This is a genomic window from Thiothrix sp. (assembly GCF_028714775.1).
Lineage (GTDB): Bacteria > Pseudomonadota > Gammaproteobacteria > Thiotrichales > Thiotrichaceae > Thiothrix.
In genome coordinates, this window is sequence record NZ_JAQTLS010000009.1 from 113213 (window position 1) to 167462 (window position 54250).

Annotated in this window: 69 protein-coding genes and 4 tRNA genes (2 of these 73 cut by a window edge); 67 read left to right on the plus strand and 6 right to left on the minus strand. The window is 52.6% G+C overall.

The window, feature by feature from the left end:
- Positions 1-32: the start of a zinc ABC transporter substrate-binding protein gene (locus PHE17_RS10220; RefSeq protein ID WP_301015745.1), read on the minus strand. The gene continues 874 nt to the left of window position 1, outside the view; only the first 32 of its 906 coding nucleotides appear in the window; it begins with the start codon at positions 30-32; its stop codon lies beyond the left edge, outside the window.
- A gap of 30 nt (positions 33-62) precedes the next feature.
- Between PHE17_RS10220 and znuC the strand changes: the two genes are divergently transcribed.
- The 4 genes from znuC to PHE17_RS10240 all read left to right on the plus strand — a co-directional run bounded on the left by znuC (position 63) and on the right by PHE17_RS10240 (position 2601).
- Complete coding sequence (gene znuC / locus PHE17_RS10225) at positions 63-836, plus strand: zinc ABC transporter ATP-binding protein ZnuC (RefSeq protein ID WP_301015746.1); 774 nt, start codon at positions 63-65, stop codon at positions 834-836.
- Complete coding sequence (locus PHE17_RS10230) at positions 829-1617, plus strand: iron chelate uptake ABC transporter family permease subunit (RefSeq protein ID WP_301015747.1); 789 nt, start codon at positions 829-831, stop codon at positions 1615-1617. Before znuC ends, PHE17_RS10230 begins: the two co-directional genes overlap by 8 nt.
- A gap of 124 nt (positions 1618-1741) precedes the next feature.
- Positions 1742-2254 carry a pantetheine-phosphate adenylyltransferase gene (coaD, locus tag PHE17_RS10235; RefSeq protein ID WP_301015748.1) on the plus strand — a complete coding sequence of 171 codons (513 nt, stop codon included), beginning with the start codon at positions 1742-1744 and terminating at the stop codon, positions 2252-2254.
- Positions 2255-2349: 95 nt separating this feature from the next.
- Positions 2350-2601: a YfhL family 4Fe-4S dicluster ferredoxin gene (locus PHE17_RS10240; RefSeq protein WP_301015749.1), complete on the plus strand. Its 252-nt coding sequence runs from the start codon at positions 2350-2352 to the stop codon at positions 2599-2601.
- A gap of 10 nt (positions 2602-2611) precedes the next feature.
- Here PHE17_RS10240 and PHE17_RS10245 read toward each other — a convergent pair whose 3' ends face one another.
- Both PHE17_RS10245 and PHE17_RS10250 read right to left on the minus strand, forming a co-directional pair.
- Positions 2612-2752: a hypothetical protein gene (locus PHE17_RS10245; RefSeq protein ID WP_301015750.1), complete on the minus strand. Its 141-nt coding sequence runs from the start codon at positions 2750-2752 to the stop codon at positions 2612-2614.
- A 125-nt stretch (positions 2753-2877) separates the two neighbouring features.
- Positions 2878-3342, minus strand: coding sequence for an META domain-containing protein (locus PHE17_RS10250; protein WP_301015751.1), 465 nt, complete (start codon positions 3340-3342; stop codon positions 2878-2880).
- A gap of 144 nt (positions 3343-3486) precedes the next feature.
- Between PHE17_RS10250 and PHE17_RS10255 the strand changes: the two genes are divergently transcribed.
- The 54 genes from PHE17_RS10255 to bioB all read left to right on the plus strand — a co-directional run bounded on the left by PHE17_RS10255 (position 3487) and on the right by bioB (position 45573).
- On the plus strand, positions 3487-3975 hold the full coding sequence (locus tag PHE17_RS10255; RefSeq protein WP_301015752.1) for a pyridoxamine 5'-phosphate oxidase family protein: 489 nt from the start codon (positions 3487-3489) through the stop codon (positions 3973-3975).
- A 2-nt stretch (positions 3976-3977) separates the two neighbouring features.
- Complete coding sequence (locus tag PHE17_RS10260; protein WP_301015753.1) at positions 3978-4742, plus strand: ElyC/SanA/YdcF family protein; 765 nt, start codon at positions 3978-3980, stop codon at positions 4740-4742.
- Between the two features lie 78 nt (positions 4743-4820).
- On the plus strand, positions 4821-5261 hold the full coding sequence (locus PHE17_RS10265; RefSeq protein WP_301015754.1) for a hypothetical protein: 441 nt from the start codon (positions 4821-4823) through the stop codon (positions 5259-5261).
- 158 nt (positions 5262-5419) lie between these two features.
- Positions 5420-6151 carry a tRNA (N6-threonylcarbamoyladenosine(37)-N6)-methyltransferase TrmO gene (gene tsaA / locus PHE17_RS10270; RefSeq protein WP_301015755.1) on the plus strand — a complete coding sequence of 244 codons (732 nt, stop codon included), beginning with the start codon at positions 5420-5422 and terminating at the stop codon, positions 6149-6151.
- A 15-nt stretch (positions 6152-6166) separates the two neighbouring features.
- Positions 6167-7636 carry a D-alanyl-D-alanine carboxypeptidase/D-alanyl-D-alanine-endopeptidase gene (gene dacB, locus PHE17_RS10275; protein WP_301015756.1) on the plus strand — a complete coding sequence of 490 codons (1470 nt, stop codon included), beginning with the start codon at positions 6167-6169 and terminating at the stop codon, positions 7634-7636.
- A gap of 24 nt (positions 7637-7660) precedes the next feature.
- The gene (locus tag PHE17_RS10280; RefSeq protein ID WP_301015757.1) at positions 7661-9433 is read left to right on the plus strand and encodes an autotransporter assembly complex family protein; all 1773 of its coding nucleotides are present in this window, start codon (positions 7661-7663) and stop codon (positions 9431-9433) included.
- Positions 9430-12483, plus strand: a complete 3054-nt coding sequence (locus PHE17_RS10285) for a translocation/assembly module TamB domain-containing protein (protein WP_301015758.1) — start codon at positions 9430-9432, stop codon at positions 12481-12483. Before PHE17_RS10280 ends, PHE17_RS10285 begins: the two co-directional genes overlap by 4 nt.
- A gap of 146 nt (positions 12484-12629) precedes the next feature.
- Positions 12630-12714: transfer RNA gene (locus tag PHE17_RS10290), tRNA-Tyr, on the plus strand.
- A gap of 63 nt (positions 12715-12777) precedes the next feature.
- A tRNA-Gly gene (locus PHE17_RS10295) sits at positions 12778-12851 on the plus strand.
- A gap of 28 nt (positions 12852-12879) precedes the next feature.
- Positions 12880-12955, plus strand: a tRNA-Thr gene (locus PHE17_RS10300).
- A 33-nt stretch (positions 12956-12988) separates the two neighbouring features.
- Positions 12989-14179 carry an elongation factor Tu gene (tuf, locus tag PHE17_RS10305; RefSeq protein ID WP_301015759.1) on the plus strand — a complete coding sequence of 397 codons (1191 nt, stop codon included), beginning with the start codon at positions 12989-12991 and terminating at the stop codon, positions 14177-14179.
- A 57-nt stretch (positions 14180-14236) separates the two neighbouring features.
- Positions 14237-14312 (plus strand) — tRNA-Trp (locus PHE17_RS10310).
- 83 nt (positions 14313-14395) lie between these two features.
- A complete protein-coding gene (gene secE, locus PHE17_RS10315; protein WP_301015760.1) occupies positions 14396-14788 on the plus strand; it encodes a preprotein translocase subunit SecE in 393 nt (130 codons plus the stop codon).
- Positions 14788-15321 (plus strand): transcription termination/antitermination protein NusG, encoded by a 534-nt coding sequence (gene nusG / locus PHE17_RS10320; protein WP_301015761.1) that lies wholly within the window; start codon positions 14788-14790, stop codon positions 15319-15321. Before secE ends, nusG begins: the two co-directional genes overlap by 1 nt.
- Positions 15322-15376: 55 nt before the next feature.
- Positions 15377-15808 (plus strand): 50S ribosomal protein L11, encoded by a 432-nt coding sequence (gene rplK, locus PHE17_RS10325; RefSeq protein ID WP_301015762.1) that lies wholly within the window; start codon positions 15377-15379, stop codon positions 15806-15808.
- 1 nt (position 15809) lies between these two features.
- On the plus strand, positions 15810-16505 hold the full coding sequence (gene rplA / locus PHE17_RS10330; RefSeq protein ID WP_301015763.1) for a 50S ribosomal protein L1: 696 nt from the start codon (positions 15810-15812) through the stop codon (positions 16503-16505).
- 266 nt (positions 16506-16771) lie between these two features.
- Positions 16772-17290: a 50S ribosomal protein L10 gene (gene rplJ / locus PHE17_RS10335; protein WP_301015764.1), complete on the plus strand. Its 519-nt coding sequence runs from the start codon at positions 16772-16774 to the stop codon at positions 17288-17290.
- Between the two features lie 28 nt (positions 17291-17318).
- A complete protein-coding gene (gene rplL, locus PHE17_RS10340; RefSeq protein ID WP_301015765.1) occupies positions 17319-17690 on the plus strand; it encodes a 50S ribosomal protein L7/L12 in 372 nt (123 codons plus the stop codon).
- Between the two features lie 156 nt (positions 17691-17846).
- Positions 17847-21929, plus strand: coding sequence for a DNA-directed RNA polymerase subunit beta (gene rpoB / locus PHE17_RS10345; protein WP_301015766.1), 4083 nt, complete (start codon positions 17847-17849; stop codon positions 21927-21929).
- 6 nt (positions 21930-21935) lie between these two features.
- Positions 21936-26123 (plus strand): DNA-directed RNA polymerase subunit beta', encoded by a 4188-nt coding sequence (gene rpoC, locus PHE17_RS10350; RefSeq protein WP_301015767.1) that lies wholly within the window; start codon positions 21936-21938, stop codon positions 26121-26123.
- Between the two features lie 178 nt (positions 26124-26301).
- Positions 26302-26676: a 30S ribosomal protein S12 gene (gene rpsL / locus PHE17_RS10355; protein ID WP_301015768.1), complete on the plus strand. Its 375-nt coding sequence runs from the start codon at positions 26302-26304 to the stop codon at positions 26674-26676.
- A gap of 19 nt (positions 26677-26695) precedes the next feature.
- Positions 26696-27166: a 30S ribosomal protein S7 gene (gene rpsG / locus PHE17_RS10360; protein ID WP_301015769.1), complete on the plus strand. Its 471-nt coding sequence runs from the start codon at positions 26696-26698 to the stop codon at positions 27164-27166.
- Positions 27167-27184: 18 nt separating this feature from the next.
- On the plus strand, positions 27185-29290 hold the full coding sequence (gene fusA / locus PHE17_RS10365) for an elongation factor G (protein ID WP_301015770.1): 2106 nt from the start codon (positions 27185-27187) through the stop codon (positions 29288-29290).
- Positions 29291-29292: 2 nt separating this feature from the next.
- Positions 29293-30483 carry an elongation factor Tu gene (gene tuf, locus PHE17_RS10370; protein WP_301015759.1) on the plus strand — a complete coding sequence of 397 codons (1191 nt, stop codon included), beginning with the start codon at positions 29293-29295 and terminating at the stop codon, positions 30481-30483.
- Positions 30484-30488: 5 nt separating this feature from the next.
- Positions 30489-30800, plus strand: a complete 312-nt coding sequence (rpsJ, locus tag PHE17_RS10375; protein ID WP_301015771.1) for a 30S ribosomal protein S10 — start codon at positions 30489-30491, stop codon at positions 30798-30800.
- Positions 30801-30938: 138 nt separating this feature from the next.
- Positions 30939-31571 (plus strand): 50S ribosomal protein L3, encoded by a 633-nt coding sequence (gene rplC / locus PHE17_RS10380; RefSeq protein WP_301015772.1) that lies wholly within the window; start codon positions 30939-30941, stop codon positions 31569-31571.
- A gap of 11 nt (positions 31572-31582) precedes the next feature.
- On the plus strand, positions 31583-32185 hold the full coding sequence (gene rplD / locus PHE17_RS10385) for a 50S ribosomal protein L4 (RefSeq protein WP_301015773.1): 603 nt from the start codon (positions 31583-31585) through the stop codon (positions 32183-32185).
- The gene (gene rplW / locus PHE17_RS10390) at positions 32182-32475 is read left to right on the plus strand and encodes a 50S ribosomal protein L23 (protein WP_301015774.1); all 294 of its coding nucleotides are present in this window, start codon (positions 32182-32184) and stop codon (positions 32473-32475) included. Before rplD ends, rplW begins: the two co-directional genes overlap by 4 nt.
- 14 nt (positions 32476-32489) lie before the next feature.
- The gene (rplB, locus tag PHE17_RS10395; protein WP_301015775.1) at positions 32490-33317 is read left to right on the plus strand and encodes a 50S ribosomal protein L2; all 828 of its coding nucleotides are present in this window, start codon (positions 32490-32492) and stop codon (positions 33315-33317) included.
- Between the two features lie 12 nt (positions 33318-33329).
- Positions 33330-33602, plus strand: coding sequence for a 30S ribosomal protein S19 (gene rpsS, locus PHE17_RS10400; protein WP_301015776.1), 273 nt, complete (start codon positions 33330-33332; stop codon positions 33600-33602).
- Between the two features lie 9 nt (positions 33603-33611).
- Positions 33612-33944 (plus strand): 50S ribosomal protein L22, encoded by a 333-nt coding sequence (rplV, locus tag PHE17_RS10405; RefSeq protein ID WP_301015777.1) that lies wholly within the window; start codon positions 33612-33614, stop codon positions 33942-33944.
- 8 nt (positions 33945-33952) lie between these two features.
- On the plus strand, positions 33953-34651 hold the full coding sequence (gene rpsC / locus PHE17_RS10410) for a 30S ribosomal protein S3 (protein WP_301015778.1): 699 nt from the start codon (positions 33953-33955) through the stop codon (positions 34649-34651).
- A 12-nt stretch (positions 34652-34663) separates the two neighbouring features.
- Positions 34664-35077: a 50S ribosomal protein L16 gene (rplP, locus tag PHE17_RS10415; protein WP_301015779.1), complete on the plus strand. Its 414-nt coding sequence runs from the start codon at positions 34664-34666 to the stop codon at positions 35075-35077.
- A complete protein-coding gene (gene rpmC, locus PHE17_RS10420; RefSeq protein ID WP_301015780.1) occupies positions 35077-35274 on the plus strand; it encodes a 50S ribosomal protein L29 in 198 nt (65 codons plus the stop codon). The genes rplP and rpmC overlap by 1 nt, the downstream gene beginning before the upstream one ends.
- A 2-nt stretch (positions 35275-35276) precedes the next feature.
- Entirely contained in the window at positions 35277-35546 is a 270-nt protein-coding gene (rpsQ, locus tag PHE17_RS10425; protein WP_301015781.1) for a 30S ribosomal protein S17, read from the plus strand.
- A gap of 15 nt (positions 35547-35561) precedes the next feature.
- Positions 35562-35930 (plus strand): 50S ribosomal protein L14, encoded by a 369-nt coding sequence (gene rplN / locus PHE17_RS10430; RefSeq protein ID WP_301015782.1) that lies wholly within the window; start codon positions 35562-35564, stop codon positions 35928-35930.
- A 30-nt stretch (positions 35931-35960) separates the two neighbouring features.
- Positions 35961-36278, plus strand: coding sequence for a 50S ribosomal protein L24 (gene rplX / locus PHE17_RS10435; protein ID WP_301015783.1), 318 nt, complete (start codon positions 35961-35963; stop codon positions 36276-36278).
- An 8-nt stretch (positions 36279-36286) separates the two neighbouring features.
- Positions 36287-36826, plus strand: a complete 540-nt coding sequence (rplE, locus tag PHE17_RS10440; protein ID WP_301015784.1) for a 50S ribosomal protein L5 — start codon at positions 36287-36289, stop codon at positions 36824-36826.
- 16 nt (positions 36827-36842) lie between these two features.
- Positions 36843-37148 carry a 30S ribosomal protein S14 gene (gene rpsN / locus PHE17_RS10445; protein WP_301015785.1) on the plus strand — a complete coding sequence of 102 codons (306 nt, stop codon included), beginning with the start codon at positions 36843-36845 and terminating at the stop codon, positions 37146-37148.
- 12 nt (positions 37149-37160) lie between these two features.
- The gene (gene rpsH / locus PHE17_RS10450; protein ID WP_301015786.1) at positions 37161-37556 is read left to right on the plus strand and encodes a 30S ribosomal protein S8; all 396 of its coding nucleotides are present in this window, start codon (positions 37161-37163) and stop codon (positions 37554-37556) included.
- A gap of 15 nt (positions 37557-37571) precedes the next feature.
- Positions 37572-38111, plus strand: a complete 540-nt coding sequence (rplF, locus tag PHE17_RS10455) for a 50S ribosomal protein L6 (protein ID WP_301015787.1) — start codon at positions 37572-37574, stop codon at positions 38109-38111.
- A gap of 10 nt (positions 38112-38121) precedes the next feature.
- A complete protein-coding gene (gene rplR / locus PHE17_RS10460; protein WP_301015788.1) occupies positions 38122-38475 on the plus strand; it encodes a 50S ribosomal protein L18 in 354 nt (117 codons plus the stop codon).
- Between the two features lie 11 nt (positions 38476-38486).
- Positions 38487-38996 carry a 30S ribosomal protein S5 gene (gene rpsE, locus PHE17_RS10465; RefSeq protein WP_301015789.1) on the plus strand — a complete coding sequence of 170 codons (510 nt, stop codon included), beginning with the start codon at positions 38487-38489 and terminating at the stop codon, positions 38994-38996.
- Positions 38997-39000: 4 nt separating this feature from the next.
- The gene (rpmD, locus tag PHE17_RS10470; RefSeq protein ID WP_301015790.1) at positions 39001-39189 is read left to right on the plus strand and encodes a 50S ribosomal protein L30; all 189 of its coding nucleotides are present in this window, start codon (positions 39001-39003) and stop codon (positions 39187-39189) included.
- A 1-nt stretch (position 39190) separates the two neighbouring features.
- A complete protein-coding gene (gene rplO / locus PHE17_RS10475; RefSeq protein ID WP_301015791.1) occupies positions 39191-39625 on the plus strand; it encodes a 50S ribosomal protein L15 in 435 nt (144 codons plus the stop codon).
- Positions 39626-39638: 13 nt separating this feature from the next.
- Positions 39639-40988 carry a preprotein translocase subunit SecY gene (gene secY / locus PHE17_RS10480; protein WP_301015792.1) on the plus strand — a complete coding sequence of 450 codons (1350 nt, stop codon included), beginning with the start codon at positions 39639-39641 and terminating at the stop codon, positions 40986-40988.
- 26 nt (positions 40989-41014) lie between these two features.
- The gene (rpmJ, locus tag PHE17_RS10485) at positions 41015-41128 is read left to right on the plus strand and encodes a 50S ribosomal protein L36 (RefSeq protein ID WP_002709743.1); all 114 of its coding nucleotides are present in this window, start codon (positions 41015-41017) and stop codon (positions 41126-41128) included.
- Positions 41129-41269: 141 nt separating this feature from the next.
- Entirely contained in the window at positions 41270-41626 is a 357-nt protein-coding gene (gene rpsM, locus PHE17_RS10490) for a 30S ribosomal protein S13 (protein WP_301015793.1), read from the plus strand.
- Between the two features lie 23 nt (positions 41627-41649).
- Positions 41650-42054: a 30S ribosomal protein S11 gene (gene rpsK, locus PHE17_RS10495; protein WP_301015794.1), complete on the plus strand. Its 405-nt coding sequence runs from the start codon at positions 41650-41652 to the stop codon at positions 42052-42054.
- 12 nt (positions 42055-42066) lie between these two features.
- A complete protein-coding gene (gene rpsD / locus PHE17_RS10500) occupies positions 42067-42687 on the plus strand; it encodes a 30S ribosomal protein S4 (protein WP_301015795.1) in 621 nt (206 codons plus the stop codon).
- A gap of 26 nt (positions 42688-42713) precedes the next feature.
- On the plus strand, positions 42714-43718 hold the full coding sequence (gene rpoA, locus PHE17_RS10505; protein ID WP_301015796.1) for a DNA-directed RNA polymerase subunit alpha: 1005 nt from the start codon (positions 42714-42716) through the stop codon (positions 43716-43718).
- Between the two features lie 25 nt (positions 43719-43743).
- Entirely contained in the window at positions 43744-44130 is a 387-nt protein-coding gene (rplQ, locus tag PHE17_RS10510) for a 50S ribosomal protein L17 (RefSeq protein WP_301015797.1), read from the plus strand.
- 76 nt (positions 44131-44206) lie between these two features.
- Positions 44207-44584, plus strand: coding sequence for a hypothetical protein (locus PHE17_RS10515; RefSeq protein WP_301015798.1), 378 nt, complete (start codon positions 44207-44209; stop codon positions 44582-44584).
- Positions 44585-44601: 17 nt separating this feature from the next.
- Positions 44602-45573 (plus strand): biotin synthase BioB, encoded by a 972-nt coding sequence (gene bioB, locus PHE17_RS10520; protein WP_301015799.1) that lies wholly within the window; start codon positions 44602-44604, stop codon positions 45571-45573.
- Between the two features lie 23 nt (positions 45574-45596).
- Here the strand turns inward: bioB and PHE17_RS10525 are convergent, their stop codons facing one another.
- Entirely contained in the window at positions 45597-46100 is a 504-nt protein-coding gene (locus PHE17_RS10525; RefSeq protein ID WP_301015800.1) for a GNAT family N-acetyltransferase, read from the minus strand.
- Positions 46097-46372 carry a DUF1778 domain-containing protein gene (locus tag PHE17_RS10530; protein WP_301015801.1) on the minus strand — a complete coding sequence of 92 codons (276 nt, stop codon included), beginning with the start codon at positions 46370-46372 and terminating at the stop codon, positions 46097-46099. Before PHE17_RS10530 ends, PHE17_RS10525 begins: the two co-directional genes overlap by 4 nt.
- 171 nt (positions 46373-46543) lie before the next feature.
- Here PHE17_RS10530 and mnmG point away from each other — a divergent pair, with 171 nt between their 5' ends.
- The 7 genes from mnmG to zapD all read left to right on the plus strand — a co-directional run bounded on the left by mnmG (position 46544) and on the right by zapD (position 52562).
- Entirely contained in the window at positions 46544-48415 is a 1872-nt protein-coding gene (mnmG, locus tag PHE17_RS10535; protein ID WP_301015803.1) for a tRNA uridine-5-carboxymethylaminomethyl(34) synthesis enzyme MnmG, read from the plus strand.
- Positions 48416-48417: 2 nt separating this feature from the next.
- On the plus strand, positions 48418-48990 hold the full coding sequence (rsmG, locus tag PHE17_RS10540) for a 16S rRNA (guanine(527)-N(7))-methyltransferase RsmG (RefSeq protein ID WP_301015804.1): 573 nt from the start codon (positions 48418-48420) through the stop codon (positions 48988-48990).
- Between the two features lie 4 nt (positions 48991-48994).
- The gene (locus tag PHE17_RS10545; protein WP_301015805.1) at positions 48995-49792 is read left to right on the plus strand and encodes a ParA family protein; all 798 of its coding nucleotides are present in this window, start codon (positions 48995-48997) and stop codon (positions 49790-49792) included.
- Positions 49786-50640 carry a ParB/RepB/Spo0J family partition protein gene (locus PHE17_RS10550; protein WP_301015806.1) on the plus strand — a complete coding sequence of 285 codons (855 nt, stop codon included), beginning with the start codon at positions 49786-49788 and terminating at the stop codon, positions 50638-50640. The genes PHE17_RS10545 and PHE17_RS10550 overlap by 7 nt, the downstream gene beginning before the upstream one ends.
- A gap of 87 nt (positions 50641-50727) precedes the next feature.
- The gene (gene rpsT / locus PHE17_RS10555) at positions 50728-51000 is read left to right on the plus strand and encodes a 30S ribosomal protein S20 (protein WP_301015807.1); all 273 of its coding nucleotides are present in this window, start codon (positions 50728-50730) and stop codon (positions 50998-51000) included.
- Positions 51001-51072: 72 nt separating this feature from the next.
- Positions 51073-51678, plus strand: coding sequence for a dephospho-CoA kinase (gene coaE / locus PHE17_RS10560; protein WP_301015808.1), 606 nt, complete (start codon positions 51073-51075; stop codon positions 51676-51678).
- 119 nt (positions 51679-51797) lie between these two features.
- Positions 51798-52562: a cell division protein ZapD gene (gene zapD / locus PHE17_RS10565; RefSeq protein ID WP_301015809.1), complete on the plus strand. Its 765-nt coding sequence runs from the start codon at positions 51798-51800 to the stop codon at positions 52560-52562.
- 66 nt (positions 52563-52628) lie between these two features.
- Here zapD and PHE17_RS10570 read toward each other — a convergent pair whose 3' ends face one another.
- Positions 52629-53426, minus strand: coding sequence for a DUF2914 domain-containing protein (locus PHE17_RS10570; protein WP_301015810.1), 798 nt, complete (start codon positions 53424-53426; stop codon positions 52629-52631).
- A 143-nt stretch (positions 53427-53569) separates the two neighbouring features.
- On the opposite strand from PHE17_RS10570, the gene PHE17_RS10575 reads away from it, so the two are divergent.
- Together PHE17_RS10575 and ispA are read left to right on the plus strand one after the other, a co-directional pair.
- Positions 53570-53824 (plus strand): exodeoxyribonuclease VII small subunit, encoded by a 255-nt coding sequence (locus PHE17_RS10575; protein ID WP_301015811.1) that lies wholly within the window; start codon positions 53570-53572, stop codon positions 53822-53824.
- On the plus strand, positions 53825-54250 hold the start of the coding sequence (gene ispA / locus PHE17_RS10580; protein WP_301015812.1) for a (2E,6E)-farnesyl diphosphate synthase. Its footprint extends 468 nt past the window's final position; only the first 426 of its 894 coding nucleotides appear in the window; its start codon is at positions 53825-53827; the stop codon falls past the right edge of the window. It abuts the gene before it with no gap.

Below are 54250 nucleotides of genomic sequence, written 5' to 3' on the forward strand. Positions count from 1 at the left end.
AGCAGCAGGAAAATCGTTAGAATACGGAACATTTTTTCACTCTAAATTGACTATTGGCAGCCATGTCCACCACTTTATTGGCAAAACTGGAACATATTGGCCTGAGCTTCGGGCAACGTGTGATTTTGCACGATGTCAGCCTTGAAGTGTACCCGGAAAGCGTCGTGACCCTGATTGGCCCGAACGGCGCGGGGAAATCCACCTTGCTGAAAGTCTTGCTGGGTTTGCAAAAGCCTGCGCAGGGTAAGGTCTGGCAAATGCCCGGTTTGCGCGTGGGTTACGTGCCGCAACGTTTTCAGATTGACCCTCTGTTACCCTTGACGGTGGAACGTTTCATCGGTTTGACGCCAGTGCGCAGCAGTGTGGCGGTGGTCCAGCAGTGTGCGGAGGATGTCGGGGTGCAACATTTGCTGGCGCAGCCGGTGCAATCGCTGTCGGGCGGGGAATGGCAGCGGGTATTGCTGGCGCGGGCATTGCTCAATAAGCCGCAGTTGCTGGTGCTGGACGAACCCGGTCAAGGCGTTGATGTCAGCGGGTTAAGTGAGCTTTACCAACTGATTAACCGCTTGAAACAATCGCATGGTTATGGGGTGCTGATGGTGTCGCATGACCTGCATTTGGTGATGGCATCCACCGATCAGGTGCTGTGCTTGAACCGCCATATCTGTTGTTCCGGGCAGCCGGAAGCAGTGTCGCGCCACCCGGAATATTTGCGCTTGTTCGGTGATTCACGCACTGCCGGATTGGCAGTTTATACCCATCACCACGACCATCAGCACGATATGCACGGTTGCGTCGTGCCATTACCCGCATCGGGAGGGCATAAGCATGGATGATTTCGTCTGGCGTGCCTTGTTAGCCGGTTTGGCGGTGGTCTTGATGAGCGGGGTACTGGGCGTATTCCTGCTGTGGCGGCGCATGGCGTATTTCGGTGATACCTTGTCGCATTCTGCCCTTTTAGGGGTGGCGCTTGGCTTGATGACGGGCATGAATACCAATCTCTGGGTAATGTTGGTGTGTGCGCTGGTGGCTTTGCTGATGCTGTATGTGCAACACAACCCGGCGTTAGGAAGTGATACCTTACTCGGCATTATCGGGCATAGCGCCTTGGCCTTGGGGACGGTGGCACTGACTTTCCTGCCAAATGTGCGGGTTGATCTAATGGTTTACCTGTTTGGTGATATTTTAGCAGTCACGCCCCTCGATATTGGCCTGACATGGGCGTTGGCAGTGGTGGTGGTTGCGGTTATGGTGTGGTTGTGGCGTCCGTTGCTGGCGCTGACTGTCCATGCGGAATTGGCGAAAGTCGAAGGTGTGCGGGTGTGGTGGGTCAGTGCAGCTTATATGCTACTGATCGCGCTGATGGTCACGGTTGCCATGAAGGTGGTCGGTGTGTTGCTGCTGACGGCACTGTTAATTATCCCAGCAGCGACTGCACGACGTTTTGCGCGTACTCCTGAACAAATGGCGTTACTGGCGGTGGTGGTGGGGGCGTTGGCCTTGTTGGGCGGGATGGGAATGTCCCTGCAATTGGATACCCCAACTGGCCCCAGCATTGTGGTGATGGCGAGTACGCTCTTTATCGTTACGCACCTGATTCCTCGGTCAGTATCCTGATGGGATAGGCGGTTAAAAAATTATTGTGCGATGCACAACAAGATGTTACAAATTATCACGGTCAGGGCGAGTGTCGGGTGAATAACCCCTGATATTTTTTTGTTAACCAGCATGGCGCGTATTCATGGAAATCACTGCGGTCTATCCGGGAACGTTCGACCCGATTACGAAAGGTCATCTTGACCTTATCCGGCGTGCCCGCAGCCTGTGCAGCCATGTGGTGGTCGGGGTGGCTTCCAACCCCAAAAAGAAACCCTTGTTCTCCCTAGAGGAGCGGGTGGAAATGATCCGCCAAGAGCTGCTGGATCAGGGACTGGGGGATGTGGATGTCATGGGGTTTGAAGGTTTACTGGTCGATTTTGCCCGTGAGCAGCACGCGCGGGTATTGATCCGGGGAATGCGGGCCGTCTCTGATTTCGAGTTTGAATTTCAGTTGGCGAGCATGAACCGCAGCCTTGCCCCGGATGTCGAATCGGTATTTCTGATGCCGGGTGAAAGTTATGCTTTCATTTCGTCTACGTTGGTCAAGGAAGTGGCTATCCTCAACGGCGATGTGAAACGCTTTGTCGCGCCCCATGTGCTGGCGGCCTTGCAGGAGAAGATTACCCATATCCGCGCTGAGCGGGGACTGGAATAAAAAGCCGGGAAGTTGGAATATTGATACAGGTTAATGTTATCCCGGTAAACAGCCTGATAGAATCACGCAACACTGACATTTAAGAGGAGTTTTTTATGGCACTGATGATTACTGACGAATGCATTAACTGCGATGTTTGCGAGCCAGAATGCCCAAACAATGCGATTTCTGCTGGCGATGAAATTTATGTGATTGATTTCAGCCGTTGTACTGAGTGTGTAGGTCATTACGATGAGCCACAATGCGTTTCTGTTTGCCCGGTTGATTGCATCCCGCACGACCCAGAGCACGCTGAAAGCAAAGAGCAGCTTCAAGCAAAATACGAAAAGCTGATGGCTGAAGGCTAAGTAAGCCCTCTCACGCTAGCTGCGAGAAAACGCCTGCCTTTTGTGCAGGCGTTTTTGCGTGTGCGCCTGTCGCAGTTGGGTTGATTGCCGTGGCAAACAGCAGGGAAAAGCTGATCAGGAGCAGGTTCAGTGTTTGTAAGTGGTTTTTCATGGCTGACGCTATCCAAGGTAGCTGGCTGGGCGGATTAACGGCCTCAGTCTAGGGAGGCGCGGCTAAAGCATCCACGCTAAGGATGCTTAGCTTCTTGATTTTCTTGATGAACGGTAAGGCAAAGCTTATTTGCCCTGTGCGGATGGGGCAGCGCTGAAAACCAACAGGATTTTCCGCTGCGCATCCAGCAGGTGAAGCTGGTCGCGGCTGATCACGTACTGTTTGGCTTGGGCAAGCTGCTCAAGGTAATGCTGTTCTAATTGGTCGCGTTCACCGAGACAAGCCATTTTAGTGGTTCCCACTGAGCCACTGCTGAATACACCATCACCGCTGGCGGTGTAGTTGCCGAAAAAGCTGTTGCAACCTGCATAGCCGTTGATACGGTTTTCATCGAAACTGATGGATAAGGGGCGTTCGCTGCTGGCGACGGTCGTGCCATCCAGGGTTTTTAGGTTCCAGTGGGTTCCGGCGAGGTTGGCCGCAACGTGGGTTTTGGTGTTGGTGTCCAAGCTACAGGCAGACACAATCGCCAAGCCCAGTAATACCAGTATGAGTTGCGCCGCGAATGAGGATAGGAGTTTTCTCACCATCGTCTTGCTCCTGAGTCACTTTATTATTGTTGTTGTAGAGTACGATCTTTGGAAAAGGTTGCGTCCAATGGTGCGTGAATTGCCGCTAGGATGCAAAATTAAAGCGACAAGCTGTGTGAAGGTGCTATTTTCAGGAGAAAGGTCATGAGTAAATCCCCGCAAGAAGCGTTGGGGCAATTGTTGGTGCAGGCGCAAACCCTGCAATTGGCGACGCTGGATGCCAGTGCGGAACCTGCGATTAGTTATGCGCCTTACGTGCAGGATGGGGTGGGCAATTTCTATATTTTCGTCAGCCAACTTGCCAGCCATACGCAGGATTTGCTGCGGCATCCGTCAGTGGCGGTGATGTTGATTGCGGATGAGCAGGATGCGCGGCAAATTTTCGCCCGTACCCGAGCCACTTACCAATGCGTAGCAGAAACGGTGGCACGCGATGATGCGCAGTTCCCGCCTGTGCTGGATGCTATGCAGGAACGCTTCGGCGAAGTGGTCAGCGTGCTGCGCGGGCTGGGGGATTTCATGCTGTTCCGGCTGAAACCTAAGTCAGGGCGATTTGTGATGGGCTTCGGGCAAGCGTTTGTGCTGGGCGGGGAGGGCTTGCGGGAGTTGCAGCATATTGGGCCGGAGAAGTAGTGATGTTCCTGTTCAAAAAACTGCTGTCGAATTCGATCATGCCGCTGTCGTTGTGCGTCTTGCTGTTACTGGCGGGGCTATTGCTGCTGTGGTTTTCGCGTAGGCAGCGAACCGGCAAGGTGCTGGCGACGGCAGGCTTCGTGCTGCTGTTGGCGATGGGTTACGGTTGGGGATTTTCCCCCATGCTGAAAACCTTGGAACGGGAATATACGCCAGTCCTTGATGCATCGACCTTGGTGGGGGTGAAATGGGTGGTGGTATTGGGCGGTGGCACGTCATCGGATGCGGCTTTGCCACTTTCTGCCCGCTTGGGTGAAGGGTCGTTGGCTCGCTTGGTGGAAGGTGTACGGCTGTACCGGCAAATACCGGGGGCAACGCTGTTGGTGTCGGGTGGGCGCGTGTTTGGCTCCGGTTCTGATGCCGAAGCCATGCGCGAACTGGCGGTGTCGCTCGGCGTCAATGCGGCAGACATCCGCGTGGATACACAATCACCGGATACCGAAACCCAAGCCAAGATTATCCGCGAAATGGTCGGCGGCGATAAGGTGCTGCTGGTAACGTCGGCGTCACACATGCCGCGCTCGGTCGGGCTGTTCCAGCGTGCTGGCGTCAATGTCGTGCCAGCGCCCACCCACTATTTGGAGCAAAGCAATGCGGCATTCAGCCCCACCGATGTGTTTCCTGATAGTGACGGTATGCAGAAGGCGCAACGGGTGGTGTATGAATATTTGGGAATTCTCTGGGCACGTTTGCGCGGGCAGTTATGATCACCTTTCGTGACTTTTTTCCTATTCTGCCGGACGCATCAGGGGTAGGCTTAGGGCATTGAAACGATGGAGGAAAGCATGATGAAACAGCAATTTTTAGCAATCGCCGCTGTATTGGCATTGGCTGTCAGCCCGGCAACCGTGATGGCAGACCAGTGTGCTTACGTCAGCGAAAAACAGGCGGATACCGCCGCGTTGTATTTGCCTGCGGGTGGTGCGTTTGTGCCTTTCTGTGAGCCATGTGGGGATAAGCCATTTCCGGCGGGTGCGCCTGTGACGGCGGCAACTTCTAGCGTGAACCCGTTGCTCGCCAGCACTACCGGGCTAGATCAAGATTATTGGGAACTCCAACTCAATGGCGAGGGGGTTGATTTGGCGTACATCTACGTCAAGCAGCCGAATGGCACATTCATCAATCTGGCGAAACTCGCGCATTGCCCCACGAGCGGGGTCAAAGCGGCGTATGACGCCAAGGGCAGGGTGCTGAAACTGCGTGGGTTGCCGCGTTTGCCCCACTGATGTCTGAACTGGGATTTTCCTGATTCAAGGATTAGCAGGAGCCGGAGTATCCCTTCTTCATCCTGCTAATCCTTCCATCCTGTAAATCAAGGTTCAGAAACTTAGCGCGATTTTCCCTCGCCGCTCCGCTACAATCTCCCCAACTTAGGAGGTAGCGGATGCTGGAACTCAAACCCGAAATGACTTATACATTCAACCCCATCGGCATCATATCCTCCCCCTACAAAGAAAAATTCGGCATCCCCCGCCAGCCGGGATTGGTCACGGAAGCGCGTGCCACGCTGACCTTGCTGCCGCCCTACAACCAGCCGGAAATCGTGCGCGGCCTCGAAGGTTTTTCCCACGTTTGGCTGATCTTTGTGTTCCACGGTACGCAAGCGCAAGGCTGGAAACCCACGGTGCGCCCGCCGCGTCTCGGTGGTAATGCCCGCGTGGGGGTATTTGCTACGCGCTCCACGTTCCGCCCTAATCCCATTGGTCTGTCGGTTGCGCAGTTATCTGGCATTCAGGTTCAAGGGAGTAGCATTACCCTCGAATTAGCGGGCACGGATTTGCTGGATGGCACGCCAGTACTGGATGTGAAGCCGTACTTGCCGTATGCTGACGCGCTTTTTCAGGCCAGCGCAGGTTTTGCCCAAGATGCACCACCTGCTCGGCAAGCCGTAACGTTTTCCGCCCTTGCCAGTGAGCAATGCACACGCAAGCAGGGGCAGTGGCAAACCGATGTACGCCGCCTGATTGAGCAAATTTTGAGTCAAGACCCCCGGCCTTCTTATCAGCAAGGACAGCAACAAGAGGCGCGGGTATACGCCATGCGCCTGTACGATTTCGACCTGCGCTGGCATTACACGCCATCCGGCATTGAAGTGCTGGAGCTGGCAGATATTTAGGGCAACAACCACGCTATGTTGAAAACGGTTTATTCCATCGGGCTATTATTGTGCGCGTGCGTTGCAAACGTGTGCGCCGCCGAGCTTATGCCAGTGCCTGTCAGTACCCCGCAACCAGCGGAGATGACTTTAGTCCGCCACCAGCAGACGCTGGGTTTGCCGGATGAGGTCAAGGCGATGATGCAGGAAAGCGGCATTCCCGATGGGCATTTCAGCGCTTATATCCGTGACTTGAATGCCGATGTGCCGATGGTGGTGCATAACGACCGCGAGCCGCGCACCCCAGCATCGGTGATGAAATTGATGACCACGTGGACAGCGCTCAAAGTGCTGGGGCCTGCGTATACGTGGAAAACGGAAGTGTGGACACGCGGCGAGTTGAAAGATGGGGTGTTGAATGGTGATTTGATCCTCAAAGGTTACGGCGACCCGTTCCTGACCGATGAGTCATTCCGCGAGATGTTGCATGACGTGCAACTCAAGGGGCTGAAACAAATCCGGGGTAATTTGGTGGTGGATAACAGCTATTTCAGCATTCCGCCGCAAAACACGGGTGATTTCGATGGTGAAGCGTCGCTGGTGTATAACGCGCTGCCGACAGCGCTGATGTATAACTTCCAGGCGACCCGTTTCTTGTTGGAGCCGGATGCGGCTAACCAGCGGGTTAATATTTCCACTTTTCCAACCATTCCCGGCTTGCAGGTGGATAACCAACTCAAGCTGATACAGGGTGCTTGCCAGAAAGGTTATTACAAGCCAGGTGTGAAATTGACCGGCAATGTGGTCAAAATTGCGGGGGCTTACGCTACTGATTGCGGGAAAAACTTTATCCTGCGGGTGCTGACCACGCCAGAAGACAATGTGTTTAATGCTTTCCGCGATGTGTGGCGTTCCGAAGGCGGGGTATTTGACGGCAAGTTACAAACCGGGACGGTGCAGGCCAGTGATGTGCTGTTGCATACCCAAGAATCCCGCACCTTGGGCGAACAGATACGGTTCGTCAACAAATGGAGCAACAATGTCATGGCGCGGGATTTATTCTTGAGCGCCGGAGCGCAGACTGCGGGTGAACCTGCTACGCTTGAAAAAGCGCGGGCAGCAATGGCGGACGTGTTACAAAAGGCTGGCATTGATTACACCGGGATGGTGGTTGAAAACGGGTCGGGCTTATCGCGCCAAGAACGGGTCAGCGCCCGTCAGCTAGGGTCGTTGCTGGAAGCGGCATGGCGTGACCCGTATATGCCTGAGTTTATGGCCTCCCTGCCCTTATTGGGTGAGGATGGTACACTGGCGTCACGTTTCAAAGATGGTGATTTGCGCGGGCGCAGCCACATGAAAACCGGCACATTGGATGGCGCGAGCGCGATTTCAGGTTATATGTTAACCCGTAGCGGCAAACGGCTGGTGATTGCGCTGATCCATAATGGCCCGGAAGCGGGGCACGGTTTGCAGGATGCCATCTTGAAGTGGGCGTTTGAGCAATGATAATGAGGACTGTGGAGCCACCTAATGAAAAAAATAGTCTGGGGCTTATGCTTTATGGGGGTGGCTGCGCCTGCATCAGCGGCGTTTTGGCAACAAGCTAAAGAAGACACCGAAGCCAAACCGGAATCCCCGGTCAAGGTTAATGTGCAAGGCGCGGATGATGCGCTGGCAGAAAACCTACGGGCGTTGATGCCCTCGTTACGTAACCTCAAATGCGATTCCCCCAGCGACCGGGTGGCGCGTTTCATCGAATCTTCCGGCGAAAAGTTGCAGGAAGCCGCGCAAGCGATGGGGTATTACGATGCGCAGTTCAATGTTACCCCTACGCGCCAAGGCAACTGCCTCGCACTGAACGTGGCGGTGCAGCCCGGAGAACCCGTCAAGGTTACGCAAGTTCAGGTACAAGTGACGGGCGAAGGTAAAAACTTAGACGAATTCCGCGAATTGGCAGCTACCCCGCCTTACCAGCCCGGCGAACCCTTGGTTCAGCAAAAATACAAAGATTTTAAAAGTAGCCTGAACCGTGCCGCCAACAACCTCGGCTTTTTCGATGCCGGATATATCACCCGCAAAATCCAAGTTGACCCGGATACCCGTCAAGCGCAAATCAAGCTGCATTTCGATACCGGCAAACGTTACCGGGTTGGCAAGGTCGACGTGGCGCAGGATGTGCTGGATACCGAACATCTTAACCGTTACCTGCGGCTCAAAGAGGGCGACACTTACGACGTGGCAAACGTCCTCAAGCAGCAGCGGGTGTTGGAAGGCAGCGGCTATTACAGCGATGTGCAAGTGCATAGCAATCACAAGCAAGCCACTGATGGCGTTGTTCCGGTAGAAATCGAAGCACGTCGGGGTAAGCGTTATAGTTATATGGGGCAACTAGGGTACGGCACGGATACGGGTTTTCGCGCTGAAACTGACATGAACATCCACTGGGTCAATTCCAAAGGCCATCAGGTTAATGCCAAGGGTAAGGTGGCTCAGAAAGAGCAATTGGCTGAGGTAATCTACAAGGTTCCGTTGTGGCATCCCGAAAATGAGTATTCCCGCCTTTCCGTTGCTTACAAAAAGAGTGAAAACAACGGCATCAAAAGCAAGTTTTCCAAGGTGGGCGTTGATTATAACCGCCGCAGCGACAGCGATTGGCAACAAACAGTCTTCATCAACTATCTGGATGAAACTAACCAAGTCACGGGTGCTCCAGAGATACGTGCACAGTTTACCTTGCTGGGTGCGCGTGTAACGAAGTCCAAGAGTGATGACATGTTATTTCCTTCTAAGGGTTGGTCGTTATCAGCAGAAGTGCAGGGTGCGCGTAAAAGTGTGTTGAGTGATGAAAATGTTATACAGGGTAAAGTGCAGGGCAAGTACCTGCAAACCTTCGACAACCACGGCAAGCTGATTCTGCAAGGGGCAGCAGGTACAGCACTGACTAACAATCTGAACGGTATACCCAAGTCATTGCGGTTTTTTGCCGGGGGACCGGACTCAGTGCGTGGCTACGACGTTGAGTCGCTGGGTGAGAAAAATGCCGCAGGGGCGGTTATCGGCGGCAAACACTTATTAACCACAAGCGTGGAATACGAACATCCCTTGGTCGACAAATGGAGTGCGGCAGCTTTCGTGGATGCAGGCAATGCGTTTGATAGCACTGCAAAGCTAACGATGAAGGTCGGCTCCGGTGTCGGGGTGCGCTGGAAATCCCCCTTGGGGCCGGTACGTGCGGACATTGCCGTGCCGAAGGATAATGCCCGCGATGTCCATTTCTACTTCAGTTTGGGGCCGGATTTGTGAAGCAATGGTTTAAATACTTGTTGATAAACCCGCTGGCAACGCTGTTGCTGATCGGCTTTTTGGTATTGCTAACCATCGCTTTGCTGACACTTTCCAGTACCGGGACGCGGATACTCGCCAATAACGCCAAGTATTTTGTCTCGGGTTTGACGCTGGAAGGGGCTGAAGGGGCTTTGGTCAGCGGCCTCACCCTCAAGCATTTGCAATGGAAAGACGATGCCACTCAGGTCGATGCCAGCCAAATTAGCTTGGATAATACCTTGGATATTGGCGTGCCTTCGACCTTGGTGGTGAAAAGCTTGCACGCTGACAAATTGGTGATCCGTTTATTGGCAAGTGCGGATGGCAAAGAGTCTACGCCTTTCAAGCCGCCTACGCTTTTCTTGCCGTTCAATATAGATGCCCGCAACGTCGACATCGGTGAATTGGAAATTTGGCGGGGTGACACCCCCCTGCGCTTCCATCATGTGAAACTGATCGGTCATACCCTTGATGGGCGCTTGCAAGTTGAGAGCCTGCGGCTGGATGGCGTTATGGGGCAATTGGCGGTCGACGGCGTGGTGGGTTGGCAAGATGCAATTACTTGGCAAGCCAACGTTACCGGCACGCACATCAATCCGGTCGATTACCTCAAGGATATGCCCGCGAGTCTGGATGTGGCGCTGACTTCCAGTGGTACATGGGCGCAGGGTAAAACTCAAGTCCTGTTGGATATAAGCAAACTGCAAGGCCGTTTGCGCGAATACCCGGTCGATGTCAAAGGGCAGGCGGAGTGGGATGGCAAGCTGCTGGCCTTGCATAAAGTTAACGCCCTGATTGGTAACAATCAGTTACAGGCCGAAGGCAATGTCGGGGAAAGTTTCGATTTGCACTGGCGGGTCGATGCCAAAAATCTGGCAACTGCATGGATGGGCTTGGAAGGTAGCCTCAAAGGTGCGGGCGTGCTCAAGGGCAAACTCAACAAGCCCGAAATACAAGCTGACCTGAAAGGCAGCAAGCTGCGCTATCAGGATTTCCGTCTCGGCTCGTTGGATGTGCAAGCCAGTCAGGCGGGCGAAATTTATACCGTCAAAGGCAATGTACAGGATTTCAAGGCGGGCAATACCGTCATCCCCTCTGCACAAATCGACGCGCAAGGTACGCTGGAAAACCATCGTGTGACCGCGAAAGTAACCCACCCAGAAGGCAAAGCCGATTTCGTTGCTAACGGTGGTTTGAAAGATGGGCAATGGCGCGGCACGGTACAAAGCCTTTCCTTGCGCGATACGGCGGCAGGTGATTGGAATATGGCTGGCGCGGTCAAGCTTGATGCTTCTGCCAATGTTTTTAGCAGTTCGGAAATATGCCTCACCGACCGGGGGGCGCGTGCTTGCGGCAAGCCTGTGTGGTCGCAGCAAAATGGTTTCAGCCTCACCGGAACCTTGCAGCAGATTCCGCTGGTGATGTTGCGTCCGTGGTTGCCGGATACGTTCAATGCAGGTGGAGCGGTGAGTGCCGATTACCACTTTGAACAGCGCGGCGGCAAACCAACGGGCAAGGTGGATTTGCGCCTACCGGACAACTCTTTCACTGTGCAAGCCGGTAATGGCAAGGCAGAAACGCTGCACTACACCAATGCCCGCGCGAACCTGAGTCTGAATGACCGACAATTGGAAGGGCAGGCGCAACTGGATTTGAGCGGTTACGGGCAGTTACGGGCAGATGGGCGCGTCGACCTGTCGCCGCAAGATGGCAATCACCGCATCAACGCGCACCTGACGGCTGATATGCCGGATATTGCGTGGCTGGAGCGCTATTCCACACAAATTGACCAGTTGCAGGGGCGCATGAATGGTGATGTGCAAATAACGGGTTCCCTCAAGAAACCCAACGTCACGGGTTCGGCGCGGCTCACCAATGGTCAGGTGCATTTGCCAGAAGCTGGCGTCACGCTGGATGCCATCAGCCTTACCATGCAGGCTAGTGGCGCAGATCGGGCGGTGATTACGGGTTCGATGCGGGCGGGGCAGGGGGTGCTGAACGCCAACGGTGTGTTGTCGCTGGCAAACTTACCCAATTGGCGGGCAGACGTGAATTTGCAGGGCAATAACCTGAAATTGATGGATACGCACGAAGTGCAGGCGCTGGTTTCACCCAATTTACAGTTCCAAATTAGTCCGGCCAGTGTGGCAGTCAGTGGTACGGTGCTGATTCCCGAGAGTACTGTGAGCTTGCGGGAAATTCCCCAAACAGCCAGCACAGTATCGGAAGACGTGGTGATTGTCGGGCGACGTGCGCCCCATCGGCAGGCGGTGGCGGTGTCCGTCAAGGAAGCCCCGCTGGACATCCAGCCCAATGTCACTATCGAATTGGGTGATCGGGTGAAATTTACCGGCTTTGGCTTAGATGCGCGTTTGAATGGCAAGTTGCGTGTATTGCGTACCCGTCAGGACATCGTTGCCGAAGGTGTCTTAAATGTCGTCGATGGCGTGTATAAAGCCTATGGGCAAAACCTTGCGATTGAGCGCGGGCGTCTGATTTTCAACGGGCCGTTGGATAATCCGGGCTTGGATGTGCGTGCGGTGCGCGAAGTGGAAGAGGGCGACATCAAGGTGGGAATTGCGCTGGCAGGTACGGTGCAGCAGCCAGAGTCCACGCTGTTTTCCACCCCCCAACAAACCCAGAGCGACACCTTGAGCTACTTGTTGACCGGGCGTGCGATGTCAGGGTTAAGTGGTGACCAGTCATCGCTGTTGATGGAAGCGGTCAGCCAATTAGGTGTTGTTGGTGGGGAAAGTCTGGTGCAACAGATCGGTGGCAGTTTAGGCTTGGATGAGCTTGGCCTGAAGACCAAGAACGGTGATTTCGGGCAAAGCGAACTGGCGCTCGGTAAACGGCTGGGGGCGCGTCTGTACGTGCGCTACATTGTTAGCCTGTTCGATTCGTTGCAACGGGTTGCCATTACTTATCAGATTAACAAACACTTACAGCTAGAAGCGAAGGCGGGGGTCAACCAAGGTATCGACTTGATCTATAAAATTGACACAAATAAAGGTTTATTAGGGCCGTAAAGGTGTTATGATTGCCCCGCTTCGTTATTTGTGACAAATAAGGCGGAAAACCAGTTGGTTTGAATGCCGAAAATTAATGTCAGATTTGTGTTTCAGTGAGGTTGACGTTGTAAAGTGATTCACTTACAATGCTCGCCTTTCCAGTCGGAGGGGTTCCCGAGCGGTCAAAGGGGACAGACTGTAAATCTGTTGGCTCTGCCTTCGAAGGTTCGAATCCTTCCCCCTCCACCATTTGATTTAGTTTACACGTTCAGCTTTTTCGCGTGGTGATTACACGATGCGGAATAAGATTAGGCGGGTGTAGTTCACTGGTAGAACCTCAGCCTTCCAAGCTGATGGAGTGGGTTCGATTCCCATCACCCGCTCCACTGTGTGGCAAAGTCATTTAAAATTTACGCCCATATAGCTCAGGTGGTAGAGCGCGTCCTTGGTAAGGACGAGGTCACCAGTTCGACTCTGGTTATGGGCTCCAGTTATTGAAAATCTTACCGGGATGTTGTCAAAGATGGCAAAGAGTAAATTTGAACGTACAAAACCGCACGTAAACGTAGGTACAATTGGCCACGTTGACCACGGTAAGACTACACTGACAGCGGCGTTGACCGTCGTGCAATCTCGCAAATTTGGTGGTGAAGCAAAAGCTTATGATCAAATCGACGCGGCTCCAGAAGAAAAGGCACGTGGCATCACCATCTCTACCGCACACGTAGAGTATGAATCTGAAAACCGCCACTACGCACACGTCGACTGCCCAGGGCATGCTGACTATGTAAAGAACATGATCACAGGTGCGGCACAGATGGATGGCGCAATCTTGGTTTGTTCCGCTGCTGACGGCCCAATGCCACAAACCCGTGAACACATCCTGCTGTCACGTCAGGTTGGCGTCCCTTACATCGTGGTTTACATGAACAAATGTGACCTCGTTGATGACGAAGAGTTGCTGGAACTGGTCGAAATGGAACTGCGTGAGCTGCTCTCCAGCTACGAATTCCCCGGTGACGACACCCCGATCATCAAAGGTTCTGCGCGTATGGCGCTCGAGGGCGACCAATCCCCGATTGGCGAGCCTTCCATTGCTGAGCTGATCAATGCGCTCGACACCTACATCCCAGAGCCAGAACGTGCCATCGACGGCGCATTCCTGATGCCAGTGGAAGACGTGTTCTCCATCTCCGGTCGTGGTACGGTAGTAACAGGCCGTATCGAACGTGGTGTGGTTAAAGTTGGCGAAACTGTGGAAATCGTTGGTATCCGTACCACCCAAACCACCACCGTCACTGGCGTTGAAATGTTCCGTAAGCTGCTCGACCAAGGTATGGCGGGTGACAACGTTGGCCTGCTGCTGCGCGGCACCAAGCGTGACGACGTAGAGCGTGGTCAAGTCCTGTGCAAACCGGGCACGATCAAGCCACACACTAAATTTGAAGCGGAAGTCTACGTCCTGTCCAAAGAAGAAGGTGGTCGTCACACCCCATTCTTCAAAGGCTACCGCCCACAGTTCTACTTCCGTACCACTGATGTAACGGGCGCTTGTGAGCTGCCAGAAGGCGTTGAAATGGTCATGCCGGGTGATAACGTCAAGCTGGTCATCAGTCTGATCAACCCAATCGCAATGGAAGATGGGCTGCGTTTTGCGATCCGTGAAGGCGGCCGTACTGTTGGTGCTGGTGTTGTTGCCAAAATTATTGAATAAACACTGCTTGTGTTTTAAGGGAACGGGGGTTATGCTCCCGTTCCTTGTCACGTTTACAGGGTAATAGCTCAATTGGCAGAGCGGCGGTCTCCAAAACCGCAGGTTGGGGGTTCGATTCCCTCTTGCCCTGCCATCTTTTTAAGATGGCTTTGGATAGTGGATTGTTTGCAGTATGTTGTCCAAAGTCATTCGACTATCAGGTTGGTGAATAAATAAATGTCAGTAAATACCGAAGAACAGGGCTCATCGCTTGATACGGTAAAGCTCGTAATTGCCCTCGCACTGCTGATTGCAGGTATTGCGGGGTTTTACTATTTTGAGAGCTGGCACGGTGAGCCGGTTTCTCTGCTTTTCCGCGTATTGGGCTTGTTGTTATTGGTGGGTGCGGCAGCAGCTATCGCGCTGACAACATTAACGGGTAAGCGCCTGCTGACTTTTATGAAAGACTCCCGTCTTGAAGTCCGCAAGATGGTGTGGCCAACCCGCACTGAAACTATCCAGACCACCTTGATGGTCATGGTAATCGTCTTAATTCTGTCCATCTTCCTCTGGGGTGTGGACTCCCTGCTCGGTTGGGGAGTGAAAAATCTGCTCGGTGGAGGTTCCTAATGGCTAAGCGCTGGTATGTCGTACAAGCTTATTCCGGTTTTGAAAATCAGGTAAAGCGCTCGCTTGAAGAGCGTATTGTGCGTTTCGGGTTGCAAGACTTGTTTGGTTTGGTGCTCGTCCCCACAGAAGAAGTGGTGGAAATGCGTGACGGGCAAAAGCGTAAAAGTGAACGTAAGTTTTTCCCCGGCTACGTATTGGTCGAAGTGGAAATGAATGATGAAACGTGGCACATGGTGAAAGAAACACCGAAAGTGTTGGGTTTCATTGGTGGCAAGGCTGATAAGCCAGCACCGATTACGCAAAAAGAAGTAGATAACATCATGCGTCGCGTCGAAGAAGGGGCGGAAAAACCACGTCCTAAAGTCTTGTTCGATGCCGGTGAGGTTGTCCGGGTTAGCGATGGGCCATTTAAAGACTTCAATGGTGTGGTTGAAGAAGTCAATTACGATAAAAGTCGCCTGTTGGTCGCTGTACAGATTTTTGGGCGCTCAACGCCTGTTGAGCTTGAGTTCTATCAGGTCGAAAAAGCCTGACCGGATAGTTTAAGGGGAGCCGCAAGGCGTTATCACCCATTTATAGGAAAACATCATGGCAAAGAAAGTCATCGCCTTTATCAAGCTGCAAGTTCCGGCTGGTAAAGCAAACCCTAGTCCACCAATCGGCCCTGCGTTGGGTCAACGTGGCTTGAATATTATGGAATTCTGCAAGGCATTCAATGCTGCCACGCAGGGTTTGGAAGTGGGTTTGCCAACACCTGTTGTCATTACCGCTTACAGTGACAAGAGCTTTACTTTTGTCCTGAAAACCACGCCTGCTTCCGTATTGTTGAAAAAAGCGGTTGGCATCACCTCTGGTAGCGCTAAGCCTAACAGCAATAAGGTTGGTAAAGTGACGGTCGCGCAATTGGAAGAAATCGCCAAAATGAAGACGCCAGACCTGACTGCTGCCAGCATGGAAGCCGCTGTGCGCACGATCGCGGGTACTGCCCGTAGCATGGGTCTTGAAGTGGAGGGCATGTAAGATGGCAAAGCAAACTAAACGCCAAAAGGCAATTGCAGCACTGGTTAACAGCAGCAAGGCTTACGCCATCACGGATGCGCTGGATACCCTGAAATCCCTGCCGCGTGCAAAATTCATTGAAAGCGTTGATGTCAGCGTCAATTTGGGTGTTGACCCACGTAAATCTGACCAGGTTGTGCGTGGTTCCACTGTACTGCCTAACGGCAATGGCAAAACTGTACGTGTTGCCGTGTTTGCCCAAGGTGCGAACGTAGAATTGGCGAAAGCTGCGGGTGCAGACATCGTTGGTTTCGACGATCTGGCTGCTGAAATTAAAGCAGGCAAGATGGATTTCGACGTAGTTATTGCCAGCCCAGATGCTATGCGCGTCGTTGGTCAATTGGGTCAAATCCTCGGGCCACGTGGGCTGATGCCTAACCCTAAAGTCGGTACGGTTACACCGGACGTTGCTGGTGCAGTACGTAATGCTAAAGCGGGTCAGGTACGTTACCGTACAGATAAAGCTGGTATCATCCATTGCTCAGTAGGCAATGTTGAGTTCGATACTGACAAGCTGGCAGGCAATATCAATGCCTTGGTTGCGGATTTGATGAAGATGAAACCATCTACATCCAAAGGCGTTTACCTGAAGAAAGTTTCTGTATCCACCACCATGGGTACTGGTTTGACAGTCGATAACGCATCACTGTCACTCTAATGGATTGGGGTTTGCGCCCCATTCTCTAAGTCCCCACGGATGGGGGCTGCCGTGAGGCAAAAAGATATACAGGATGTATGTCGTCAAAGACCGCAGGTGCTTAAAACCTTAAGCTTAATGGTTCTGCACAAGCTGTAGAGAACCTGCGCAGATGGCGTTACCCGAGTCAGTAAGATGGTTTGGGACGCTGTTTCCTTCGCAAGCCGGTGCTTGCCGGTAAGTGATCGATAAATGGTGGTATACCCGCCAAACCAGGAGTAGAGAACGTGGCATTAACACTGCAAGAGAAGAAACTGATTGTCTCTGAAGTGGCCGCAGTTGCTGCAAGTGCCCATTCTGCGGTTGCTGCTGAGTACCGTGGATTGACCGTAGAGCAACTCACCACACTGCGCCAAAACGCACGTAAGGGTGGGGTTTATCTGCGGGTCGTGAAAAATAATCTGGCGCGGATCGCTGTTAAAGATACTGCTTTCGAGTGTATCCAAGACGGTTTGGTTGGCCCGTTGGTATTGGCGTTTTCGCAAGAAGACCCAGGCTCAGCGGCACGCCTGATTAAAGAATTCATGAAGGACAAGAAAAACGAGAAGATGGAAGTTAAGTTCGTCGCTATCGACGGCAAAATGCTCCCAGCTTCTGAGTTGGATCGTCTGGCGAAATTGCCAACCCGCGATCAGGCACTGGCCACCTTGGCTGCTGTCCTGCGTGCGCCGTTGGATAAGTTCGCACGTACCCTTGCTGCATTGCGTGACCAGAAAGCTGAAGCTGCTGGCATTAGCTTAGACTGATTACTGATTTAGGTTTTGGAGAAACAAAATGGCTTGTACTAAAGAAGATATGTTGGAAACGTTTGCCAACATGACCGTGACAGAAATCGTTGACCTGATTTCAGCGATTGAAGAAAAGTTTGGTGTTACGGCGGCTGTTGCTGTTGCTGCTGGCCCTGCCGCAGAAGCTGCTGCTGTCGTTGAAGAACAAACTGAATTCAATGTTATCATGACTAGCTTCGGCTCGAACAAGATCAACGTTATCAAGGTTATCCGTGGTATCACTGGTCTGGGTCTGAAAGAAGCGAAAGATATGGTTGAAGGCGTGCCTTCTACCGTTAAGGAAGCTGTCAGCAAGGACGAAGCTGCAAAAGTTAAGAAAGAACTGGAAGACGCAGGCGCAACCGTCGAACTCAAGTAAGATTGGGGTCGAAAGGTGTTGCGTTGCTACTAGTTTGTGTACGCCTTGTAGGCTGACAGTGTATTTTACACTGTCGGCCTTTTGTCGCTTGTTAAGCTTGTCTAAGGAACCGGCGTTGAGTTGAGCCGGAATTCTGATTCCGAAAGAGGAAAGACGATGGGACTGAGTTATACCGAAAAAAAACGGATCCGCAAAGATTTTGGGAAGCGACCACAGATTCTGGAAGTGCCCGACCTGCTCACGATTCAGTTAGAGTCCTATCGGCAGTTCTTGCAGTTGGACAAGCTGGTTGATGACCGTCGGAGTGTTGGCCTACATGCGGCTTTTTCCTCTGTTTTTCCGATTGTAAGTTATAACAACTACACGGCGCTGGAATATGTCGATTACCGTTTGGCGGAACCTGTTTTTGATGTACAGGAATGCCAATTGCGTGGTTTGACGTTTGCCACTTCGCTGCGTGTGAAATTGCGTCTGGTCATTTACGATAAAGAAGCTCCGGCTGATGCTAAAATCGTCAAGGCCATCAAGGAACAAGATGTTTACCTTGGTGAATTGCCGCTGATGACCGACAAAGGTACGTTCATTATCAACGGGACTGAGCGTGTTATCGTTTCCCAGTTGCACCGTTCTCCGGGCGTATTCTTTGAACATGACAAGGGCAAGTCCAATTCAGCAGGCAAACTGCTGCACAGCGCACGGGTAATCCCTTACCGTGGCTCGTGGTTGGACTTTGAATTTGACCCGAAAGATTCCATCTTTGTGCGCATCGACCGTCGCCGCAAATTGCCTGCGACCATCTTGCTGCGTGCATTGGGTATGCAAAATGAAGGAATACTCGATTATTTCTTCGATAAGACACGTGTGCATCTGAGCGATGACAGCGTGGAAATGGAACTGGTTCCTGAGCGCCTGCGCGGTGAACTGGCTTCCTTCGATATTATGTTGGATGGCAATGTACTGGTCGAAACCGGCCGCCGCATTACTGCCAAACACATCCGCCAACTGGAAAAGTCCGGTATGGACAAGTTGGTTGTGCCGCAAGAATACATGCATGGCAAGATTCTGGCGCACAATGTGATTGATTCCAGTACGGGTGAATTGCTGGCGAATGCCAATGCTGAACTTACCGATGCTTTGCTGGAAAAAATGCGTGACAACGGTGTGAGTGAACTGCGCGTTCTCTACACCAATGATCTGGATCGCGGCCCGTTCATGTCCAATACTTTGAACATTGACAGCAGCACCAGCCAACTGGAAGCGCAGATCGAAATTTACCGCATGATGCGCCCCGGCGAACCACCGACTAAAGAAGCAGCGGAAGGCTTGTTCAATAACCTGTTCTTCACCGATGACCGCTACGACTTGTCTGCGGTAGGCCGGATGAAATTCAACCGCCGTTTAGGGCGCGAAGAAGCGACTGGCTCCGGTGTATTGGATCAGGCCGACATCCTTGCGGTGCTGAAAAAACTGATCGACATCCGCGATGGTCGTGACGATGTAGATGACATTGACCACCTCGGCAACCGCCGTGTGCGTAGTGTCGGCGAAATGGCAGAAAATGCCTTCCGCGTGGGTTTGGTGCGTGTTGAGCGTGCGGTTAAAGAACGTTTGACGATGGCGGAAAGTGAAGGCTTGATGCCGCAAGAGCTGGTAAATTCCAAGCCAGTTTCTGCTGCGATCAAAGAATTCTTTGGTTCCAGCCAGTTGTCCCAGTTCATGGACCAAAACAATCCGCTGTCGGAAGTCACCCACAAGCGCCGTATTTCTGCGTTGGGGCCGGGTGGTTTGACCCGTGAACGTGCAGGCTTTGAAGTCCGTGACGTACATCCGACCCACTACGGTCGTGTGTGCCCGATTGAAACGCCGGAAGGCCCGAACATCGGCCTGATTAACTCCTTGGCGGTGTATGCACGTACCAATGAGTACGGTTTCCTCGAAACACCTTACCGTAAGGTTATCGACGGCAAGCCTTCCATGCAGATCGACTACTTGTCCGCGATTGAGGAATCCAACTTCGTCATCGCGCAGGCCAGTGCGGAATTGGATGTGGGCGGTACGTTGTCGGATGAATTCGTTTCTTGCCGGTATCGCAACGAATTTACCCTGATGCCAGCGGAAAAAGTCCAGTACATGGACGTTTCGCCGAAGCAGATTGTTTCTGTGGCAGCATCCCTGATCCCATTCTTGGAACACGATGACGCCAACCGCGCCTTGATGGGTTCCAACATGCAACGTCAGGCGGTGCCTTGCTTGCGTGCTGACAAGCCGTTGGCTGGTACGGGGATGGAGCGTGCGGTTGCACAGGATTCCGGTTCAGCCGTTACAGCCCGTCGTGGCGGGGTGATTGACTCCGTGGATGCAGGGCGTGTGGTCGTGCGCGTGAATGATGACGAAGCCGATGAAAAAGGCGGAGTCGACATTTACAGCCTGATCAAATACACCCGTTCCAACCAAAATACCTGCATTAACCAACGTCCAATCGTGGCGGTAGGTGATGTGGTGGCTCGCGGCGACGTACTGGCGGATGGTTCTTCCACTGACTTGGGCGAACTGGCCTTGGGTCAGAATATGTTCATCGCCTTCATGCCGTGGAACGGTTACAACTACGAAGACTCGATTTTGCTGTCTGAGCGCGTGGTTGACGAAGACCGTTATACTTCCATCCACATTGAAGAAATGTCTTGTCTGGCACGTGACACCAAGCTGGGGCCGGAAGAGATTACTGCCGACATCCCGAACGTCAGCGAAAGCTTGCTGGCGAAACTGGACGCTTGCGGCATTATCCACGTCGGTGCGGAAGTTAAGCCTAACGACATTCTGGTTGGCAAGGTAACACCGAAAGGTGAAAGCCAGTTGACCCCGGAAGAAAAACTGCTGCGTGCGATCTTCGGTGAAAAGGCATCTGATGTAAAAGATACCTCCTTGCGCGTGCCGACTGGCATGGCAGGTACGGTCATTGACGTGCGTGTGTTCACCCGTGATGGCGTAGAGCGTGATGCGCGTGCTTTGGCGATTCAGGAAGAAGACCTGAAGAAAGTCCGCAAAGACTTGCGTGACGAACTGCGTATTTACGAAGCTGACATCTTTGACCGTTTCGCCAAATTGGTAGTCGGCAAAGAAGCCGTGGGTGGGCCTAACCGCCTGACCAATGGCACAGTTGTAACCCAAGCGTATTTGGATGGTTTGATGCATAAGGACTGGTTCTCCATTCGTATGCAGGACGAAGAAGTCAATACACAACTGGAATCACTGGCAGGCCAGATCGACGAGAAGAAAAAGTACTACGAAACCCGCCTGCAAAAGCAGCGTGACAAGCTCATGGCAGGGGATGACCTTGCGCCGGGTGTGCTGAAAATGGTCAAGGTGTACATCGCGGTCAAGCGCCGGATGCAGCCGGGTGACAAGATGGCAGGCCGTCACGGTAACAAAGGTGTGGTTTCGCGCATTGTTCCTGTGGAAGACATGCCGTACTTGGCGAATGGTCAGACCGTCGACATCGTGCTGAACCCATTGGGTGTCCCATCCCGTATGAACGTCGGTCAGGTTTTGGAAACCCACTTAGGTTGGGCAGCCAAAGGCTTGGGCGAAAAAATCGGTCGTATGATTGATGCCCGTGCCAAGATTGACGAAATGCGCCAATTCATCAGCGACATTTATGCGACAGGTGGCAACCCCAACCAAGACCATATTATTGCTGAATTGACGGACGACGAAGTTATCACCTTGGCAGCAAACCTGCGCAAAGGTGTGCCGATGGCGACACAGGTCTTCGACGGTGCGGACGAAGCTGAAATCAAAGCGATGTTGCGCTTGGCTGATTTGCCAGAAAGTGGGCAAACCGTGCTGCATGACGGGCGTACTGGCGATGCTTTTGAACGCAAGGTAACAGTTGGTTACATGCACATGCTCAAACTCAACCACTTGGTTGACGACAAGATGCACGCACGTTCGACTGGCCCGTACAGCCTCGTTACCCAGCAGCCGTTGGGTGGTAAGGCGCAATTCGGTGGTCAGCGTTTCGGGGAGATGGAGGTCTGGGCACTGGAAGCTTACGGTGCAGCCTACACCTTGCAGGAAATGCTCACCGTCAAGTCGGATGACGTCAACGGCCGTAACAAGATGTACAAAAACATCGTGGACGGCGACCACTTCATGGAAGCCAGTATGCCTGAGTCCTTCAACGTATTGATGAAGGAAATCCGCTCACTTGGTCTGAATATCGAACTGGAACGGGACTAATCAGCGATGAAAGATTTATTGAATTTCCACAAGAAAGAACAGGAAACCCACGACTTTGACGCGATCAAGGTCGGTCTGGCGTCGCCTGAGGTCATCCGTTCATGGTCTTTCGGTGAAGTCAAAAAACCGGAAACCATCAACTACCGTACTTTCAAGCCAGAGCGTGACGGCCTGTTCTGCGCCAAAATCTTTGGCCCGGTTAAGGACTATGAGTGCCTGTGCGGTAAGTACAAGCGCCTGAAACACCGTGGCGTGGTGTGCGAAAAGTGCGGCGTCGAAGTGACCCAGACCAAAGTACGCCGCGAGCGTATGGGGCACATCGAGCTTGCTAGCCCAGTTGCACACATTTGGTTCCTGAAATCATTGCCATCCCGTATCGGCTTGATGCTGGACATGACCCTGCGTGACATTGAGCGAATCCTCTATTTCGAGACGTTCGTTGTTACCGAACCGGGCATGACCACGCTGGAACGTTGCCAGTTACTGAGCGACGAAGCTTATCTGGAAGCGGTGGAAGAGTTCGGCGATGAATTCGAGGCCAGCATGGGTGCAGAAGCGATTTTCGAGTTGCTGCGCTCCATCGACCTGAAGGAAGAAGTCGCCCGGATGCGCGAAGAAATCGCGGAAACTGGCTCTGAAACCAAACTGAAGCGCTTAGGCAAACGCTTGAAGCTGATGGAGTCTTTCCTCAGTTCCGGCAACAAGCCTGAGTGGATGATCATGACTGTGCTGCCGGTATTGCCGCCAGACCTGCGTCCGTTGGTTCCGTTGGATGGCGGGCGTTTCGCCACCTCTGACCTGAATGACCTGTACCGCCGCGTGATCAACCGTAACAACCGTTTGAAGCGTTTGCTGGAGCTGAATGCCCCGGACATCATCGTGCGCAACGAAAAGCGTATGCTGCAAGAGTCTGTGGATGCGCTGCTCGACAACGGTCGTCGTGGTCGTGCGATTACCGGCTCCAACAAGCGTCCGCTGAAATCTTTGTCTGACATGATCAAGGGTAAGCAAGGCCGCTTCCGTCAAAACTTGCTCGGTAAACGTGTCGACTACTCCGGTCGTTCCGTTATCGTGGTTGGTCCGACGCTGCGCCTGCATCAGTGCGGTCTGCCTAAGAAAATGGCGCTGGAATTGTTCAAGCCGTTCATTTTCGGCAAACTGCAACGCCGTGGTTTGGCGACGACCATCAAGGCAGCGAAAAAGCTGGTTGAACGCGAAACGGCAGAAGTGTGGGACATCCTTGCTGAAGTTATCCGCGAGCATCCGGTCATGCTCAACCGCGCACCTACCTTGCACCGTCTGGGTATCCAAGCGTTTGAACCGACCCTGATCGAAGGTAAGGCAATCCAGTTGCACCCGTTGGTGTGTTCTGCGTTCAACGCGGACTTCGACGGCGACCAGATGGCGGTACACGTGCCGTTGTCTCTGGAAGCGCAGTTGGAAGCGCGTACCCTGATGATGGCGACCAACAACGTCCTGTCACCAGCGAATGGCGAACCAATTATCGTGCCGTCACAGGACATCGTTCTGGGCTTGTATTACATGACCCGTGATGCGATCAATGCGAAAGGCGAAGGCATGGTTTTCGCTGACCCGTTGGAAGCGCAGCGTGCTTATGAAACAGGCAATGCCTCCCTGCACGCTAAAGTTAAAGTGCGCATCACGGATACCCTCAAGGACGAAGACGGTGAACTCATCAAGCGTACCCGCCTGATTGACACCACGGTAGGCCGTTCCTTGCTGACCAGTATCCTGCCAGAAGGTCTGCCGTTTGAACTGTTCAATACAGTCCTGAAAAAGAAAGCCATTTCCAAGCTCATCAATGAGGCGTATCGCCGCGTGGGTTTGAAAGCTGCGGTTATCTTTGCTGACCAACTGATGTATACCGGCTACCGTTATGCAACCCGTGCGGGCGTTTCTTTCTGCGCGGATGACATGATGATCCCGGAAAAGAAAGCCGAGCTGTTGGCAGAAGCGGACGAAGCTGTTTTGGAAATCCAAAACCAGTTCTCCACAGGTTTGGTAACAGCAGGCGAACGTTACAACAAGGTCGTTGACATCTGGGCAAGCACCAATGAAAAAGTCGCGAAAGCGATGATGGAAAAAATTGGTAAGCAAGAAGTCATTGATGCGGAAGGCAATCTGGTTTACCAAGAATCCTTCAACTCCATTTATATGATGGCGGATTCCGGGGCGCGGGGTTCCGCAGCTCAGATCCGTCAGTTGGCAGGGATGCGGGGTTTGATGGCGAAACCGGATGGTTCCATCATCGAAACCCCGATTACCTCCAACTTCCGTGAAGGTCTGAACGTCCTCCAATACTTTATTTCGACGCACGGTGCGCGGAAAGGTTTGGCGGATACCGCACTGAAAACTGCGAACTCTGGTTACTTGACACGCCGTTTGGTCGACGTGGCGCAAGACATGGTTGTTACCATCGACGATTGCGGCACTGAGCGCGGCATCCTGATGCGCCCCATCATCGAAGGTGGTGATGTGGTCGAAGCACTCGCCGAGCGCGTGTTGGGTCGTGTGGTTGCGCAGGATGTGACCAAAGGCGACGAAGTGCTGATCCCTGCTGGAACCTTCTTGGATGAGGCATGGGTCAAGCAAATCGACGCGCTGGCGGTGGATGAAATCATCGTGCGTTCCGCGATTACCTGCGAAACCCGTTACGGCGTGTGCAAGAAATGCTACGGTCGTGACTTGGCACGCGGACACCTCGTCAACAAGGGTGAGGCAGTCGGTGTTATCGCGGCACAGTCCATCGGTGAACCGGGAACCCAGTTGACCATGCGTACCTTCCACATCGGGGGTGCGGCGAGCCGGTCGGCTGCGGAAAGCAGCATTGCCATCAAATCAGCCGGTCAAGTCCATTTGCTCAATGTTAAAACCGTGCGCAACAAAGACGGCAAGCTGGTGGTGGTTTCCCGCTCCGGTGAATTGGGCGTGGTGGATGCGAGTGGGCGTGATAAAGAACGCTACAAGCTGCCTTACGGTGCGATCCTTTCCGTCGACCAGTACGCGCAAGTACCGGCAGGTCAGGAAGTGGCAACGTGGGATCCGCATACCCACCCAATCATTTCCGAGGTGACAGGGCGTGTCGACTTCAGTGACTTCACGGATGGCGTAACCGTCCAGACCAAAGTGGACGAAATGACGGGCTTGGCTTCCATTGAAGTTATGGATCCGCGTAACCGTCCAGCCGCAGGCCGCGAATTACGCCCAACGGTACGTTTGTTGGATGCACATGGCGACAGCGTGTTCTTTGAGGGCACGAAGATTCCGGTACAGTATCCGCTGCCAGCAGGGGCGATTGTCAGCTCCACCAACGGTGCAAGCGTACAGGTCGGTGAAGTTATTGCGCGTCTGCCGCAAGCGTCCTCTAAGACTCGTGACATCACGGGTGGTTTGCCACGGGTTGCTGACTTGTTTGAAGCACGTAAACCGAAAGACGGTGCGATTCTGGCGGAAAAAACCGGCACAATTTCCTTCGGTAAGGAAACCAAAGGTAAGCAGCGCGTCATCATCACCAGTGAAGACGGCGAGCAGTACGAAGAGCTGATCCCAAAATGGCGTAACCTTGACGTGTTCGAGGGGGAAAAAGTCAACCGTGGTGAAACCATCGCTGACGGCGAACCTAACCCACACGACATCTTGCGCTTGTTGGGGGCAACGTCTTTGGCTGAGTACCAAGTCAAGGAAATCCAAGACGTTTACCGTCTGCAAGGCGTAAAGATCAACGACAAGCACATTGAAGTCATCGCCCGTCAGATGATGCGTAAAGTGGAAGTCATTGATCCGGGCGAAAGCAACTTCTTGCGTGGTGAGCAGGCCGATTACTGGCGTGTGACGGAAGAGAATAAGCGCCTGAATGCCGAAGGCAAACTCAGGGTTGTTTATGAACGTTTGCTGATGGGTATTACCAAGGCATCCTTGGTCACGGACTCCTTCGTCTCGGCAGCATCCTTCCAAGAAACCACCCGTGTGCTTACAGAAGCGGCGGTACGTGGTGCGCGTGATGAGTTGCGCGGCTTGAAGGAAAACGTCATTGTGGGTCGCCTGATCCCGGCTGGTACGGGTCTGGCATACCACGATGACCGTCGCAGCCAACGCAATGAGTTTACGTATGAAAGGCCAACCCCAACTGAAACCATCAGTTTCGGCGAGCCGATGGATATGGATTCCGACTGATCACTCAGCCGGGGTTTGAAGGTTTAATTGATTGATACGGAAAACCTCCTTGACATAGGGGGTTCCGATCCCTAAAATCTGGCGTCCTCAAACAGACCGATTTTCGGTCTGTTGTCTTTATGGGGACTAGGCAAGCCAGGCAGGTTCCTCGTAGCAGGTAGGAGAGTTTTTTTAGATTATGGCAACAGTAAACCAGTTAGTGCGCAAACCGCGCCAAAGCAAAGTAGAGAAGAGTAAGGTTCCAGCATTGGAAGCTTGCCCGCAACGCCGTGGTGTTTGTACACGTGTGTACACAACTACGCCAAAGAAGCCGAACTCCGCGATGCGTAAGGTTGCGCGTGTGCGTCTGACCAACGGTTTTGAAGTCACCAGCTATATCGGCGGTGAGGGTCATAACCTTCAGGAGCACTCGGTTGTCCTGATTCGTGGCGGTCGTGTAAAAGACCTGCCGGGTGTCCGTTATCATACCGTGCGTGGCAGTTTGGATACGCAAGGTGTCAAAGGTCGCCAGCAAGCCCGTTCTAAATACGGCACTAAGCGTCCTAAGAAATAATTGAGTACGAGATTGAGTCATGCCTAGAAGAAGAGAAGTCCCTAAGCGTATCGTGCTGCCTGATCCAAAATTCGGGAGCCAATTGCTGACAAAATTCATGAATGCCATCATGCAAGATGGTAAGAAGTCTGCTGCCGAAAAAATCATTTACGGTGCATTGACTGAAATCGCTGGCAAGAAAGGCGGTGACGGTATTGATGTGCTGGAAGATGCGCTGGATAACGTCCGTCCTGCGGTGGAAGTTAAATCCCGTCGTGTGGGTGGTGCAACTTACCAAGTTCCGGTTGAAGTGCGTCCTTCCCGCCAAAATGCGTTGGCTATGCGTTGGTTGATCGACGCTGCCCGTAAGCGTGGTGAAAAATCCATGGCGCGTAAGCTGGCTGGTGAATTGATGGATGCTTCCGAGAAGCGTGGTACTGCGGTGAAAAAGCGTGAAGACGTGCACCGTATGGCAGAAGCTAACAAAGCCTTCGCGCACTTCCGTTGGTAATCGGCAAGAGCATAAAACGTGGCGCGTAGCACCCCTATCGAGCAGTACCGCAATATCGGCATCATGGCACACATTGATGCAGGTAAGACGACTGTAACTGAGCGCATCCTGTTTTACACGGGTGTGTCTCACAAGATCGGGGAAGTGCATGATGGTGCGGCAACCATGGACTGGATGGAGCAGGAGCGTGAGCGGGGTATTACCATCACGTCTGCGGCAACCACCTGTTTCTGGTCGGGGATGGATAAGCAATTCCCGCAGCATCGCATCAACATTATCGACACGCCGGGGCACGTAGACTTCACCATTGAAGTGGAGCGTTCCCTGCGGGTGTTGGATGGCGCAGTTTTTGTGCTGTGTGCGGTCGGTGGTGTGCAGCCACAATCCGAAACGGTGTGGCGTCAGGCGAACAAGTACCATGTCCCACGCATGGCGTTCGTCAATAAGATGGATCGTTCCGGGGCGAACTTCCTGCGCGTTTACGAGCAGTTGAAGTCCAAGTTAAAAGCTAACCCGGTTCCGCTGCAACTGCCCATCGGTGCGGAAGAGAATTTCGCAGGGGTGGTTGACCTGATCCGCATGAAAGCGCTCATGTGGAATGACTCTGATCGGGGTGTAACCTACGAAGCTGTTGATATTCCGGCTGATATGGTTGCTGACGCTCAGGAGTGGCGGGAAAAGATGGTGGAGGCTGCTGCTGAAGCCGATGATGTGTTGATGAATAAATACCTTGAAGAGGGTGATCTTTCTTCTGAGGAAATTATTGCAGGCTTGCGCAAGCGTACCGTTAGTCTTGAAATCGTGCCCATGACGTGTGGCTCTGCTTTCAAGAACAAAGGTATTCAGGCGGTGCTGGATAAGGTCGTTGAGTTGATGCCGTCGCCAGTTGATGTGCCTTCCATCAAGGGGCATTTGGACGACAAGAATGAGACAGAAGCTGAGCGCCATCCTTGTGATAATGAGCCGTTTGCGGCATTGGCATTTAAGATCGCGACTGACCCATTTGTGGGTACGTTGACTTTCTTCCGTGTTTATTCTGGCGTACTGACCTCGCAGAGCGCAGTATATAACCCGATCAAGGGCAAGCGCGAACGTATTGGGCGTCTGGTGCAGATGCATTCCAATGCACGCGAAGATATTGATGAAGTCCGGGCGGGCGATATTGCTGCTGCGGTCGGGCTGAAAGATGTCACCACTGGCGAGACCCTGTGTGACATGAATCATGTCATTACCTTGGAAAAAATGGATTTTCCAGAGCCGGTGATAGCGGTTGCAGTTGAGCCAAAATCCAAGGCTGACCAAGAACGCATGGGGATCGCGCTGAGTAAGCTCGCGCAAGAAGACCCATCTTTCCGGGTACGTACCGACGAAGAAACGGGGCAGACCATCATCTCAGGGATGGGTGAGTTGCACCTCGAAATTATCGTTGACCGTATGCTGCGGGAGTTTAAGGTGAGCTGCAATGTGGGTGCGCCCCAAGTTGCTTACCGTGAAACTATCCGTAAGTCGGTTGAGGTTGAAGGCAAGTTTATCCGTCAGTCGGGTGGTCGCGGGCAATACGGTCACGTTTGGCTGCGCCTTGAGCCGCTGGGTGAGGCGGAGGGCTACAAATTTGAAAACGCCTTGGTGGGTGGTGTTGTGCCGAAGGAATTCGTGCCAGCCGTCGACAAGGGTGTGCAAGAACAAATGGGTAACGGCGTATTGGTCGGTTTCCCGTTGGTCGACATGAAAGTCACCATCTTTGATGGTTCTTACCATGATGTCGACTCCAGTGAAATGGCTTTCAAGATTGCGGGTTCGATGGCGCTGCGTAAGGGTGTCATGGAGGCCACTCCAGTGTTGCTGGAGCCAATCATGAAGGTTGAAGTGACAACGCCTGAAGATTACATGGGTGATGTTATTGGTGATTTAAACCGGCGTCGCGGTGTCATTCATGGTATGGATGACGAAAACGGCAGTTTAGTGGTACATGCGGAAGTCCCGTTGGGTGAAATGTTCGGTTATGCAACCGATCTGCGCTCGGCAACACAGGGGCGTGCTGCGTACAGTATGGAATTTGCAAGATATTCGGAAGCGCCTGCGGCTATTACTCAGGCGGTGATAAAGAAAGTGAAAGGTGAGTAACGATGGCAAAAAGTAAATTTGAGCGCACGAAGCCGCACGTAAACGTAGGTACAATCGGCCACGTTGACCACGGCAAAACCACGCTGACAGCAGCACTGACCGTAGTGCAATCCCGCAAATTTGGTGGTGAGGCAAAAGCTTACGATCAAATCGACGCGGCTCCAGAAGAAAAAGCACGTGGTATCACCATCTCTACCGCACACGTAGAGTATGAATCTGAAAACCGCCACTACGCACACGTCGACTGCCCAGGGCACGCCGACTATGTAAAGAACATGATCACAGGTGCGGCACAGATGGATGGCGCAATCTTGGTTTGTTCCGCTGCTGACGGCCCAATGCCACAAACCCGTGAACACATCCTGCTGTCACGTCAGGTTGGCGTACCGTACATCGTAGTTTACATGAACAAATGTGATCTCGTTGATGACGAAGAGCTGCTGGAACTGGTCGAAATGGAACTGCGTGAGCTGCTCTCCAGCTACGAATTCCCGGGTGACGACACCCCGATCATCAAAGGTTCTGCGCGTATGGCGCTCGAAGGCGACCAATCCCCAATTGGCGAACCTTCCATTGCTGAGCTGATCAATGCGCTCGACACCTACATCCCAGAGCCAGAGCGTGCCATTGATGGCGCATTCCTGATGCCAGTGGAAGACGTGTTCTCTATCTCTGGTCGTGGTACGGTAGTAACAGGCCGTATCGAACGTGGTGTGGTCAAAGTTGGTGAAACAGTGGAAATCGTTGGTATCCGTACCACCCAAACCACCACCGTCACTGGCGTTGAAATGTTCCGTAAGCTGCTCGACCAAGGTATGGCGGGTGACAACGTTGGTCTGCTGCTGCGCGGCACCAAGCGTGACGACGTAGAGCGTGGTCAAGTCCTGTGCAAGCCGGGCACGATCAAGCCACACACTAAATTTGAAGCGGAAGTCTATGTCCTGTCCAAAGAAGAAGGTGGTCGCCACACCCCATTCTTCAAAGGCTACCGCCCACAGTTCTACTTCCGTACCACCGACGTAACAGGCGCTTGTGAGCTGCCAGAAGGCGTTGAAATGGTCATGCCGGGTGATAACGTCAAGCTGGTCATCAGCCTGATCAACCCAATCGCAATGGAAGATGGGCTGCGTTTTGCGATCCGTGAAGGCGGCCGTACCGTCGGCGCTGGTGTTGTTGCTAAAATTATTGAGTAATAGTTATGTCTGATCAAAGAATCCGTATTCGCCTGAAAGCATTCGATCACCGTCTGATTGACCGTTCTGCGACTGAGATCGTCGAGACGGCAAAACGGACGGGTGCGCGTGTTAAGGGGCCAATTCCGCTGCCTACGCGCATTGAGCGCTACACCGTGCTGGTTTCCCCGCACGTTGATAAGGATGCGCGGGATCAATACGAAATCCGTACTTACAAGCGTCTGATGGATATTATTGATCCGACTGACAAGACCGTTGATGCCCTGATGAAGCTGGATTTGGCAGCAGGCGTTGACGTACAAATCAAGCTTAACTGATTTGTAAAAAGTTCATAGACGACAGAAGAATTTCTGTTATAATGCGCGGCTTTCCACGGCTCGACCTAGGTCGAGCCGAGTTTTTCTAAAAGATAGAATGAAAGTTGCTCGGTGTGAGTAATTCGAAGAGGTATGCAAATGGCTATCGGTCTGCTGGGTCGCAAAGTAGGTATGACCCGGATATACGGTGAAGATGGTGGTTCAACCCCCGTCACTGTGCTTGAGATTGCTGCAAACCGCGTTTCCCAAGTCAAGACGGCGGAGACGGATGGTTATAGTGCCATTCAGTTGTCCGTGGGTGAGAAGAAGTCTTCCCGCGTTTCCAAGTCAGAAGCTGGTCATTTTGCCAAAGCAGGCGTACCAGCAGGTACTTTTGTTCGCGAATCCCGCGTAGACGATGCGTCAAGCTATGAACTGGGTGCGGAACTTGCGGTAAGCATGTTTGAAGCTGGTCAGAAAGTGGATGTGTCCGGCATCAGCAAGGGTAAAGGCTTCGCCGGTGTGCTGAAGCGTTATCATTTTGCTGGTCAAGACCGCACGCATGGTAACTCTCGGTCACACAGGGCTCCGGGTTCCATTGGTCAGAACCAAACGCCGGGTCGTGTATTTCCTGGTAAGAAAATGTGCGGGCATCTGGGTGCTGAGCGCAGCACAGCTCAGGGTCTGGTCGTGGTGCGTGTAGACGCTGAGCGCAATCTGTTGTTGGTTAAAGGTGCTGTTCCCGGTGCTAATAACGGCGATGTGATTGTCAAGCTGTCGGTTAAGGCATAAGGGTGGCAGCAATGGAATTACAGATTGCAAATGGTGGTTCTCTCGCGGTAAGCGAAGACGTTTTTGCACGTGAATTTAACGAAGGTCTGGTACACCAGGCTGTTGTTGCTTACATGGCAGGTGGTCGTGCTGGTACTAAAGCGCAAAAGACCCGTTCCGATGTAAGTGGTGGTGGTGCTAAGCCTTTCAAGCAGAAAGGTACTGGACGTGCGCGTGCTGGTAGTATCCGTAGCCCACTGTGGCGTACTGGTGGTAAGTCATTTGCTGCCCGTCCGCGTGATTTTACGCAAAAGCTGAACAAGAAAATGTACCGTGCTGCGATGCGCTCCATTTTCTCTGAGTTGGTGCGTCAGGATCGTTTGGTGGTGGTTAGCGCGTTTGATGTCGCTGAACCAAAAACCAAACTGATGCTGGCTAAGCTAAAAGAATACGGTTCAAATGATGCTCTGCTGATTTCTGATATTGACGATGTCAATGTTCTGCTGTCTTCGCGCAATATTCCTTATTGCGAAGTTGCGAGCGTGGCTGGTTTGAATCCGGTAAGTCTGGTCGGTCACGAAAAAGTTATCGTGACGGCGGCTGCGGTCGAAAAAATTCAGGAGTGGCTGGCATGAGTATGGAGCGTCTCTATCACGTTCTGGTTGCTCCGCGCGTTACAGAAAAAACTGTTGCTGCGGTTGAAAAGGCAAACCAATACGTATTCAAGGTTGCAAAAACTGCAACCAAGCAAGAAATCAAAGATGCTGTCGAGACTTTGTTTGAAGTCAAAGTTGATAAGGTTCGTACCATCAACATGAAAGGCAAGCAGAAGAACTTTGGTCGTCGTGGCGGTCAACGCAACGACTGGAAAAAGGCTTACATAAGCCTGGCTGAAGGTTTCTCTCTGGATGCGGCAGCGGAATAAGGTAAGGGTGAATCATGGCAGTCGTTAAGGCAAAACCAACATCTCCCGGTCGCCGTTTCCAGGTTAAAGTTGTCAACAAAGAGTTGCACAAAGGTTCTCCTTGGAAGCCACTGGTAGAAGAAAAGCGCAAGAGCGGTGGACGTAACAATACTGGGCGTATTACTACCCGTCATGTGGGTGGTGGTCATCGTCAGCATTATCGTCTGGTTGATTTCAAGCGTCGCAAAGATGATATTCCGGCGAAAGTCGAACGTTTGGAGTATGATCCAAACCGCAGTGCAAATATTGCCCTGTTGTTGTATGCAGACGGTGAGCGTCGTTACATCATTGCGCCAAAAGGTTTGAGTGCAGGTGCAGAAGTGATTTCTGGCCTCCATGCGCCGATTGCTGTGGGTAACTCCCTGCCAATGCGTAATATCCCTGTCGGTACAGTCATTCACTGTATCGAAATGAAGCCTGGCAAAGGTGCGCAGTTGGCGCGTAGTGCTGGTGCTTCTGTGCAATTGATTTCCCGTGAAGGTGCGCACGCTACTATCCGTTTGCGTTCCGGTGAAATGCGTAAAGTGCCGATTGACTGCCGTGCAACTATCGGTGAAGTCGGTAACTCTGAACATGCCTTGATCAAGTTGGGTAAAGCGGGTGCAAAGCGCTGGCGTGGTGTCCGTCCAACTGTCCGTGGTGTGGTCATGAACCCGGTAGACCATCCACACGGTGGTGGTGAAGGCCGTACCTCTGGTGGTCGTCACCCTGTTACTCCTTGGGGTGTTCCAACCAAGGGTTACAAGACTCGTAGCAACAAACGCACCGACAATATGATTGTCCGTCGCCGGAACAAGAAGTAAGAGGATTAAACAGTGCCACGTTCACTAAAGAAAGGTCCTTTCGTTGACCATCACCTGATGAAGAAGGTTGAAACTGCTAAGGCAGCTAATGACCGTCGTCCAATCAAAACATGGTCGCGCCGCTCCATGATCCTGCCGGAATTTATCGGCTTGACACTGGCGGTGCATAACGGCAAACAGCATGTTCCGGTGTTGGTTAATGAAAACATGGTAGGCCATAAACTGGGTGAGTTCGCGCTGACCCGTTCGTATCGTGGTCACGTCGCCGACAAAAAGTCGAAGTAAGAGGTTGAAATGGAAGTTGCAGCACATTTGCGCTCTGCGCGTATTTCCCCTCAGAAGTGCCGACTGGTGGCTGATCAGATTCGTGGCCTGCCGGTAGACAAAGCCCTGAATATTCTGGCGTTTAGCCCGAAGAAAGGCGCTGCGATGCTGAAAAAAGTTCTGGAATCCGCGATTGCCAACGCTGAACATAATGATGGTGCCGATGTGGACGAATTGTGCGTTAAGCGCGTATTTGTCGACCAAGGTCCAACAATGAAGCGTATCATGCCGCGTGCTAAAGGTCGTGCTAACCGCATCCTGAAGCGCACCAGTCACATTACCGTCGCTGTAGGCGAGAAGTAAGGTTTAGTATGGGTCAGAAAGTACATCCAACTGGTATCCGTCTTGGCATCTCAACGGATTGGCGTTCCAAGTGGTACGCTGAAGGCAAGGATTATGCCAATTTCCTGTTCAAGGATTTGGAAGTCCGTGCGTTCCTGAAGAAGCGTCTGAAAGAAGCTTCTGTTAGCCGTATCCAGATTGAGCGTCCAGCAAAATCTGCGTTCATTACCATCCATACGGCGCGTCCGGGTGTGGTAATCGGTAAGCAAGGCGCTGACATCGAAAAACTGCGTGCTGAAACAGCGGCGATTTTGGGTCTTCACGTTAATAACGTGAAGCTGAATATCGAAGAAATCCGCAAGCCTGAACTGGATTCCCAGTTGGTTGCTGAAAGTATCGCTAGCCAGCTCGAACGCCGTATCATGTTCCGTCGTGCTGCCAAGCGTGCTGTTGCGAATGCAATGCGTTTGGGTGCGCTGGGTATCAAAGTCTGTGTTGCTGGGCGTTTGAATGGCGCAGAGATTGCACGTACTGAGTTTTTCCGTGAAGGCCGTGTGCCGCTTCACACCCTGCGTGCTGACATCGACTATGCAACTGCGGAAGCGCTTACCACCTATGGCATCATCGGTGTAAAAGTGTGGATCTACAAGGGCGAAGTCTTCGACCTGGAGCAGAAACAGCAATCTAGCCAAAGCCAGAACCAAGGCCAAGGCAGAAAGAAGAAGTGATAGAGGTCTGAGATGTTACAACCCAAGAGAACCAAATTCCGCAAACAGATGAAAGGCCGCAACCGTGGCTTGGCATTGGCGGGAAGTAAAGTAAGCTTCGGTGAGTTTGGCCTGAAAGCTGTTGAGCGTACCCGCTTGACTGCACGTCAGATTGAATCAGCTCGTCGTGCGATCAACCGTTATGTCCGTCGTGGCGGCAAAATCTGGATTCGTGTATTCCCAGACAAGCCAATCAGCAAAAAGCCACTGGAAGTACGGCAAGGTAAAGGTAAAGGGAACGTTGAATACTGGGTTGCGCAAATTCAGCCGGGCAAGGTTCTCTATGAAATCGAAGGTGTAAGCGAAGAAGTGGCACGCGAAGCGTTCCGTCTTGCGGCTGCCAAACTTCCTATGAAAACGACATTTGTTTCTCGTCAGGTGATGTGATGAAAGCAGCCGAACTTAAGCAAAAATCAGCGACCGACCTTAAAGCCGAGTTGCTGGAAAACCTGAAAGAGCAGTTCAAGCTGCGTATGCAAAAAGCCGCTGGCCAATTGTCACGTCCTTCTGAAGTGAAGCGTGTACGTCGTCAGATTGCCCGGATCAAGACAGTGCTTGCCGCAAAGCAAGCCGCAGGTGAGTAACGATGAGCGAAGAAGCAAAAGTCGAACGCAGCTTGCTGGGCCGTGTGGTCAGCAACAAAATGGACAAATCAATCGTGGTGCTGATGGAACGCCAAGTCCAGCATCCGGTGTATGGCAAGTTTATCAAGCGTTCTAAAAAGTACCATGTTCACGACGAAAACAATGAATGTCGTGAAGGTGATACCGTGATGTTCAAGGAATGCCGTCCTTTGTCTAAGACAAAGCACTGGACCTTGATCAAGGTCGTTGAACGCGCTCCTGAGCAAGCATAAGGACGGGGACTAGAAATGATCCAGATGCAATCTACTCTGCAAGTTGCAGATAACAGCGGTGCCAAGAAAGTCATGTGCATCAAGGTTCTGGGCGGTTCCCATCGGCGTTATGCAGGCATTGGTGATATCATCAAAGTCAGCATCAAGGATGCGATCCCGCGTGGCAAGGTCAAGAAAGGCGATGTTTACAACGCCGTGATCGTGCGTACTGCCCACGGTGTCCGCCGCAACGATGGTTCCAAAATCCGTTTCGACAATAACGCAGCCGTATTGTTGAACAACAAATTGGATCCAATCGGTACTCGTATTTTTGGGCCTGTCACCCGCGAACTGCGCGGTGAGAAGTTCATGAAAATTATTTCTCTGGCACCCGAAGTGCTGTAAGACTGCCAACCGACTCAAATAGGTGAAGAAATGCGCAAAATTCGCAGTAATGACGAAGTAGTCGTCATCACCGGCAAAGATAAAGGCCGTCGCGGCAAAGTCATGCAGGTGTTAGCAGAAGGTAAGGTTTTGGTTCAAGGTATTAACCGTGTCAAAAAACACGTTAAGCCTAACCCAAATGCAGGTGTTCAAGGTGGCATTGTTGAAAAAGAAATGCCCATGGACAACTCAAATGTGATGCTGGTCAACCCTGCCACTGGCAAGGGTGATCGTGTTGGATTCAAGCTCCTGGAAGATGGCAAGAAAATCCGTGTCTTCAAGTCCAATGGTGAGCGCGTAGACGCTTAAGGTGTAAAATGTCGAGACTGCAACAGTACTACCGCGATACTGTCGTCAAGGAATTGACGGACAAGTTCGGGTACAAAAACGTGATGGAAGTGCCGAAGGTCGTCAAGATCAGCCTGAATATGGGGCTAGGCGAAGCTGTCGGCGATAAGAAAATTATCGAACACGCTACAGGTGACATGAGCAAAATTGCTGGTCAAAAACCTGTCGTAACGCTGAGCCGCAAATCCATTGCAGGCTTCAAAATTCGTGACAACTGGCCAATTGGCTGCATGGTCACGCTGCGTAGCGAAAAGATGTACGAATTTTTGGATCGCCTGATCAATATTTCCATTCCGCGTATCCGCGACTTCCGTGGTCTTAACGGACGTGCATTCGACGGTCGTGGTAACTACAACATGGGCATCAAGGAACAAATCATTTTCCCTGAAATTGATTATGACAAAATTGATGCACTGCGTGGTATGAACATTACCATCGCTACCACTGCAAAAACTGACGAAGAGGGACGGGCACTGCTCGAAGCCTTCAAGTTCCCCTTCAGACAGTAAGAGGATAGAAGATCAAATGGCTAAGAAATCCATGATCGCCCGTGAAACACGCCGTACTGCTTGCGTCGCTAAATATGCTACTAAGCGTGATGAGTTGAAAGCTATCATCAGCAACCCAGAAAGCTCTTTTGAAGCTGTGATGGAAGCGAATGAAAAGCTGCAAAAGCTGCCACGTGACAGCAGCCCAGTACGTCAAATGTCCCGTTGTAATCTGACAGGGCGTCCACATGCTGTTTACCGCAAGTTCGGCCTGTGCCGTAACAAACTGCGCGAAGCGACCATGCGTGGTGACGTTCCAGGTTTACGCAAGGCAAGCTGGTAAGGGAGAGATAATATGAGTATGAGTGATCCTATCGCCGATATGTTGACCCGCATCCGTAACGGTCAGCGTGCAAACAAGGCGAGTGTTACTTTCCCTGCTTCCAAGCAGAAAAAAGCTATCTTGGCAGTGTTGGAAGATGAAGGCTACATCGCTGGTTTTGAAGCAGGTGAAGCCGAAGGCCACCCTGTTACTAAAGTGAAGCTGAAATACTTCCAAGGCAAGCCAGTCATCAGCAACGTGAAACGTGTCAGCCGTCCAGGTCTGCGCATTTTCCGCAGCAAAGATGAACTGCCGAAAGTTATGGGTGGTTATGGTATAGCTATTATCTCCACGTCCCGAGGCGTCATGAGTGACCGTGCAGCACGCGCAGCCGGTCAGGGTGGCGAAGTCCTCTGTGTGGTCGAATAAAAGGCGGACTTTGACATGTCAAGAATTGCAAAGAAATCGCTGGCTCTGCCTAAGGGCGTAGAAGTCAGCATTACCGGGCAAAGCCTGAAAATCAAAGGCAGCAAAGGCGCTTTTGATTTCACAATCCACGATGCAGTGGAAGTGGTTCACGAAGATAACGTGCTGAAGTTCCGTGCTAAGCGTGATAATGAATCCGCTGGTTGGGCTTTAGCAGGTACTACCCGCGCTTTGGCCAATAACATGGTCACAGGTGTTAGCCAAGGTTTCGAGAAGAAACTGCAACTGGTCGGGGTTGGTTATCGTGCCCAGGCTCAAGGCAGCAAGCTGAACCTGAGTCTTGGTTTCTCCCATCCGGTCGTGCATGACATGCCGGAAGGTATCACTGTTGAAACTCCGAGCCAGACAGAAATTGTCATTCGTGGTGTAGACAAGCAGAAGGTTGGTCAAGTTGCGGCAGAAGTTCGCGCCTACCGTCCACCAGAGCCTTACAAAGGCAAGGGTGTTAAGTACGCGAATGAAGTTATCCTGCGTAAAGAGACCAAGAAGAAGAAGTAAGGTGGCATAGATGGACAAGAAAGCATCCCGTATTCGCCGTGGTAAGCGCAGCCGCATGAAGATGCGTGAACTGCGTGTCAACCGTCTGAGCATCCACCGTACTTCCCTGCATATCTATGCACAGGTTGTGACCTCGGATGGTTCAGAAGTTTTGGCAGCGGCTTCAACGCTGGACAAAGACCTGCGTGCAGGTTTGGATTACACAGGCAACGTAGCGGCTGCAACAGCAGTTGGCAAATTGGTTGCTGAGCGTGCGCTGGCAAAAGGTATTGACTCCGTTGCTTTTGATCGCTCTGGTTTTAAATATCATGGTCGCATCAAAGCGCTGGCAGATGGCGCTCGTGAAGCCGGTCTGAAATTCTAAGGATTTATCCAATGGCGAAGGCAGAAAATACATCAGCACCATCTGACGGTTTGCAAGAAAAGCTGGTTCAAGTGAACCGCGTTGCTAAAACTGTGAAAGGTGGTCGTATCATGAGCTTCACTGCGTTGACCGTAGTGGGCGATGGTAATGGTCGTGTCGGTTTCGGTTATGGCAAGGCGCGTGAAGTGCCAGCTGCTATCCAAAAAGCAATGGATCAGGCTCGCCGTAGTCTGGTAAACGTTTCTTTGGTTGATGGCACATTGCAATACCCGGTCAAGTTTGAACACGGTGCGGCGAAAGTTTACATGCAACCTGCCTCTGAAGGTACGGGCGTTATCGCAGGTGGTGCGATGCGTGCGGTGCTTGAAGTTGCTGGTGTGCGTAACGTATTGTCCAAATGCATGGGCACTCGTAACGCGGGCAACGTAGTGCGTGCAACCATCGCGGCTTTGGCTTCCGTGCAGGATCCTGAAATGATCGCTGCCAAGCGTGGCAAGACCGTTGATCAGATTAAGGGATAAGACGATGACTTCTGCAAAGCAGCTTAAACTGACCTTGGTGCGCAGCCTGAATGGTCGCCTGAAAAGTCACCAGCAATGTGCCCGTGGTCTTGGTATCCGCAAGATTCATAACCCGGTCACGGTTGTTGATACCCCGGAAAACCGTGGCATGATCAACAAGATTTCCTACATGCTGACGGTTGAGGAAGCTTAAAATGAAATTAAATACGCTACAGCCTGATGCTGGCAGCCGTCCTGCACGTACCCGTGTTGGGCGTGGTATCGGTTCAGGTTTAGGTAAAACTGCCGGTCGCGGTCATAAAGGCCAACGTTCACGTAAAAGTGGCGGCAACAAAGGCGGTTTTGAAGGTGGTCAAATGCCAATGCATCGCCGCTTGCCGAAATTTGGCTTTACTTCCCGCATTGGGATGCATACAGCCGAAGTTCGCTTGAGTGAGCTGGCAAAAGTTGAAGGCGATATGATCGACCTGCTGAGCCTGAAAGCTGCCAACGTGATTGACGCGCAAACTGTCCAAGCCAAAATTATCCTTTCTGGTACGGTTGAAAAAGCTGTTACTGTTAAGGGTGTTGGTGTGACTAAAGGTGCTCGTGAAGCCATTGAAGCAGCGGGCGGCAAGATCGAAGAATAACGGATAATAACTCATGCGCAAAAACCCGACAGCTTCCCTTGGGGGCTTTGGAAACATGGTTGAGATTCGCCAGCGGTTAGTATTTGTACTGCTGGCGTTGATCGTTTATCGGCTTGGGACATACATTCCTGTTCCTGGTGTGAATCCTGCGGCGATGGCGCAGTTTTTTGACCAGAACAATGGCACTATTCTGGGCGTATTCAACATGTTTTCAGGCGGGGCCTTGCAGCGTTTGAGTGTGTTTGCGCTGGGTGTTATGCCGTACATTTCCTCTTCAATCGTTGTCCAGTTGATGACAACGGTTGTGCCTTTCTTTGAGCAATTGAAGAAAGATGGTGAGTCGGGTCGCCGTAAGATTACTCAATATACTCGTTACGGTACGGTAGCGTTGGCGCTGTTCCAAAGTATCGGTGTTGCTATCGCTTTGGGTGGGCAAGACATTGGTGGCGGTCAAACCATCGCGTTAAACCCCGGCTTGAGCTTTATTATTACGACTGTGGCTACCTTGGTGACAGGTACATTGTTCCTGATGTGGTTGGGTGAGCAAATTACTGAGCGTGGTATCGGTAATGGTATTTCCCTGATCATCTTTGGTGGTATCGTCGCGGGCTTGCCAGCCGCCGTTGGTGGCACATTGGAATTGGCAAACACGGGTGAACTTTCCCCGTTTTTGGTCATTGTGTTGCTGGCGTTGGTGCTGTTAGTGACTGCACTGGTTATTTTTGTTGAGCGTGGTCAGCGCCGTATTACGGTCAACTACGCTAACCGCCAGCAAGGCCGCAAGATGATGATGGGGCAATCCAGCCATCTACCGTTGAAGTTGAATATGGCAGGGGTTATCCCACCGATTTTCGCTTCCAGTATTATCCTGTTCCCTTCAACCTTGGGGCAGTGGTTCGGTAATATGGATGGTATGGGCTGGTTGAAAGACTTTTTCCAAATGTTGCAACCGGGTCAGCCTTTGTATGTGTTACTATATGCAGTCGCGATTGTGTTCTTCTGTTTCTTCTATACGGCTTTGGTATTTAACTCACGTGAGACTGCCGAAAACCTGAAGAAAGCAGGGGCGTTTATTCCGGGTATCCGTCCGGGTGAGCAAACATCCAAATATATTGATGGTGTTATGACCCGTTTGACTGGGGTCGGCGCTATCTACATTACCTTGGTCTGCCTGTTGCCTGAATTCTTGGTTCTGGGCTGGAACGTACCTTTCTACTTTGGGGGTACTTCACTGCTGATCATCGTGGTCGTTGTCATGGATTTCCTGTCCCAGTTACAGGCACACATGATGTCGCACCAGTACGAGGGCTTGATGAAGAAAGCCAATTTTAAAGCGCAGACACGCCCTGGCACTGTGCGCTAATCTGATTCATTTGGAGAGTTTTTATCATGAAGGTTAGAGCTTCTGTTAAAAAATTGTGCCGTAACTGCCGGGTCATCCGCAGAAACGGTGTAGTCCGCATTATCTGCTCTGATCCACGCCACAAGCAGCGTCAGGGCTAAGATAGTTTTATCCCGAATGCCCGTTAAGCGTGGTAATCAGGATTCCCGAAATAACCTCTGCTCAGACAGGGGTTATTTGTTGATAATAGTAAGAGATTCCGGCATAATCGCCGGTTTTCCCGGTAGTCTGGAGAGATTTTAATGGCTCGTATTGCGGGTATCAATCTTCCTGTCAACAAGCATGTGGTAATTGGTCTGACTGCGATTTATGGCGTTGGTCGTCCTCGTGCTGCGGAGATTTGCAAAGCTGCGGACATCGTTCCAAGCACCAAAATCCGTGACCTCAGCGAAGATCAAGTTGAGCGCATCCGTCTCGAAGTGGGCAAGCTCACTGTCGAAGGCGATCTGCGCCGTGAAGTTTCCATGAGCATCAAACGCTTGATGGATATGGGTTGCTATCGTGGCATCCGCCACAGACGTGGCCTGCCTCTGCGTGGTCAGCGTACTAAAACGAACGCACGTACCCGTAAAGGCCCTCGTCGTCCTATTCGTAAATAAAGAGATTGCAGGTAGAGTAAGTAATGGCAAGACAGCCTAGAAAAGGTGCAACTGTTAACCTTCGCAAGAAGGTCAAGAAAACTGTCACTGACGGTGTTGCGCACGTCCATGCATCATTTAATAACACAATCGTGACAATCACTGACCGCCAGGGCAATGCGCTGGCATGGGCCACTTCTGGTGGTTCTGGTTTCCGTGGTTCACGTAAAAGTACCCCGTTTGCAGCCCAGGTTGCTGCCGAACGTGCAGGTAATGCGGCGAAAGATTACGGCTTGAAGAACCTTGACGTTGAAGTTAAAGGTCCAGGCCCTGGTCGTGAGTCAGCAGTGCGTGCACTGAACAACGTTGGTTTCAAGATCAATACTATTGTGGATGTGACGCCTATCCCGCATAACGGTTGCCGTCCACCCAAGAAACGTCGTGTGTAACGGGAGATAGTCATGGCACGTTATATTGGCCCTACCTGCAAACTCAGCAGACGTGAAGGCACTGACCTTTACCTCAAGAGTCGTGGTGTCTCTCTGGAGAAGAAGTGCAAACTGGATAAAGTTCCAGGGCAACACGGCGAAAACAAAGCACGCCTGTCTGATTATGGTGTGCAATTACGCGAAAAGCAAAAAGTCCGCCGTATCTACGGTGTGCTGGAACGCCAATTCCGCAACTACTTTAAAGAAGCGGCACGTCGCAAAGGTTCTACAGGTGAAAACCTGCTGCAACTGTTGGAATGCCGTTTGGATAACGTCGTTTATCGTATGGGCTTTGGTGCTACTCGTGCGGAATCCCGCCAGTTAGTTAGCCACAAAGCCATCATGGTAAACGGTCAGTCGGTCAATATCCCGTCTTATCAAGTTAAGGCTGGTGATGTGGTCGCAGTCCGCGAAAAATCCAAAAAGCAAACCCGTATTCAGGATGCTGTGACTGTCGCTGAACAATCCGGCTTGCCTGCATGGGTAGAAGTGGATGCGAAAGCTCTGCAAGGTACATTTAAATCTGTACCTGACCGTAGCGATCTGCCATCCGAAATCAATGAATCGCTGATTGTGGAATTGTATTCCAAGTAATCACTGATCAGGTTCGAGAGACAAGTATGACCTCGAAAACAACAGAATTGCTGAAACCGCGCAATGTCCAAGTGCAGGAAGCAGGGCTAAACACCTACCGCATTACACTTGAACCACTTGAGCGGGGCTTTGGCCACACGTTAGGCAATGCGCTGCGCCGTATTCTGCTGTCCTCTATTCCGGGCAGCGCGATTACCGAAGTGCAGATTGCTGGCGTGGTACATGAGTACACCAGTATCGAAGGTGTGCAGGAAGACGTGGTTGAGATTCTGCTGAATCTCAAAAAGTTGGCGATCAAATTGAATGCCCGTGATGAAGCTACCCTGACCCTGAAGAAAAAAGGTAAGGGTGTAGTGACTGCTGCGGACATTGAGCGTGATCACGATGTGGAAATTATCGACCCATCGCATGTCCTCGCACACATCACCAAGGATGACACCGAGCTGGAAATGAGCCTGACCATTACCCGTGGTCGTGGCTATCAGCCTGCTTCTGTACGCCGTGGCCCGGATTCCCCGGAACTGCCACTGGGTACGCTGGTGCTGGATGCCAGTTACAGCCCGATCAACCGTGTTGCCTACAATGTAGACAGCGCCCGTGTCGAGCAACGTACTGACATGGACAAATTGGTGCTGGAAGTCCAGACCAATGGTTCCGTTAACGCGGAAGAGTCCATCGGTATGGCGGCGCAAATCCTGCAACAGCAACTGGCGGTCTTCTTCGACCTGCGTATTGAAGAACCAGTACGCCGTGAAGAATCACAGCCGGAAATTGACCCAATCCTGTTGCGTCCGGTTGACGATCTGGAACTGACTGTGCGTTCAGCCAACTGTCTGAAAGCAGAGAACCTGTTCTATATCGGCGACCTCGTACAGCGTACTGAGACAGAGCTGTTGAAGACTCCGAATCTGGGCAAAAAGTCCCTGACCGAAATTAAAGATGTGCTGGCACAGCATGGTCTGACACTGGGAACCAAGTTGGATAACTGGCCACCGGCAGGTCTTGATCACCGTGAAAGCAAAGTGGGTTAACCACGGGTTTTGAAGGATATAGAAGATGCGTCACCGTAATACTGGTCGTCAATTAAGCCGCGATAGCAGCGCCCGTAAAGCCCTGCTGCAAGCTTTGACAAATTCACTGCTTCGTTACGAAACAATCAAGACAACCCTGCCAAAGGCGAAAGAACTGCGCCGTGTAGCAGAGCCACTGATTACCCGTGCGAAAGAAGATTCCGTGCATAATCGCCGTATCGCTTTTTCACGCCTGCGTGACAAAGAAGTGGTTGGCAAACTGTTCACAGACCTCGGCCCGCGCTTTAAAGAGCGTCAAGGCGGTTATCTGCGTATCGTTAAGTGCGGTTTCCGCGCTGGTGACAACGCGCCTATGGCGTATGTTGTACTGGTTGATGAAGCAGATGCTGGGCAACAAGCCGCAGCAGAGTAAGCAATTACTTTATGCTTCCTAAGAAAAGGCCGACACTGTTCGGCCTTTTTGCGTTTTTCCAAACAAAGGCCATACCATGCAGGATAAGCAAAAAACCGTTACCGCTGCCAACGCCCGCAAGACGGCGAAGATATTCTATTATGGCAACCTTCTGGCTGTCCTGATCCCTTTTCCGGTGTTTATCCTCTGGTTTGGGGCGGGCATTCTGGTTTATGCGCTGTTTCGTCATCACCCGAACCCAAGGGTGGGGTACTATACGCAGATTGCGGCTTACCAATATTACGGTTTGGCAGGTGGGTTGGTTCCTGTGCTGACGTTTGCGCCGGGTGACTTTTTCGTCAATTGGTGGTGGGCGTTGTGGTTGGTGTGTGTCGCTATCTTGGTTCCGCTTTCTGTCCGCCAGATTTTGCGGGTCAACCGTGAAGAATGGCTCGATACCGATACAGCCCTATAAATTTGAGGAGTGGATGAATGTCTGAATTACGTCATGATTGGCGCATCGAAGAAGTGAATGCGCTGCTGGCGATGCCTTTCAGTGACCTGATGTTCAAGGCGCATCAGGTGCATCGGGAAAATTTCCAGCCCAATCAGGTGCAGGTCAGCACGTTGCTGAGCATCAAGACGGGTGCTTGCCCGGAAGATTGCGGCTACTGTTCGCAAAGCGCCAAGCACGACACTTCGCTGGAAAAGGAAACCTTGCTGCCTTTGCAGGAAGTGGTTGAGGCCGCGCAAGAGGCGAAAGACCACGGCGCGACCCGTTTCTGCATGGGCGCGGCATGGCGTAACCCGACCGACAAGAACCTTGAGCGCGTGATCGAGATGGTGCAAGCGGTCAAGGAAATGGGCATGGAAACCTGTGTGACTTTAGGGATGCTGACCGAAATGCAGGCGCAGCGCCTGAAATCCGCTGGGTTGGATTACTACAACCACAACCTCGACACCTCGCCAGAATTCTATGGCAACGTCATTTCCACCCGTACCTATCAGGATCGTTTGGATACTTTGGAATGCGTGCGCAATGCCGGTATCAACGTCTGTTCCGGCGGTATTTTGGGCATGGGCGAATCCCGCACTGACCGCGCTCGCCTGTTGCAACAACTGGCGAACATGAAATTCCACCCCGAATCCGTGCCGATCAACGATCTGGTCAAAATCGAAGGCACGCCGCTGGCGGGTGCTGCCAAGCTCGACCCGTTTGAATTCATCCGCGTTGTCGCTGTTGCCCGCATCATGATGCCCAAGTCCTACGTGCGCCTCTCCGCAGGCCGTACCGAAATGAGCGACGAAACGCAGGCATGGTGCTTCTTTGCGGGGGCAAACTCGATTTTCTATGGCGAAAAACTGCTGACCACCGATAATCCGGGTGAAAACCACGACCGCCAACTGTTTGCGCGGCTGGGGCTGCAAACGGAAGAGGGGCGTCCGGGCAGTACTTACTTGTAAAAATGGGTGCGTTGTCAAGTCGGTTATGTGCGCGGCTCTAAGTTGCTGCGCACATCCGCAACCGTGATGAACAGTTTGTTGGGCGTATCGTTGAATGTTGTGAAGCCAAACTTTTCATAGAACTGTATGGCTCCATCTTTGGCATCCACCACGATCAGTGGGAACGCTACGATCTCACTGGCAATCAGCAGGTTTTGCAGTGCATCAATCAGCAGAAATTCACCATACCCCTGTTTGGCATGGCATTTATCGACTGCCAGTCGAGCAATCAGTCCACCGGATTGGGCATTGTGGTGTTTCTTCTGCAATTTCGCGGGCAATGCGGTGAGGTCAACCGGGGTCATGGTTAGGGTGTAGTAACCAATAATCCGCTCAGTTTGGTTTGAGTCTTCCAAAACAAAGGTGCGGGTGTTGTCCTTGCTGGACTGTTGGTTTGCCATCAACCGCAGGTAGTTATTCAGGGCTTCAACACCGCAATCAAAGTGGTTACGGTCGTGTTTATCCTTGTCGAGCCGTACCGTCCTCATCTGGTGGACTTTTCCCGATAACGCTTGGCGGCTTGTTGCAAGCGTGGGAGTGTTTTAGGAGGAGAGTCCAATGCTTCGGCTAGCAGCATGGCATCGCGTTGGCTTAGCTTGAGGATGCGTTCTTTCTCAATAATCAGTTTGGCTTTTTCGATGGCGGCGTTGAGGACGAAGGCGTTGATGCTGGGTATTCCAACAATGGCGGCAGCTTGACTCAGTAACGCTTGGACATCAATATCAACCCGTGCAGTGATACGGGGTAGTGCGGCATTCATGGGTGTGTTCTCTTTTGGCGTGTCATTCTGTCACATGTAGAAAGTCTGGCAGTTGCCTCGTAGGCTGTCAAGCGGCTTGTGGTTCAAATGCTTGTTTCTGAAATTTGAGTGCTGCCCCTCCCCGTACTACAATACCCCGTTTTCAGCGTCACCTGACACCAAGGCCAGCAAATGCACTACCCCCAACCCTACGATGTGATCGTCATCGGCGGCGGACACGCCGGTACGGAAGCCGCCCTCGCCGCAGCGCGGATGGGGCAGCGCACGCTATTGCTGACCCACAATATCGAAACCATCGGAGCGATGAGCTGTAACCCCGCCATCGGTGGCATCGGCAAAGGCCATCTGGTCAAGGAAGTGGACGCGCTTGGCGGGGCAATGGCGCACGCCGCCGACCGTGGTGGCATCCAGTTCCGCACGCTCAATGCCAGCAAGGGCGCAGCGGTACGTGCCACCCGTGCGCAGGCTGACCGGGTACGTTACAAGGCCGCGATCCGTTCCATTGTGGAAAACCAGCCGAACCTGCAAATTTTCCAGCAAGCTGCCGACGATTTGCTGGTAGAAGGCGACCGGGTAGTGGGCGTGCGTACCCAAATGGGCTTGAGCTTTTCCGCACGTGCGGTGGTGTTGACTGCTGGGACGTTTCTCGGCGGAAAAATTCACATCGGTCTGAGTAATCACGCAGGGGGCAGGGCAGGCGACCCGCCTTCGATTGCGCTGGCACAACGTTTGCGCGAGCTGCCTTTCCGTGTGGATCGCCTGAAAACCGGCACGCCGCCGCGCATTGACGCCCGCAGCATTGATTTTAGCAAGTTGGAAGCGCAACCCGGTGATGCCCCGGTTCCGGTATTCTCTTTCCTTGGCAGCGCTGACGAACACCCCGCGCAAGTCGCTTGCCACATCACCTACACCAACAGCCGCACCCATGAAATTATCCTCGGCGGGCTTGACCGTTCGCCGATGTACACCGGGGTGATCGAAGGCATCGGCCCGCGCTACTGCCCGTCGATTGAAGACAAGGTGGTGCGTTTCGCTGATAAAGACCGGCATCAAATTTTCATCGAGCCGGAAGGGCTGGATACCCACGAGGTTTACCCCAATGGTATTTCCACCAGCTTACCGTTTGATGTGCAGTACGCGCTGGTGCGCTCGATTCCGGGCTTGGAAAACGCCCACATCGTGCGCCCCGGTTACGCCATCGAATACGACTTTTTCGACCCGCGTGATTTGAAGCCGACGCTGGAAACCAAAGCCATGCACGGGCTATTTTTCGCCGGGCAAATCAACGGCACGACCGGCTACGAAGAGGCGGCGGCGCAAGGCTTGTTAGCGGGTTTGAATGCCGGATTGTATGCGCAGGAAAAAGACGGTTGGTATCCGCTGCGCGACCAAGCCTACCTTGGGGTGTTGGCGGATGACCTGATTACCTTGGGAACCCGCGAACCTTACCGCATGTTCACCAGCCGCGCTGAACACCGTTTGCTGTTGCGTGAAGACAATGCCGACTTGCGCCTGACCGAAAAGGGGCGTGAATTAGGCTTGGTCGACGATGCCCGTTGGGCGGCATTTTGCACCAAGCGCGAAGCTATCGAGCGCGAACAGCAACGCTTGCGTTCCACGGTTTTGCACCCTGCCGATGTTAGCGCGGAAGATACCCAGCGCCTATTCGGCGACCCGCTTTCCCGCGATTACAAATTGTATGATTTGCTGCGCCGCCCGAATGTTTCTTACGCTGATTTGACGGCTTTGCCTGCGGTCGGTAGCCCGGTTACGGATGAAAAAGTCGCGGAACAGGTCGAAATCCAGTGCAAATACGCAGGGTATATCGAGCGTCAGCAGGAAGAAATCGACAAGCAGCGCCGTAACGAGCAAACCCGTTTGCCGGAGTGGTTGGATTATGCGCAAGTGCGTGGGCTTTCCAATGAAGTGCGCCAAAAACTGCAAATTCAGCGTCCGGCAACCATTGGGCAGGCGGCGCGGATTCCCGGCATCACCCCAGCGGCAATTTCCTTGTTGCTGGTTCATCTGAAAAAGGCGGGGTAAGCGTGGATAGCCATCAAGAACAATTGCTCCAGCAGTACCTGCAACTGCTGCAACGCTGGAACAAAGTCTACAACCTCACTGCCGTGCGTGACCCGGTGCAAATGTTGCCTGTGCATATCGGCGATAGCTTGAGCGTGGCGCAATACATCCGGGGCGCGAACTGCTTGGATGTCGGTAGCGGTGCAGGTTTGCCCGGCATCCCGCTGGCGATCACCCAGCCCGAGCGCCAATTTACCCTGCTCGACACCAACGGCAAGAAAACCCGTTTCATGCAACAAGCGGTGCTGGAGTTGGGTTTGAAGAACGTCAATGTGATCCAAACGCGGGTGGAAAGTTGGCAACCTGCCGCGCCGTTTGACGCGGTTATCAGCCGCGCCTTTGCCTCACTCTATGATTTTGTTACCTTTACCGGCAAACATCTGGCGGAAGGTGGTATCCTTTACGCGATGAAGGGGCGCTACCCCGACAGCGAGTTGGCAGAATTGCCTGTGGGTTGGAAAGTGGTGGCGCAACATACCCTGCATGTACCGGGTTTGGATGCGCAACGGCATCTGTTGGAATTACAGCGAGACTAACGATATGACGCGAGTGATAGCGGTGACGAACCAAAAGGGCGGCGTGGGTAAAACCACGACCAGCGTTAATTTGGCGGCTTCACTGGCGGCGATGAAGCGGCGGGTGCTGTTGGTTGATATTGACCCGCAAGGCAACGCCACCACCGGGATCGGGCTGGAAAAGCACGGGCAACAAACTTCCCTGACCGATGTGTTGCTGGGCGATGCGCATGTGTCCGAAATCCTGCGCAAGTTACCGGATACTTCCTTGCATGTGCTGCCCGGTTCGCCGGAAGTGACTGTCGCGGAAGTGACCTTGATGACCAAGGAGCGGCGTGAATACCATTTGCGTGACGCCATTGCCCCGATCCGTGAAGATTACGATTACATCCTGATCGACTGCCCGCCCTCATTGAACATGCTTACCGTCAATGCGCTGGTGGCGGCGGATGGTGTGCTGATCCCGATGCAGTGCGAATATTATGCGTTGGAAGGTTTGAGCGCCTTGGTCGATACCATCGAGCGTATCCGTCAAACCGCGAATACCTCCCTGCAAATCATGGGCTTGGTGCGCACCATGTACGACCCGCGCAGCAACCTTTCGCGTGATGTTTCCGACCAGATCAGTGAGTTTTTTAAGGATAAGGTTTACAACACCTCAATCCCGCGTAATATCCGCTTGGCAGAAGCACCCAGTCACGGCCTGTCGGCCTTGGATTACGACAAAACCTCGCGGGGTGCATTGTCTTACCTCGCACTGGCAGCGGAAGTGCTGCGCAAGGATGTCAGCAAGATTGCCGCAGATGGAGAGCGTGCATGGTAAAAAAAGCGGGTTTGGGGCGTGGCCTCGACATGTTGCTGAGTTCGGCGCGGGGAAATGCCGAGCAAAGTGACGATAGCGTCCTGAAAAAATTGCCTATCGAACGCATCCGCCCCGGACAATACCAGCCGCGTACCCGCATGGATCCCGATGCTTTGCAAGAGTTGGCGGATTCCATCAAGGCGCAGGGGCTGGTGCAGCCAGTGATCGTGCGTAAGCTCGGTGGTGGTGAGTATGAGCTGATCGCCGGTGAACGCCGCTGGCGGGCTTCCCAGCTTGCCGGGTTGCATGAAATTCCTGCGGTAGTACGGGACATTCCTGACCAAGCCGTCGCCGCGATGTCGCTGATCGAAAATATCCAGCGCGAAGACCTGAGTGCTTTGGAAGAAGCCAATGCCTTGCGCCGCCTGATCGACGAGTTCGGCCTGACGCACCAGCAAACTGCCGAAGCGGTGGGGCGTTCCCGCGCTGCCGTTACCAACTTGCTGCGCCTGATGGAGTTGCAGGATGAAACCAAAGCCTTGCTGGAGGCCGGTCAGCTTGAAATGGGGCATGCCCGTGCATTGCTGGCCTTGCAAGGCAAACAACAGGTCGAAGTAGCGCAACAAGTGGCGCAACGCCAGCTTTCTGTGCGCGAAACCGAACGTTTGGTGAAACTGACACTGGAAGGCGGCAAACAGGCTGCACCAGAGTTTAAGCCCGTACCGGATGTGGTGCGCTTGGAGCAAAAGCTTGCCGATACCCTTGGGGCGAAGGTTGCAATCCGCTATAACCGCGCTGGTAAGGGAAAATTGGTCATTGAATACAATAGCTTGGATGAGTTGGACGGGATACTCTGTCACATCCAGTAAATTTTACTGTCAAGGTGTTGATGCTGGGAAAGAATTCCTGCACAATACGCGCCTTGTTTTTCGGATTGGTTTTTCGGGAGAATACCCTTGCCTAACATAGCATCAGCTAAAAAGCGTGCACGTCAAAGTGAAGAGCGCCGTATGCACAACCGCCATTTGCGTTCACGCCTGCGTACTCAGGTCAAGAATGTCCTGAAAGCCGTCGCAGCGGGCGACCATGCAGCAGCAATGGCTGCTTACAACGCAGCAGTACCTGTGATCGACTCCATTGCCGACAAAGGCATTGTGCATAAGAATAAGGCAGCACGTCACAAGAGCCGCCTGAATGCACACATCAAAGCATTGCAAGCAGCCGCGTAAGCTGTCCTGCAACGTTGAGCGATTTCCAAAGCCGGTTTCCTTAAATCGGCTTTTCGTGCGTCTGCTGGATTTATGCTGAAGGTTGGTCTGACAGGCGGTATTGGCTGCGGTAAGTCCACGGCTGTCCGGCAGTTTAGCGAGCTTGGTGTTCCTATCATTGATGCTGACCTGATTGCCCGCGAAGTCGTGGGGGTGGGGCAGCCTGCTTTGCAGGAAATTGCCGCACAATTTGGTGGGCAAGCCTTACAGGCCGATGGTTCGCTGAATCGTGCATGGCTACGCCAGACCGTGTTTGGCAATGCCGAGCGTTTGCAGCAACTGGAATCCATCTTGCACCCGCGTATACGAAAAGAAATTCTGCGGCGCATGGATGGCTATCAGCTTGCCAACATTCCCTATGTCATCGTTGATGTCCCCTTGTTGTTTGAGAAAGGTTACGAACAAATCTTCGACCGCGTGTTGGTGATTGATTGTTTGCCGGATCAGCAGCGCGAACGGGTCAAGCAACGGGATGGCAGTGATGTGGCCTTGATCGACTCCATCATGCGGGCGCAAGTGCCGCGCAGTGAGCGTTTACAGCGGGCGGATGACATTCTGGAAAATACGGGGTCGATTGCTGATTTTAATGGAAAAATCAGTAAAATGCATGGGAAATATTTAGTATTTTCCGGCACTTAGTTGCTTGTTGGGTGGTTTTTTTGTTATAAAGCAGGGAACCACTCGCGCACCCTGAGTATCCTATGGCTATTTACAACCAACCTCTGGGCGAAGAGATTCGCCAGCTATCAGAATATCGCATGATTAGTTACGAACAACCGCTTAATGAGAAGATTCGCCTGTTCATGCGTCTGGAGCTGCTGATGGGGCGTTTCCAGTACCAGATAGCCGATAATCCGAAGCCTGAAAATACCGTTGCTGCCTTGCATTTGCTGCTGGATTTGTACAACTTATCAGCACGTCTGGATGTCAAAAGCGAAATCCTCAAAGAAATCGACCGCGTAGGGCAATCCGCCCGCTTGATGTTGCGTGCCGAAAATGCCGATGTTGCCCGCTTGGATGAAGTGCTGGAAAGGCTCAACCACCACAGTGACGTGTTGTACCAGTTACGCGGGCAGTTGGGGCAGCATTTGAAAAATCATGTATTCTTCAATAATTTACGCCAGCGTTCTTCACTGCCGGGCGGAATCAACGGTTTCGACATCCCCTTATTTAATTATTGGCAAGACCAAGCGGTTAACGTGCGTTTGGAAGACTTGCAGGAATGGGGCGCACCGTATGTTTCTGCCAATGAAGCGGCACGCGGTATCCTGAACATCATCCGCGAGTTTGGTGAACGGCGTGAGGAAGTGGGTAAGGACGGTTTCTTCCAGTCCACGCTGGAAGCACGCAAGCCTTATCAGATGTTGCGGGTTGAATTGCCCGGCAGTTTGGATTGTTACCCGGAAATCAGCGCGGGGAAACAACGTTTCACCTTACGTTTCGTGAATGCGGACATGATGGCAGACCGTGGCAAGCAGATTAAGAAAGACATCGCGTTTACCTTGGTACTGTGCAATTTCTGATTGCTTGGTATCAAGATTGAAGGCAGCAAGCGGGCGTTTCGGCCCGTTTGCTGTTTTTGGGTGGGGTTAGCGCGGTAGTGTTTCCCAGATCGGTCGGCTGCTGGCGCTGCTTGGTGTGGATGTTGGCGTTTCGCTGCTATCGCTCGGTTCTGGCGACGTGGGGCGCGGGGCAGGTTCGCGTTGCAATTCTGGCGGAATAGGGGTCAAGGGTTGCGCGGGCGGCGGAATGACCGGGGTGGTCTGTAGCACAGTCGGTGGTGGCTGTACGGCAGGTGCTGGCTGGATTGCTGGCGGTGGTTGTATGGCGGGTGCTGGCGGCGGTTGTACGGTAGGTGCTGCGGGCATAGCCGTCGGGGCTTGCATAGCAGGATCAACCACGAGGGTATCGCGTCTGAGGATGCTGCCATCATCGTTTTGTACCGTCACAGTCCAGATACCCGGCAGGTTGACCGAAATGCTTTTGCTGGAATTGACCCGCCACGGGCTACCGCTGACCGGGAATTGCAGGCCAAGTTGGAAAGCCCCATTGCGTTCCCACTTATGGTTGATAACATGCCCTTGCAAGCCAACCAACTCAGTAAAATAATAAACTTGTTGGCCTGCACTGATGTGTGTCAGTTGGTCAACGGGTTCGCGTCCGCTAATCGCGCTGGTGAATGCAGCCCGTGTGATTTGTGGCATCGGCGCAGGTACTGGCGCAGGCATGGGGGTTGGCGCTGCCACCATCGGAGTCGCAGGCAGTGGCGCAGTTTGTGGTGGAATCGGCGTGATCGGCGAATGCTGGAATGTTTCCGCCCAAGCTGTACTGCTGACCAGCCACGCTAGCACTAATCCACTGGCTATTTTCAGGTTTGTGTTTGGCATATTATCGAGTCTCCCTTCCAAAATAAGATGGTTAGTCTAATCCATTTGCGTCAAGTTCCCCAAAGATTGGGCTTGTCAGGCTTGCCCCTGACAGTGAGTTACGCTTTACTAGCGCTTTTGCATCCACATGAGCAGGATTAATGATGGCAAGAAAGCAGACGGGTGATGCCTCCGCGCCGCAACAACCGGATTTTGAAACCGCAATGGCGGAGCTGGAAGCGTTGGTGCAGCGTATGGAAGGCGGTGAATTGACACTGGAAGATTCCCTCAAGGAGTTTGAACGTGGCGTGCAGTTGACCCGTCTGTGCCAAGAAGCGCTGAAAACTGCCGAACAGCGCGTCAAGCTGTTGGCTGCGGATGGTCAGGAAAGCGATTTCCCACAGCAGGGGGATGCGTAAATGTTGAATGTGCGTAGCCGTTTGCAAGGTTGGCAAGACCGCATCGAAACCGTGCTGGAAGACGTATTGCCGCCTGCGCAGACGCATCCGGGGCGTTTGCATGAGGCGATGCGTTACGCTGTGCTGGACGGCGGTAAACGGATGCGCCCGTTGCTGGTGTATGCCGCTGGTGAAGCATTAGGGATTTCGCAAGGGCATTTGGATATTCCGGCGGCGGCGATTGAACTGATCCATGTGTATTCGCTGGTGCACGATGATTTGCCCGCGATGGACGATGACGATTTGCGGCGCGGCAAACCGACTTGCCACAAGGCGTTTGATGAGGCGACGGCTATTTTGGTGGGGGATGCTTTGCAAGCGTTGGCTTTCCAAATATTGGCATCACACCCGAAATTGCTGGCATTCCCTGCACAACGTTTGCGCATG

Excerpts from the sequence above, each read along its gene's own strand:
- bioB (WP_301015799.1), top strand. The coding sequence starts at position 44,602 with ATGTCTGAATTACGTCATGATTGGCGCATCGAAGAAGTGAATGCGCTG.
- rpsD (WP_301015795.1), top strand. The coding sequence starts at position 42,067 with ATGGCACGTTATATTGGCCCTACCTGCAAACTCAGCAGACGTGAAGGC.
- rplA (WP_301015763.1), top strand. The coding sequence starts at position 15,810 with ATGGCAAAGCAAACTAAACGCCAAAAGGCAATTGCAGCACTGGTTAAC.
- PHE17_RS10230 (WP_301015747.1), top strand. The coding sequence starts at position 829 with ATGGATGATTTCGTCTGGCGTGCCTTGTTAGCCGGTTTGGCGGTGGTC.
- PHE17_RS10250 (WP_301015751.1), bottom strand. The coding sequence starts at position 3,342 with ATGGTGAGAAAACTCCTATCCTCATTCGCGGCGCAACTCATACTGGTA.
- rplL (WP_301015765.1), top strand. The coding sequence starts at position 17,319 with ATGGCTTGTACTAAAGAAGATATGTTGGAAACGTTTGCCAACATGACC.
- rplK (WP_301015762.1), top strand. The coding sequence starts at position 15,377 with ATGGCAAAGAAAGTCATCGCCTTTATCAAGCTGCAAGTTCCGGCTGGT.
- PHE17_RS10545 (WP_301015805.1), top strand. The coding sequence starts at position 48,995 with ATGACGCGAGTGATAGCGGTGACGAACCAAAAGGGCGGCGTGGGTAAA.
- rpsL (WP_301015768.1), top strand. The coding sequence starts at position 26,302 with ATGGCAACAGTAAACCAGTTAGTGCGCAAACCGCGCCAAAGCAAAGTA.
- rpoB (WP_301015766.1), top strand. The coding sequence starts at position 17,847 with ATGGGACTGAGTTATACCGAAAAAAAACGGATCCGCAAAGATTTTGGG.
- rpsC (WP_301015778.1), top strand. The coding sequence starts at position 33,953 with ATGGGTCAGAAAGTACATCCAACTGGTATCCGTCTTGGCATCTCAACG.
- PHE17_RS10245 (WP_301015750.1), bottom strand. The coding sequence starts at position 2,752 with ATGAAAAACCACTTACAAACACTGAACCTGCTCCTGATCAGCTTTTCC.
- tsaA (WP_301015755.1), top strand. The coding sequence starts at position 5,420 with ATGCTGGAACTCAAACCCGAAATGACTTATACATTCAACCCCATCGGC.
- rplR (WP_301015788.1), top strand. The coding sequence starts at position 38,122 with ATGGACAAGAAAGCATCCCGTATTCGCCGTGGTAAGCGCAGCCGCATG.
- PHE17_RS10265 (WP_301015754.1), top strand. The coding sequence starts at position 4,821 with ATGATGAAACAGCAATTTTTAGCAATCGCCGCTGTATTGGCATTGGCT.
- PHE17_RS10240 (WP_301015749.1), top strand. The coding sequence starts at position 2,350 with ATGGCACTGATGATTACTGACGAATGCATTAACTGCGATGTTTGCGAG.
- rpsK (WP_301015794.1), top strand. The coding sequence starts at position 41,650 with ATGGCAAGACAGCCTAGAAAAGGTGCAACTGTTAACCTTCGCAAGAAG.
- rpsN (WP_301015785.1), top strand. The coding sequence starts at position 36,843 with ATGGCTAAGAAATCCATGATCGCCCGTGAAACACGCCGTACTGCTTGC.
- PHE17_RS10530 (WP_301015801.1), bottom strand. The coding sequence starts at position 46,372 with ATGAATGCCGCACTACCCCGTATCACTGCACGGGTTGATATTGATGTC.
- rplN (WP_301015782.1), top strand. The coding sequence starts at position 35,562 with ATGATCCAGATGCAATCTACTCTGCAAGTTGCAGATAACAGCGGTGCC.
- rpsQ (WP_301015781.1), top strand. The coding sequence starts at position 35,277 with ATGAGCGAAGAAGCAAAAGTCGAACGCAGCTTGCTGGGCCGTGTGGTC.
- nusG (WP_301015761.1), top strand. The coding sequence starts at position 14,788 with ATGGCTAAGCGCTGGTATGTCGTACAAGCTTATTCCGGTTTTGAAAAT.
- rpsG (WP_301015769.1), top strand. The coding sequence starts at position 26,696 with ATGCCTAGAAGAAGAGAAGTCCCTAAGCGTATCGTGCTGCCTGATCCA.
- rpmJ (WP_002709743.1), top strand. The coding sequence starts at position 41,015 with ATGAAGGTTAGAGCTTCTGTTAAAAAATTGTGCCGTAACTGCCGGGTC.
- rpoA (WP_301015796.1), top strand. The coding sequence starts at position 42,714 with ATGACCTCGAAAACAACAGAATTGCTGAAACCGCGCAATGTCCAAGTG.
- tuf (WP_301015759.1), top strand. The coding sequence starts at position 29,293 with ATGGCAAAAAGTAAATTTGAGCGCACGAAGCCGCACGTAAACGTAGGT.
- mnmG (WP_301015803.1), top strand. The coding sequence starts at position 46,544 with ATGCACTACCCCCAACCCTACGATGTGATCGTCATCGGCGGCGGACAC.
- rplW (WP_301015774.1), top strand. The coding sequence starts at position 32,182 with ATGAGTATGGAGCGTCTCTATCACGTTCTGGTTGCTCCGCGCGTTACA.
- rplV (WP_301015777.1), top strand. The coding sequence starts at position 33,612 with ATGGAAGTTGCAGCACATTTGCGCTCTGCGCGTATTTCCCCTCAGAAG.
- zapD (WP_301015809.1), top strand. The coding sequence starts at position 51,798 with ATGATTAGTTACGAACAACCGCTTAATGAGAAGATTCGCCTGTTCATG.
- rplB (WP_301015775.1), top strand. The coding sequence starts at position 32,490 with ATGGCAGTCGTTAAGGCAAAACCAACATCTCCCGGTCGCCGTTTCCAG.
- rplP (WP_301015779.1), top strand. The coding sequence starts at position 34,664 with ATGTTACAACCCAAGAGAACCAAATTCCGCAAACAGATGAAAGGCCGC.
- rpsM (WP_301015793.1), top strand. The coding sequence starts at position 41,270 with ATGGCTCGTATTGCGGGTATCAATCTTCCTGTCAACAAGCATGTGGTA.
- znuC (WP_301015746.1), top strand. The coding sequence starts at position 63 with ATGTCCACCACTTTATTGGCAAAACTGGAACATATTGGCCTGAGCTTC.
- rplF (WP_301015787.1), top strand. The coding sequence starts at position 37,572 with ATGTCAAGAATTGCAAAGAAATCGCTGGCTCTGCCTAAGGGCGTAGAA.
- PHE17_RS10260 (WP_301015753.1), top strand. The coding sequence starts at position 3,978 with ATGTTCCTGTTCAAAAAACTGCTGTCGAATTCGATCATGCCGCTGTCG.
- PHE17_RS10550 (WP_301015806.1), top strand. The coding sequence starts at position 49,786 with ATGGTAAAAAAAGCGGGTTTGGGGCGTGGCCTCGACATGTTGCTGAGT.
- coaE (WP_301015808.1), top strand. The coding sequence starts at position 51,073 with ATGCTGAAGGTTGGTCTGACAGGCGGTATTGGCTGCGGTAAGTCCACG.
- secE (WP_301015760.1), top strand. The coding sequence starts at position 14,396 with ATGTCAGTAAATACCGAAGAACAGGGCTCATCGCTTGATACGGTAAAG.
- PHE17_RS10280 (WP_301015757.1), top strand. The coding sequence starts at position 7,661 with ATGAAAAAAATAGTCTGGGGCTTATGCTTTATGGGGGTGGCTGCGCCT.
- rpsH (WP_301015786.1), top strand. The coding sequence starts at position 37,161 with ATGAGTATGAGTGATCCTATCGCCGATATGTTGACCCGCATCCGTAAC.
- rplX (WP_301015783.1), top strand. The coding sequence starts at position 35,961 with ATGCGCAAAATTCGCAGTAATGACGAAGTAGTCGTCATCACCGGCAAA.
- rpmC (WP_301015780.1), top strand. The coding sequence starts at position 35,077 with ATGAAAGCAGCCGAACTTAAGCAAAAATCAGCGACCGACCTTAAAGCC.
- rplO (WP_301015791.1), top strand. The coding sequence starts at position 39,191 with ATGAAATTAAATACGCTACAGCCTGATGCTGGCAGCCGTCCTGCACGT.
- PHE17_RS10515 (WP_301015798.1), top strand. The coding sequence starts at position 44,207 with ATGCAGGATAAGCAAAAAACCGTTACCGCTGCCAACGCCCGCAAGACG.
- dacB (WP_301015756.1), top strand. The coding sequence starts at position 6,167 with ATGTTGAAAACGGTTTATTCCATCGGGCTATTATTGTGCGCGTGCGTT.
- PHE17_RS10570 (WP_301015810.1), bottom strand. The coding sequence starts at position 53,426 with ATGCCAAACACAAACCTGAAAATAGCCAGTGGATTAGTGCTAGCGTGG.
- rplC (WP_301015772.1), top strand. The coding sequence starts at position 30,939 with ATGGCTATCGGTCTGCTGGGTCGCAAAGTAGGTATGACCCGGATATAC.
- rplE (WP_301015784.1), top strand. The coding sequence starts at position 36,287 with ATGTCGAGACTGCAACAGTACTACCGCGATACTGTCGTCAAGGAATTG.
- PHE17_RS10525 (WP_301015800.1), bottom strand. The coding sequence starts at position 46,100 with ATGAGGACGGTACGGCTCGACAAGGATAAACACGACCGTAACCACTTT.
- rpsJ (WP_301015771.1), top strand. The coding sequence starts at position 30,489 with ATGTCTGATCAAAGAATCCGTATTCGCCTGAAAGCATTCGATCACCGT.
- rplD (WP_301015773.1), top strand. The coding sequence starts at position 31,583 with ATGGAATTACAGATTGCAAATGGTGGTTCTCTCGCGGTAAGCGAAGAC.
- rplQ (WP_301015797.1), top strand. The coding sequence starts at position 43,744 with ATGCGTCACCGTAATACTGGTCGTCAATTAAGCCGCGATAGCAGCGCC.
- rpsE (WP_301015789.1), top strand. The coding sequence starts at position 38,487 with ATGGCGAAGGCAGAAAATACATCAGCACCATCTGACGGTTTGCAAGAA.
- rpoC (WP_301015767.1), top strand. The coding sequence starts at position 21,936 with ATGAAAGATTTATTGAATTTCCACAAGAAAGAACAGGAAACCCACGAC.
- coaD (WP_301015748.1), top strand. The coding sequence starts at position 1,742 with ATGGAAATCACTGCGGTCTATCCGGGAACGTTCGACCCGATTACGAAA.
- PHE17_RS10575 (WP_301015811.1), top strand. The coding sequence starts at position 53,570 with ATGGCAAGAAAGCAGACGGGTGATGCCTCCGCGCCGCAACAACCGGAT.
- secY (WP_301015792.1), top strand. The coding sequence starts at position 39,639 with ATGCGCAAAAACCCGACAGCTTCCCTTGGGGGCTTTGGAAACATGGTT.
- PHE17_RS10255 (WP_301015752.1), top strand. The coding sequence starts at position 3,487 with ATGAGTAAATCCCCGCAAGAAGCGTTGGGGCAATTGTTGGTGCAGGCG.
- tuf (WP_301015759.1), top strand. The coding sequence starts at position 12,989 with ATGGCAAAGAGTAAATTTGAACGTACAAAACCGCACGTAAACGTAGGT.
- rpmD (WP_301015790.1), top strand. The coding sequence starts at position 39,001 with ATGACTTCTGCAAAGCAGCTTAAACTGACCTTGGTGCGCAGCCTGAAT.